The sequence below is a fragment of the Paenibacillus marchantiophytorum genome, from assembly GCF_014640555.1.
GTDB classification, from domain to species: domain Bacteria; phylum Bacillota; class Bacilli; order Paenibacillales; family NBRC-103111; genus Paenibacillus_E; species Paenibacillus_E marchantiophytorum.
Genome location: NZ_BMHE01000025.1, coordinates 57,672 through 98,847, shown reverse-complemented (window position 1 = coordinate 98,847; position 41,176 = coordinate 57,672). Strand labels below are relative to the sequence as shown.

The 41,176-nt window shown below is 43.2% G+C and carries 44 protein-coding genes and 3 pseudogenes; 7 read left to right on the top strand and 40 right to left on the bottom strand.

What is annotated here, in order from left to right:
* Positions 1-158 precede the first annotated feature (158 nt).
* From IEY34_RS21720 to IEY34_RS21685, 8 genes are all read right to left on the bottom strand, one after another.
* Complete coding sequence (locus IEY34_RS21720; RefSeq protein ID WP_189015040.1) at positions 159-566, bottom strand: hypothetical protein; 408 nt, start codon at positions 564-566, stop codon at positions 159-161.
* A 73-nt stretch (positions 567-639) separates the two neighbouring features.
* Positions 640-1,113: a GNAT family N-acetyltransferase gene (locus IEY34_RS21715; RefSeq protein WP_189015038.1), complete on the bottom strand. Its 474-nt coding sequence runs from the start codon at positions 1,111-1,113 to the stop codon at positions 640-642.
* 167 nt (positions 1,114-1,280) lie between these two features.
* Complete coding sequence (locus IEY34_RS21710) at positions 1,281-1,535, bottom strand: DUF3977 family protein (RefSeq protein WP_189015036.1); 255 nt, start codon at positions 1,533-1,535, stop codon at positions 1,281-1,283.
* Between the two features lie 121 nt (positions 1,536-1,656).
* The gene (locus IEY34_RS21705; RefSeq protein WP_189015034.1) at positions 1,657-2,004 is read right to left on the bottom strand and encodes a VOC family protein; all 348 of its coding nucleotides are present in this window, start codon (positions 2,002-2,004) and stop codon (positions 1,657-1,659) included.
* Between the two features lie 206 nt (positions 2,005-2,210).
* Entirely contained in the window at positions 2,211-2,621 is a 411-nt protein-coding gene (locus IEY34_RS37900) for an immunity 22 family protein (RefSeq protein WP_189015032.1), read from the bottom strand.
* Between the two features lie 161 nt (positions 2,622-2,782).
* A complete protein-coding gene (locus IEY34_RS21695) occupies positions 2,783-3,175 on the bottom strand; it encodes a VOC family protein (protein WP_189015030.1) in 393 nt (130 codons plus the stop codon).
* 247 nt (positions 3,176-3,422) lie between these two features.
* Positions 3,423-4,109 (bottom strand): stalk domain-containing protein, encoded by a 687-nt coding sequence (locus IEY34_RS21690; protein WP_189015028.1) that lies wholly within the window; start codon positions 4,107-4,109, stop codon positions 3,423-3,425.
* A 260-nt stretch (positions 4,110-4,369) separates the two neighbouring features.
* Positions 4,370-5,347, bottom strand: coding sequence for an aldo/keto reductase (locus IEY34_RS21685; protein ID WP_189015026.1), 978 nt, complete (start codon positions 5,345-5,347; stop codon positions 4,370-4,372).
* A 155-nt stretch (positions 5,348-5,502) separates the two neighbouring features.
* Here IEY34_RS21685 and IEY34_RS21680 point away from each other — a divergent pair.
* A pseudogene (locus tag IEY34_RS21680) lies at positions 5,503-5,745 on the top strand (helix-turn-helix domain-containing protein); the annotation flags it as partial.
* 235 nt (positions 5,746-5,980) lie between these two features.
* Here the strand turns inward: IEY34_RS21680 and IEY34_RS21675 are convergent.
* Positions 5,981-7,039: an S-layer homology domain-containing protein gene (locus IEY34_RS21675; RefSeq protein ID WP_189015022.1), complete on the bottom strand. Its 1,059-nt coding sequence runs from the start codon at positions 7,037-7,039 to the stop codon at positions 5,981-5,983.
* A gap of 120 nt (positions 7,040-7,159) precedes the next feature.
* Here IEY34_RS21675 and IEY34_RS21670 point away from each other — a divergent pair, with 120 nt between their 5' ends.
* From IEY34_RS21670 to IEY34_RS21655, 4 genes are all read left to right on the top strand, one after another.
* A complete protein-coding gene (locus tag IEY34_RS21670; protein ID WP_308423041.1) occupies positions 7,160-7,594 on the top strand; it encodes a MarR family winged helix-turn-helix transcriptional regulator in 435 nt (144 codons plus the stop codon).
* The gene (locus IEY34_RS21665; protein ID WP_189015020.1) at positions 7,591-8,229 is read left to right on the top strand and encodes a nitroreductase family protein; all 639 of its coding nucleotides are present in this window, start codon (positions 7,591-7,593) and stop codon (positions 8,227-8,229) included. The genes IEY34_RS21670 and IEY34_RS21665 overlap by 4 nt, the downstream gene beginning before the upstream one ends.
* A 39-nt stretch (positions 8,230-8,268) precedes the next feature.
* On the top strand, positions 8,269-8,574 hold the full coding sequence (locus tag IEY34_RS21660) for a putative quinol monooxygenase (protein ID WP_189015018.1): 306 nt from the start codon (positions 8,269-8,271) through the stop codon (positions 8,572-8,574).
* Between the two features lie 61 nt (positions 8,575-8,635).
* Positions 8,636-9,133 (top strand): DinB family protein, encoded by a 498-nt coding sequence (locus tag IEY34_RS21655; protein WP_189015017.1) that lies wholly within the window; start codon positions 8,636-8,638, stop codon positions 9,131-9,133.
* 183 nt (positions 9,134-9,316) lie between these two features.
* On the opposite strand, the gene IEY34_RS21650 is transcribed toward IEY34_RS21655, so the two are convergent.
* The 20 genes and pseudogenes from IEY34_RS21650 to IEY34_RS21560 all read right to left on the bottom strand — a co-directional run bounded on the left by IEY34_RS21650 (position 9,317) and on the right by IEY34_RS21560 (position 28,189).
* Positions 9,317-9,499 (bottom strand): S-layer homology domain-containing protein, encoded by a 183-nt coding sequence (locus IEY34_RS21650; RefSeq protein WP_268240153.1) that lies wholly within the window; start codon positions 9,497-9,499, stop codon positions 9,317-9,319.
* 161 nt (positions 9,500-9,660) lie between these two features.
* Positions 9,661-10,482 (bottom strand): polysaccharide deacetylase family protein, encoded by an 822-nt coding sequence (locus IEY34_RS21645; protein WP_189015013.1) that lies wholly within the window; start codon positions 10,480-10,482, stop codon positions 9,661-9,663.
* Between the two features lie 202 nt (positions 10,483-10,684).
* Positions 10,685-10,849, bottom strand: coding sequence for a hypothetical protein (locus IEY34_RS21640; protein WP_189015012.1), 165 nt, complete (start codon positions 10,847-10,849; stop codon positions 10,685-10,687).
* Between the two features lie 196 nt (positions 10,850-11,045).
* A complete protein-coding gene (locus IEY34_RS21635; protein WP_373291301.1) occupies positions 11,046-11,642 on the bottom strand; it encodes a Gfo/Idh/MocA family protein in 597 nt (198 codons plus the stop codon).
* A pseudogene (locus IEY34_RS21630) lies at positions 11,639-11,926 on the bottom strand (Gfo/Idh/MocA family protein); the annotation flags it as partial. The pseudogene IEY34_RS21630 and the gene IEY34_RS21635, both read right to left, overlap by 4 nt.
* A gap of 80 nt (positions 11,927-12,006) precedes the next feature.
* Complete coding sequence (locus IEY34_RS36905; RefSeq protein WP_268240158.1) at positions 12,007-12,255, bottom strand: MerR family transcriptional regulator; 249 nt, start codon at positions 12,253-12,255, stop codon at positions 12,007-12,009.
* 21 nt (positions 12,256-12,276) lie between these two features.
* The gene (locus IEY34_RS36900) at positions 12,277-12,414 is read right to left on the bottom strand and encodes a MerR family DNA-binding transcriptional regulator (RefSeq protein ID WP_229757770.1); all 138 of its coding nucleotides are present in this window, start codon (positions 12,412-12,414) and stop codon (positions 12,277-12,279) included.
* 1,022 nt (positions 12,415-13,436) lie between these two features.
* Positions 13,437-13,682: a barstar family protein gene (locus tag IEY34_RS21620; RefSeq protein WP_189015009.1), complete on the bottom strand. Its 246-nt coding sequence runs from the start codon at positions 13,680-13,682 to the stop codon at positions 13,437-13,439.
* Positions 13,683-14,565: 883 nt separating this feature from the next.
* Positions 14,566-15,066 (bottom strand): metallophosphoesterase, encoded by a 501-nt coding sequence (locus IEY34_RS21615; RefSeq protein WP_189015008.1) that lies wholly within the window; start codon positions 15,064-15,066, stop codon positions 14,566-14,568.
* A gap of 506 nt (positions 15,067-15,572) precedes the next feature.
* Positions 15,573-16,028 carry a hypothetical protein gene (locus tag IEY34_RS21610; protein ID WP_189015007.1) on the bottom strand — a complete coding sequence of 152 codons (456 nt, stop codon included), beginning with the start codon at positions 16,026-16,028 and terminating at the stop codon, positions 15,573-15,575.
* A 185-nt stretch (positions 16,029-16,213) separates the two neighbouring features.
* Positions 16,214-16,624 (bottom strand): GNAT family N-acetyltransferase, encoded by a 411-nt coding sequence (locus IEY34_RS21605; protein ID WP_268240157.1) that lies wholly within the window; start codon positions 16,622-16,624, stop codon positions 16,214-16,216.
* 280 nt (positions 16,625-16,904) lie between these two features.
* On the bottom strand, positions 16,905-17,684 hold the full coding sequence (locus tag IEY34_RS21600) for a hypothetical protein (RefSeq protein ID WP_189015003.1): 780 nt from the start codon (positions 17,682-17,684) through the stop codon (positions 16,905-16,907).
* Between the two features lie 189 nt (positions 17,685-17,873).
* The gene (locus tag IEY34_RS21595) at positions 17,874-18,332 is read right to left on the bottom strand and encodes a VOC family protein (RefSeq protein WP_189015001.1); all 459 of its coding nucleotides are present in this window, start codon (positions 18,330-18,332) and stop codon (positions 17,874-17,876) included.
* A 1,283-nt stretch (positions 18,333-19,615) separates the two neighbouring features.
* Positions 19,616-20,347 carry a LutC/YkgG family protein gene (locus IEY34_RS21590; RefSeq protein WP_189014999.1) on the bottom strand — a complete coding sequence of 244 codons (732 nt, stop codon included), beginning with the start codon at positions 20,345-20,347 and terminating at the stop codon, positions 19,616-19,618.
* Positions 20,340-21,857: a LutB/LldF family L-lactate oxidation iron-sulfur protein gene (locus tag IEY34_RS21585; protein ID WP_189014997.1), complete on the bottom strand. Its 1,518-nt coding sequence runs from the start codon at positions 21,855-21,857 to the stop codon at positions 20,340-20,342. Before IEY34_RS21585 ends, IEY34_RS21590 begins: the two co-directional genes overlap by 8 nt.
* Complete coding sequence (locus tag IEY34_RS21580) at positions 21,854-22,582, bottom strand: (Fe-S)-binding protein (RefSeq protein ID WP_189014995.1); 729 nt, start codon at positions 22,580-22,582, stop codon at positions 21,854-21,856. The genes IEY34_RS21585 and IEY34_RS21580 overlap by 4 nt, the downstream gene beginning before the upstream one ends.
* A gap of 97 nt (positions 22,583-22,679) precedes the next feature.
* Positions 22,680-23,594, bottom strand: a complete 915-nt coding sequence (locus IEY34_RS21575; protein ID WP_189014993.1) for a fumarylacetoacetate hydrolase family protein — start codon at positions 23,592-23,594, stop codon at positions 22,680-22,682.
* A 30-nt stretch (positions 23,595-23,624) separates the two neighbouring features.
* Positions 23,625-24,398, bottom strand: coding sequence for an SDR family NAD(P)-dependent oxidoreductase (locus tag IEY34_RS21570; RefSeq protein ID WP_189014991.1), 774 nt, complete (start codon positions 24,396-24,398; stop codon positions 23,625-23,627).
* A gap of 90 nt (positions 24,399-24,488) precedes the next feature.
* Positions 24,489-25,454, bottom strand: a complete 966-nt coding sequence (locus tag IEY34_RS21565) for an aldo/keto reductase (protein WP_189014990.1) — start codon at positions 25,452-25,454, stop codon at positions 24,489-24,491.
* A 32-nt stretch (positions 25,455-25,486) separates the two neighbouring features.
* Complete coding sequence (locus tag IEY34_RS21560) at positions 25,487-28,189, bottom strand: UxaA family hydrolase (RefSeq protein WP_189014989.1); 2,703 nt, start codon at positions 28,187-28,189, stop codon at positions 25,487-25,489.
* A gap of 196 nt (positions 28,190-28,385) precedes the next feature.
* Here IEY34_RS21560 and IEY34_RS21555 point away from each other — a divergent pair, with 196 nt between their 5' ends.
* Positions 28,386-29,288 (top strand): AraC family transcriptional regulator, encoded by a 903-nt coding sequence (locus tag IEY34_RS21555; RefSeq protein WP_189014988.1) that lies wholly within the window; start codon positions 28,386-28,388, stop codon positions 29,286-29,288.
* A 136-nt stretch (positions 29,289-29,424) separates the two neighbouring features.
* Here the strand turns inward: IEY34_RS21555 and IEY34_RS21550 are convergent, their stop codons facing one another.
* Positions 29,425-29,931: a DUF4188 domain-containing protein gene (locus IEY34_RS21550; RefSeq protein ID WP_189014987.1), complete on the bottom strand. Its 507-nt coding sequence runs from the start codon at positions 29,929-29,931 to the stop codon at positions 29,425-29,427.
* Between the two features lie 788 nt (positions 29,932-30,719).
* Here IEY34_RS21550 and IEY34_RS21545 point away from each other — a divergent pair.
* Entirely contained in the window at positions 30,720-30,983 is a 264-nt protein-coding gene (locus tag IEY34_RS21545; RefSeq protein ID WP_189014986.1) for a hypothetical protein, read from the top strand.
* Between the two features lie 166 nt (positions 30,984-31,149).
* Here the strand turns inward: IEY34_RS21545 and IEY34_RS21540 are convergent, their stop codons facing one another.
* The 10 genes and pseudogenes from IEY34_RS21540 to IEY34_RS21500 all read right to left on the bottom strand — a co-directional run bounded on the left by IEY34_RS21540 (position 31,150) and on the right by IEY34_RS21500 (position 41,164).
* Positions 31,150-32,343, bottom strand: a complete 1,194-nt coding sequence (locus IEY34_RS21540) for a winged helix-turn-helix domain-containing protein (RefSeq protein ID WP_171650099.1) — start codon at positions 32,341-32,343, stop codon at positions 31,150-31,152.
* A gap of 244 nt (positions 32,344-32,587) precedes the next feature.
* Entirely contained in the window at positions 32,588-33,001 is a 414-nt protein-coding gene (locus IEY34_RS21535; RefSeq protein ID WP_229757768.1) for a DinB family protein, read from the bottom strand.
* Between the two features lie 326 nt (positions 33,002-33,327).
* Entirely contained in the window at positions 33,328-34,425 is a 1,098-nt protein-coding gene (locus tag IEY34_RS21530) for a HAMP domain-containing sensor histidine kinase (RefSeq protein ID WP_189014985.1), read from the bottom strand.
* Complete coding sequence (locus IEY34_RS21525; RefSeq protein ID WP_189014984.1) at positions 34,418-34,564, bottom strand: hypothetical protein; 147 nt, start codon at positions 34,562-34,564, stop codon at positions 34,418-34,420. The genes IEY34_RS21530 and IEY34_RS21525 overlap by 8 nt, the downstream gene beginning before the upstream one ends.
* A 317-nt stretch (positions 34,565-34,881) precedes the next feature.
* Positions 34,882-35,106: a hypothetical protein gene (locus IEY34_RS21520; RefSeq protein ID WP_189014983.1), complete on the bottom strand. Its 225-nt coding sequence runs from the start codon at positions 35,104-35,106 to the stop codon at positions 34,882-34,884.
* Positions 35,107-36,112: 1,006 nt separating this feature from the next.
* A pseudogene (locus tag IEY34_RS37895) lies at positions 36,113-36,306 on the bottom strand (hypothetical protein); the annotation flags it as partial.
* Between the two features lie 300 nt (positions 36,307-36,606).
* A complete protein-coding gene (locus tag IEY34_RS21515; RefSeq protein WP_189014982.1) occupies positions 36,607-38,493 on the bottom strand; it encodes an FtsX-like permease family protein in 1,887 nt (628 codons plus the stop codon).
* Positions 38,494-38,557: 64 nt separating this feature from the next.
* Positions 38,558-39,331: an ABC transporter ATP-binding protein gene (locus IEY34_RS21510; RefSeq protein ID WP_189014980.1), complete on the bottom strand. Its 774-nt coding sequence runs from the start codon at positions 39,329-39,331 to the stop codon at positions 38,558-38,560.
* A 139-nt stretch (positions 39,332-39,470) separates the two neighbouring features.
* A complete protein-coding gene (locus IEY34_RS21505; RefSeq protein ID WP_189014978.1) occupies positions 39,471-40,466 on the bottom strand; it encodes a sensor histidine kinase in 996 nt (331 codons plus the stop codon).
* Positions 40,463-41,164, bottom strand: coding sequence for a response regulator transcription factor (locus tag IEY34_RS21500; RefSeq protein ID WP_189014976.1), 702 nt, complete (start codon positions 41,162-41,164; stop codon positions 40,463-40,465). Before IEY34_RS21500 ends, IEY34_RS21505 begins: the two co-directional genes overlap by 4 nt.
* Positions 41,165-41,176 lie beyond the last annotated feature (12 nt).

Here is a 41,176-nt window from a genome sequence, read left to right as displayed (position 1 = left end):
TTAGACTTGGGGCTGTTCCTCCACTCCCATTACAGGAGATTCATCAGTCGTGCCCCTGCCCTCACAAGGATTAATGTATTTCGGCATGTGCCTTATAACAACCGTTTCGGGTAACAGCCCTTGTTGCAACGTCCCTTGCTTTCCAAGTCCCTTACATCCTAGCTATTCTTTCTGGACTTAGGTGCTTCCTCTAAGCCTGTGAGACCAATGCCGCCATTGTTCGGCATAGCGTATTTCATAGGAAAAATTCTTACTTTACGCCGCTCACCCCATCGTTTGATGGTGCATATGTTTCCACATGCTCTAACTTTAGACCTGTACATTCGGAAGTTCGTCAGTTCAGTCTGTTTGAACATTCTCACCATATCCAGTTTTTCAGCCGCGCGGCATATCCATTGGCATACCTTTTCTATTAGAATGGCTCCAGCCTTCGTTCTGCCGAATCTACCTGATCTCCACACCTCATGTTCTGTTAAACATGACGCGCGCAGGAGTATTGGCGGGATGGTTTCGGGATACTTGGTTCCGTCATTCCCATCCTCGGTTGTAAAGTTAACATTACTCATTGCAATCTCCTGCTTTTCACGAAATTAGTCGCTTATAGCAGAACTTGTCATACTTCTCCGTTAGTTTAAGCCTCTATTTAATAAGCAGTTTGAATTTTTGACGACTGCTGCCTTCTGGACCATTTGGAATTGACTCCTCTTGAGGCACAAATCCGAACTTCTGATATAACTTCCTTGCAGGTCGTCCGTCTGGAATTTCATCGCCAAATGTAATAACTGATACTTCTGCTGGGACATCAGCAAGTTTCAATATATGTCTTAGTAGTTCCGTTGCTATACCTTTGTTTCTCGCTCGAGATGAAACAGCTAGCCACCCAATCTTGTAGCTGGGGGCACCTGCTGAAGAAAATAAAACTCCACCGAGTAAACGTGATCCTGGCAATCCATCGTTTTCTCTCACACAAAATGCACTGCATTGATTAATATTTTTCTCTATTGCCTGAATAAATTTTGGATCACTTACCATAGGACCAAATAAGTACTCAACTTCAGAGGCCAGTTCCAACCATACGTTCAGATCATCCTTTATAGCGTTCACAACTTTCATAAAAAACTCCTTTAAATTAAGAGAGATAATTTACTTTTAATGCAATTGTTGTACCTTTAATAATACCATATAGTGGAAGTATTCTGCCCGTTACTTGAATGATAAAAGGGAGCAGCTGCCGAGGCATTCTGCTCCCTGGTTGCTTTGAATTAACGTTCCTCGTTAGCTCAACCCCGAGACTTTTTATCATATCTTGTTAATCCAAAAATAAGTTTAAAAGCATTTCTTATCTTTTTCGTTCTTTTCAAACCTTCTCTGGAGTCCCCAATAATAACTATTTTGCCTATCCATATTCTAAAATAGAAGGATCGAAAAATAATTGGCTTAATAATACCTTTTTGCTCAAATTCAGACCCGTCAGCAAGTTCTGTCTCCGTTCGAACAATCCAGGTATTCCCAATCCCAACTTCAATATATTTCAATCAAGTGCCCTCCTTCTAGACTTGAAAAAAGTGGCCGGTATCTATCTGGCTACCATATGGATTATCGTTTCTATTTATAGTTCTTCATTGCATTAATATACTACTTCATGTCTCTTTAAATCTAATCCTTTAATTCAATCCGATTTCCTTCGGGGTCTATAATTACTCCAATCGTTCCCCAACTATGCTTCTTTACATCAACAGAAACGCCAAGCTGCATCAACTCTGATACAGCCTCTTCAAAGTTATTTACGTTAAAACGGATAACTGTAGGATTCTCTGCCCTTGTTTTTTCCTTTATCGAAGCAACCCCGTTATCCTCCAACATGAGATAACTACCTCCGAAGTCTAATACAGATAAGTGCTTTCCTTTTTTGCGAACATGTAACCCTAATTTTTCAGAATAAAATTTTAATACCACATCATAATTTTCACAAAATATAATGATTCCAGTTTCATTTATATTCATTGAGATCCTCCATTTTAAACCAGATGTCATTCCAAAATAATAACATAACTCCCCTAAATCTTGTTGAGGAATTCTGCTCACGATTAAAAGAAAAAGAACAACTGCCGGCCTCGGCGAACTGTTCCCTTAACTTTCCACTATTGTTCGCCGTTAGTATAATGATTCACTACCTTATGTAACGATGAAAATTATGATTTCTAGTAAGTTTAATATGTAATACATGAGAGAAAAACGGCAGAAGATCCGATTGGGTTAACTAATCCCCCAATTTGAAACAAAAACTTATTCACTGAACCATATAGCGAATCGTTTCCGTATAGTAAAATGATTGAATTGAACTGGTTAATGCATTCATTAAGAGTCGGAGGAATCTGTTTTGAAAAAGATTCGTTTGAACAATATTCGTAACACAAATAATCCCAGAATGATTGACGCGATTCCACATCATTAAAAAAATGTGTCTCCACAAAATCATAGTCTAGACGTGTAGTTCCGATACTTGTCATTATTCCGGATGGTCGGGCGTCCCCGTCCTCATTGTAGATAATCTCTACAAATTCCTTTAGTTGTTCCTCTGAATCAAAATTTGCTGCCAATATTGTGAGGACATTCTTCATTTTTATCCCTCTCTATAAGGCACTAAAACCTCGTTTCAACTTGTTCCTATTCCTGACTTGCTCCCATAGCTTAATGATAAAAAGAGCAGCAGCCGGCGCGACGAACTAATCGTTGATTTCAACTAACGTTCTTCGTTAGCGTAACGACAGACCCACTCTGATTAGTCATTTTTATTTCCCGAACCGAAACCTATAACGTATCCATCCAAGTCTCGAACAGAGAAATCCTTCCAAGAACCCCAGTCTTGTTCGATTGCTTTTGGTTCCGAGACAATAATTGCTCCGTTTTTTTTAAGTTCAAGATATAAAGCATCAAGTTCGTCATGGGTTTTTATATAAGCATAGGTATTCCAAGTTCCTTTATTCGGTCTAACATCTTCAATGTTTTTTGCTTGAATTAATTTAAAGCCTAGACCGAAATTATCTCGAATTGCCCAGTGTTCGTTGACTTCACATCCCAAAGCATCTTCATAGTATTTCATTGATTTTTCTAAATCTGAAACTAACAACACAGTAAGGGAATTTTCAACTTTCGCTTTAACTATTTCTGCCACTACTTAACCACTCCCAACATGGAAAATATACCCATACATATTATAACGAATACACGTTCGTAGGTAAAGAATAATTTCACCAAAAATCACTGTAGAAACCTGCCCGTTACTCAAACGGACAACGGCAGCCGATCGTGTGCCGGCTGCCGTATATCATGATTGAGCTATAGTTTCCATTAGCTTAACAATCTTTCTCTTACTTGAGCCGTTTGGCGTTTTAAGAAGATCATATTTTTCTACCGCTTGTCTAAGGATTAATTGGGCTATCTGAAGTAGAACCATCAGGATTCAATAAATACATGTAGACTTTATTAGCTTTAGGATTAAAATAAGATATTGAATAAAGGTATAACTCATTATTCTTCCATCCGATAAATAAATTAGCTCCAATTTTTTTATTCTTCAGACCTTCTTCATCAGGAACGTGGTCAGGTAAAGCACTTTTATAATTAGGGTCTTTGAAAAAATTGTATTTCCAATAGGAGTCACTTCCATTTTCTAAATCTCCATTAAAATCCGCAAGCTCCAATTGTTCTTTAAATAATGATTTCACCTTTTCTTTAGTTAAACCCAACTTTAACTTTTCTTTTATTTCGTTTATTTTTTCAATTATCATCCGTTCTCTTTCACTAATAGTGGCTTCGTTTCCATTAGCAGATGTTATCGCAATGGTTTTCGTTGCCTCATTCCACTGGATTTCTCCGCCTGTTGCCTCAACGACTGCTTTAACTGGCAGATACGATGTACCATTAATAATGACTGGAGTTAGTACGGCACCATCACTGTCTTTGGGTACCCAAGTGTTAGTATTGAGCGTAAATTTGAAATCATGGTTTAAGTAAGCCTGGATGCTTTCCACACCTCCCGACGCATAGCTGGTAATCCCAAACGCCATACTGCAAACACTTATAACCGCAATTTTCATCCATCTCATTTTTTATTCACCTTGTATCCTTTGTATATATTTTTTCCCAATACCTCTTTTGCCTGTCTCCTTCAGCAAGTTTTAACTAACCAATTAGACGTTCAATGTTCACATAAGTTCCATGATTTTACAAATTATACTCTACTGCCCGATAGCTTAAAGAGGCTGCGCGGACGATCCCGCGGCAGCATCGTGTTGCAGTGATTGAGATATCGTATTCCGTTATCAATCGAGTTTATTTTTTTCACTCAATTTGGCATTTGAATACACTATTCGTTGATAGGCATTACGATTCGGGCGCTTTTGGCAATACTTCTTATCTCTGTAAGCACAGATTCATCCAGTGTTACTTCGGCAGCGGCCAATGCATTCAAAATATGCTCGGGCTTACGTACCCCAATAAGAGCACTCGTTAAGAGAGGATTCGCCAGAACATAAGCAATGGCTAATTGGGAAACTGTGATGCCGAGTTGTTCAGCTACGTCTTTGAGTTGTTCGACAATAGCGATATTTTGCATGAAACATTCCCCAGTATGGGAAGGGGATTTCGATCGCCAATCCTGCTCATCGAAGCGAGAGTCGAAAGTATAATTGCCCGAGAGAAGGCCCGATGCAAGCGGACTATAAGCCAGTACGCCGATTTCTTTAGCTATGCAATACGGCAGAAGATCGGACTCCACCTGATGAGCAAGTATGGAGTATGGCGGTTGCAGGGAATCAATATGTCTGACCGCCAAAGCCTCATCAAGAAGTGCGATCGGGAAGTTGCTGACTCCTACATAACGTATTTTACCATCCTGAACCAACTTCTCCATGGCTCGCATTGTTTCTTCAAGAGGTGCTTTAACATCAGTATCGGGCCAGTGCATTTGGTACAAATCGATATAATCGGTACCGAGACGGCGCAAGGATTCTTCCGCTTCGCGAATGATCGAACCGTATGTTCCGTTGCGGGTTATATTATTTTTATCGTCCCAGACTAGACCAAACTTAGTAGCGATGACGGCTTTCTCGCGACTGCCCTTAAGCGCCTTACCGAGCACTTCTTCGGAGTGACCCATTCCGTAAACAGCAGCCGTATCAAAAAAGTTAATGCCACCATCAAGCGCAGCACGAATACTATTTTGCGACAATTGATCGTTTTGTTCGCCCCATGAGAACACCCATTCTCCGCCGCCAATAGCCCAAGTTCCAAAACCGATCACAGAGATTTCCGGTCCGTTTTTCCCTAATTTCCGATATTTCATGTTTATCATCTCTCCTATTTGATTGAATTTGTACTGTGTCACCTGTGCTGTGCTATGATTATGCTCCAGATACAACTGGCTAACGATGAGTTTAGTTATCATAGGTGCAGTAACACCAGGTTAGGGACACCCTTACCTTATAAGGAGTGTATTATATGAGTGCGAACAGTCGGCGTTCGGAATTGGGAGACTTTTTAAGGACGCGCAGAGAGCGTCTGGATCCTTCGGAACACGGATTTACGATAGGGACAAGACGAAGGACGTCAGGGTTAAGAAGAGAAGAGTTGGCGCAAATTGCCGGAGTTAGCGTTTCTTGGTATACGTGGCTGGAGCAGGGGCGTGATATAAACGTCTCGACGCAAGTGCTGGAGAGCATCGCTAGAGCGCTGCGATTGGATTGGGTGGAACTGTGATGATTGGATTTCTAGGGAAGATTTATTTCCTTGGTTATCTTGTTTGTATGTATTACCTGCATATTGAGGACGCAAAATTGGAGCAAGTATGCTGAATCATGCTGCCAGTTACTTGTACGACAAAAGGAGCTGCCATGAGGCAAGCTCCTTCACTATCGTTATACAGACGATTCTATGAATAAGTATCTCGATTAATTTTGGATTGATTACTCTGCTTGATTTAATCGATAAAATGCACATATTGCAGGAACCTTTTTAGTATGACCGCTGCCTGCGCCCTCGTTACATACTCCCTCGGGGCAAAGCGTCCGTCTTCCATCCCTTTCATAATGCCGTCTTCCGATGCTCGGACTACCGCAGCTTGCGCCCATGAAGAAATGGAGTTTCGATCCGTGAAAGCATCCAGATGGCCTCCCTCTTGCCCATCGCTACCGGTTCCATGGCTGGTGAAGGTTAAGGCGCCAGCAATCACAACGGCCATTTGCTCGCGGGTAATTGGGTCGTTAGGCGCAAAACGGCCGGCATCGATGCCGCTAACCAGCCCGCTAGCCACTGCCGCATTTACTGCAGATGCATACCATGCGGATGCAGGGACATCCGCAAATCGATCACCACCCTCGCTCTCCTTCACGGGTAACCCTAGCCCACGAACGAGCAAGGCTGAGAATTCCGCTCGTGTAATGGTTCCCTCTGACTCAAAACGGTCAGCCGCCACGCCGTTCACCAACAGCTTGGACGCCAGATGCTCCACATCCGCTTTCGCCCAGTGTCCGGTTAAATCGGCGAACGTTCGGGCTTGCACATTTACGACTGTGTACAAGCTGTTATGTGGCACGTTCAGAATCGCTTCGTTAGTGCCGTCTGGTCTGGTTTCCATCTTTGACGGAACAAATATGACGGTTCCATTTCCCGGGATATACTGAACGGCAACCAGGTTACGGTTCGTCTTCTCACGCTCCAACTTAATGGTCCGGATCGAGTACGATCCACCAAAGTCGTGCACCTCCAACATTTGCCCGTTTGTTTCGACCGTCACCTTGTAGTCAATGACGTCGGCGAAAACAGCAAAACCTTGGGAAACGCCGATCCGATCGATCTCTTGTCGAATATGCTCGTTGGCCAGCACCTGTATGATGTTCACGGTCATATTCGATATTTCCGCGTCGAGACGCTCCGCCAAGCCGATCAGATCGATCGCGCTTAACCGCAATTGGTAGCTGGAATCGTTCAACCTCACCTCGATAATTGTATTAGGATATGCGCACATTAGTTGCTTCATGCGATATCATTCCCTCCTTCTGTTTCAGTAACACTCTTCTTGACAAGTGTTCAACCAATTTATATAATTGACCCATCAATCGTTGATATATCAATTAATATTAAAGGTAGGAGGGATAGCTTGAAAGATTCAATGGATAATTCCATTATTGATAAACTTCAAAACTTCTATATCCAGCTTATCTCTCAATTCGGACACTGTACCGGTGTAAGCCCATCGAGATTTCGGCTATTGCACAAACTTTACCATGTCGATGAAATCAATCAGACCACTTTACAAAAAGAATTGCAAATCGATAGTGCCGCAATTACCAGGCATTTGAAACAGCTTGAGGGGGATGGTATTGTCACACGACGCAATAATCCAGATGATAATCGCTTCACCTTGGTGAGACTTACTGAACTTGGCCGACAGGAAATCGTTGCTTACCGAGAAGAAAAGATCCTTTTTATGGCACAGCTGCTGCAAGGTTTTAGTGAGGAAGAACAGAAACTTTTCTCACACATGATTGAACGCATGCGAAATAATATTACTAAGGGGAGAAATGAAGAATGAATACAGCATTAACCACAAACGATTTTAATCAAATTGTTGCCGGGCGCCGTTCCATTAAAAAATACGATCCAACTGTTAAAATCAGCCGGGACGAAATGACGGAAATTCTTAGAAAGGCCACCATGGCTCCTTCTTCCGTCAATATGCAACCTTGGCGTTTCCTGATAATTGAAAGCCCCAAAGCCAAAGCTATCCTTGCCCCCCTTTCACGCTTCAACCAAAGACAAGTCGAAACCTCCTCCGCGGTTATCGCCATCTTCGGTGATTTGAACAGCATCAACAATGCAGAAGCGATTTATGGCAAGGCCGTGGAACTCGGGTTTATGCCTAAGGAAGTAAAAGAAAAGCAATTGGCGGCTATATCCAAGTATTATGAACAAATGACCCCAGAAATAAACAAGGAAACCGTGCTAATTGATAGCGGGCTAGTATCCATGCAACTAATGTTAGTTGCCCGTGCCCATGGATATGACACCAACGCAATCGGCGGATATGAGAAGGACAAGATTGCTGAAGCCTTCGGACTAGACCCGGAGCGCTACGTTCCAGTCATGCTAATATCGATCGGCAAAGCTGTAGACAGCGGTTACCCATCGGTTCGTTTGCCTATCGATCAGGTTATAACTTGGAAGTAACACTAAATTCACGCCTATTTTAGAGGAGATGTGTCAACTATGATTATTCTACATGCCAATTTACAAGTAAATCCGGCCAGAAATGACGATTTTATACGGGAAGTCAAAGCATTGATTGCCGCTTCCAGAGTCGAGGACGGTAATATTGCTTACAACCTGTATTTGGACATTGAAAAGGAATGTACTTACACAATGGTGGAAATATGGGAAAACCTAGACGCAGTTGCCTCACACAATAAGACCGATCATCTCAAAACTTTCGTGAGCCGAGCGCGGGAATTTCTTGCTGCTCCATTGATAATCAAGTCGTACAAGGGGGAGCCTCTAGAGACTCCTACCCTTTAGTTGTTAAAGTATTAGTAACGCAGTAGATTGGACAGCAGCCTATTGGAGAGGATGATTCCGCATGACGGATGCAAATCAATTATTTGGACAAGCCCTAGTAAAATCGCTGGTCGGGGAACGCGGACATATTCGTATTGCCCGCGCTTTACCAGACATTGATGCCGAACTGGCTGGGCGCGTACATGAAGCCATGCCTTATAGTATCTATCAACTGTTGAGACACATGCATTACTGGCAGCAATTCATGCTGGAGCATTTGGAAGGACGTAAACCGCAGCCCCCAGCTAACGTCATGGGAAGTTGGCCGGAAGAGACGAGCCCTCAAGATGAGATGTCTTGGCAATCTGATATCAAGATGTTTCTGGATGGGGTCGACCGGGCTGTCACCATTGCAGAAACGGCACAACTGGACGAACCACTTCCACATTTCCCAGTTGAAACCCGAGCAGGAATGCTGCGCAATATCGCGTCCCACAACTCATATCATCTGGGCGAAATTGTGTTGCTGCGCCGCTTCTACGGCGCCTGGCCTCCGCCCGGAGGTGGCTTCCCGGCTTAAACCGTTTAAAGTTTAGCCGCTCTACAGGCTTCCGATTGTTGCTGAAATGCATCAGGGCTGTGTTGATATGCCGAGCATTCCGTTTCAAGAAACAGCGTTCCGAATCCGACTGCCTAAATAAAGTACACATGCAGCCTTCTTCCATCAAAAAAAGGAGACCCTCTGACTAAAGGTCTCCCTATTCTAAATTCTGTTATTTGGTTTCTTCACATGAAGCAAGTTCATGATCATCGTCACAGCCTCGGCTCTTGTTGCCGTTTCGTTCGGTACGAACTTATTGTCCCCACGTCCCACTATAATGCCTACTTGCTTCATCGTGGACACTGCTCCGTGGGCCCATGCTGGAATCTCACTGTCAATATACAAAATTTACATTTTGGACATTGCTAGAACTTAATAAAGTCTGAGCCATATTGATTATTTCCAGAGAATTATCAAATCCTACAACGGCTTAGCACGAGAAATGTAAAAAAGACACTTGCATATAAATGCAAGTATCTAATCAAAAACTGGCCCCAGATTCCCTATCAATAAGGCACCGTTACTAATGTATATCCCTTCTTTCTTATGCCTTTAATAATATCCGGCAAAGCCGCTATGGTAGATGGATGATCATGCATAACGATAATGCTGCCAGATTGAACTTGGGATAATACACTTTTAACGATTTTGGAAGGGTCTGTTGTTGCCCAATCTTTGGGATCTTCATTCCACAGCACCATTTGCATTTGGTGTTCTTCCGTTAGAAGCTTGGTATCGTTGTTATAGGCACCATAGGGCGGACGAAATAATGTGACCGGGTGCTTATCGAACTTTATAAGTTTATTTAGACCGCTATTAAACTCATTTTCTTGTGCGTCATAGGTCATTTGAGACATGTGAGGATGCGTGTCCGAATGATAACCAACTTCATGACCCTCATACACAGCTTGGGTCACAGACTGCGGAAAAGCAGCCGCATTTTGTCCAATGAAGAAAAAAGTGACGTGTATGTTCTGTTCCTTTAGAACTTTGAGTAGTTCCTCCGTATATTTCGTCGGACCGTCATCAATGGTTATGGCCACCTGACCTTTTCCAACCGAATAAATGGGCTTTAAGGCTGATTTCTTAGTCTGCTTCTTCTCATCTGTTACCACGGGTTCTTCCTTTGGGGAACCTACCTCAAATCCAACCGGCTCCTTAATCGGGTTAGAAGCTGATGTATTGTTCGCAGGAAGCACGCCAGTATCGACAGGTTTAGTTGCAAAAGTCGGATCGAGCGAAGCCGCGGGACTTACTGAAGCAAGGGCACTAGGAACGTCGGGAGTAGCAACTTGCTCACACCCCGTTAACAAAAGAATAGTAAGCATACTAATTATTGAGCACCAAGAAAGTTTCATATTCAACCTACCCATGTAATATTGGCTGCAAATTATATTTGAGAAAAGCCCATTCTATGATCCATAAGTGACATTTACTGTTAGTTATGTATAGCTTGTTAACATTGTGTCAGCACCAAATCCGTAGGTCACTCTTCCAACGTTGTTATTCATAACTATACCATTGGTTAACTCATGGAATCGGTCGTGTTTCAACCGTCTCTCCCGCGACACCGTCCGTGACACCTAGCCGCCCAGAAACATCGGCAAAACTACTGGCGGAAGCTCCCGTCGCTCCTGCTGCATTCCAAAGAGAGAACAGGCTGACCATAGATGCGATTAGACCCAGTTTCTTCATGTAAACCCCCCTCATTTTCTTAAATAAGCGTATAGATGAGCCCACTCCTAACCACTAACATAACATAGCTAAGTTAAATTCGGATTAAAGTTAAATTAATTATCTAATTCTAATAATGAAAATTATTACGAGCCACATTTACTCCTACTATTAATCATGACGTTTTATAAACAACAGCAACTTTCCGGATCATTAATTAAAGAAGCAGACGTTCACCAGTATCGGCTGCTTTTTGTATGTGATCAAGGAGTATATGAAGTTTTACCGCATCGTCAAAACTAGGAATACGTCGGGTTCCCTCCATAATATCCTTTTTAAATTTCTCGAGAGCTTGTGCAACATTGAAGACAGGTCCGCCAGGGATCGTATCAGGCACCCAACGGTAATGATCCGGAATGGTTAATTCAGCGAGTGAAGACGAGTTCTCCCGATTGGCAAGATGCATTCCTTCAACTTTCAAATCCCCCCATTGAAGCTGAGCATGAGTACTTTCATTAGACAGTACAATTACGCCCTCCGTACCAAAGAATTCTAACGAGACTCCTGTTCGATAGGGTACGCCCCCCTGTACATGAATAGAGACGGTTGCTCCGCTTTTTAATGTTCCATTAATTAAGATTTGATCTACAGTCGTCTTCTCAATGATTTCACCGGTTTCCTGCACTTTCGCTTGTTTAATTTGATTAGCTATCGTAGCCGATATCTCTTTAAAATCGCCAACAGTATAACACAGTGCATCTATGGCATGCCCTGCATTAATCGTCAATAAGTTTGCACCATTGGAATGGTTCAATAAATATTTAGATGAACCTTTTTGGCTGTAGCTAAATTATTCATCTCAATGGCTTGAGAAGTGTTTAAGCCCAAAGGCCATTCACAATATACATGCTTACCAGCATTGAGTGTGGCCATGACCGCATCGTAATGATCAGGAACCTTTACACTCGCAATAACCATATCCACATCCGGGTCGTGGGCTAGTTCGTTTGAATCCGCAAATGCATGTGGAACTCCGAATTGGGAGGCACTTTTCTCCGCACTTTCCATCCGGGTTGTACCGATTGCCGTAATTTTAAATTTCGGAAGCCGTTGTAGCCTCCTTGATTAGGGTAGTTAACTAATGACCTGGCTGAGTTAAACGATTACTTCGGTTTCTTCTACTCGTTTCCGTGTTTTTTCAACATTTTGTTGTAAAAATTTCTTTTATTCTGTGCGGAGACCTTCACGATTTCCAATTGCGTTAGTTGTTGTTCCAGTTTCTCTATATGCTTACTTAAAATATCAATCCTTTTGTGAAAAATCACCTTAACTTCAATTTCTGGTTCCTCTTGCGTCACATAACATCCCTCTTCCACAAACGTTGCGATGTCTTTTAGCTTCATCCCCGTTTGCTTCAATCCATGAATAAATTTGATAAATCGAAGATCTTAATCATCATATCGCCTAATTCCGTATTGCTTCCCATCCAGACGTTTGGGGTTAGGAAGAAGACCTATTTTTTCGTAGTATCTGAGAGTATATGCTGTAATGCCTATTAATTTGGATATATCACTAATTGAGTACATTGTGGTCGGCCACCTTTAATCGACTGATAATCATTATTGTATTTGTTAGAGTATACTCGAAGTCAAGGGTATTGAATAAAATACTTCATAACATTTGCATTAACCTCCCTCCCCGTTACTTTAATAAACAACGGCAGCCGTTTAGTACCAACAGCCGTCATATCGTGATCGAATTATCGTTTCCCTATACTTCCTTTCTAAAAAGGTTGTAATTGGTGATTTTGCTATTGGGTTGCAATAGGTAAGCATTTGATGTGATCTCCAGCTTTTCCCTTGCGCCACACCGGACGTGCCAGCTTCCCGGCATCCGGCGTTCCCTCTAACTGACTTTACTAGATCATAAGTTCCTCGTTACTCAAGGATATAGACTGTTAGGTCATCCTAGTAGCTTGCACTGTGGCATCCACTGATGTCCCCACGTTCCTACCTGATCGGTGCAATTCACGCTTGGAAAACAATCGTTCTTTTCAGTTAGACTTGGGGCTATTCCTCCACTCCCATTACAGGAGTTTCACCAGTCGTGCCCCTGCCCTCACTAGGATTAATGTATTTCGGCATGTGCCTTATAACAACCGTTTTGGGTAACAGCCCATGTTGCAACGTCCCTTGCTTTCCAAGTCCCTGACATCCTAGCTATTTTTTCTAGACTTAGGTGCTTCCTCTAAGCCTGTGAGACCAATGCCACCATTGTTTGACATAGCGTATTTCATAGAAGAAATTCTTACTTTACGCCGCTCACCCCATCGTTTGATGGTGCATATGTTTCCATATGCTCTAACTTTAGACCTGTACATTCGGAAGTTCGTCAGTTCAGTCTGTTTGAACATTCTCACCATATCTAGTATACATGGTTCCGTCGTTCCCATCCTTGGTTGTAAAGTTAAGATTACTCGTGTAATCTCCTGCTTTTCGCACTGTTTGGTGCTTATAGCAGAACTTGTCGTACTTCTCCGTTAATTTAATGATTCGTCAAGACTTGCTACTTTAAATATTGAACCTGGCAAGACAAATTCGGGTACTTATTATTTCAAAAGACATTCTTCCATTATCTTTGCATCACTAGGTAATACTTCATGAATATTGCTCCAACCTATTATCTTTAGAACGTGAGGCATCTCAACTAAACCCGTTATCGAATCCCAGAATGCATCCCAATTCATCCCATAAAATGACGGGAAGCCCAACTTCTCTTTTAAAATCATATGTAACTCAATTCTCGTCTGAACTTCACTTAAGTTAATTTCAACTAATCCTACGCGATTATCCATTTAATAGCCCACCTCATGATTGGATTATTTAGGTATTCGTGGCTTCATAAATAAGTCCTCCTGTTGTTCAATTAATCTGCCCGTTAGTTCGGTGACAAAAAAGAGCCCCACAGCAACGGGCTGAGGGCCTAAGTTAATATTTTAAAGGGGGTCGATCTTTATTATAGTCTTGAATTATTAATGCTACATGAAAATAAGATTTCAATTATGTAACAACTACTTAACGGTAACCTTGTACTAACGTTAGCTTAGATTGCCACTTTCCATTAACGTCTGCAGCGGAATTTAGTTAAAAGAACGATATTATCCATTTAATTATTAAAATGAAAACTATGATCCCGATTAATTCAAATATGTAATCTCTCCATAAAAATTTGTCTTTGCTTAATTTCAATTTAAAAACTAGGAAGATTGCAACACCCAAAATAATTGAAAGTATCTCCTCCAGCATATACCTCACCTCAAACGTATTGAACTCTAGTTCTCCGTTAGCGTAACGACAGACCCACTCTGATTAGTCATTTTTATTTCCCGAACCGAAACCTATAACGTATCCATCCAAGTCTCGAACAGAGAAATCCTTCCAAGAACCCCGCTAATGTTCACTTAAGCTAAACTGATTCAAAACTCAAACAATAAATACTAATTGGTTGTTCATGTTGCTGCTCGTATATTTTTATTGGCGTCAGAAATTAAGTTCTGATATTTCAGCTTTACAGTTAAACCGAAAAGGAATTTTAACGGTTCCCAATCCTCTATTAATTAAAAAATATTGATTTTCATCAACCTTCTTGCAACCGACATGAAAATGTTTATACGCGCCAAAACTTTTATTAAACAGGCGAATTTGCCCACCGTGAGTATGACCTACCAATAAAATATTTTATTTTATTCCCATATCAGTTAATTTATTAATAATATTTGGTGATTGAGCTAAAATAATTCTATATTCACTTTCTTTTCCAGAAACCATATTATATTTTTCATTTCCATATATGGAATTATCGAAGCCATAAATCGATATCTCACGTCCTCGTATATTTATACGAGAATTTCCATTCTCGAGAAATATAATTCCAATGTTCTCGAGTTCTCGTCTAATATACCGATACTGTTCTTTAGTAATATGTCTTTTCTTAAATCCTTTAACTTCTTCTCTTTCGTAATTTCCGGGCACAAAAAAAATTTTTTCTGAATTAATTTTACTTAACTCAAGTATTATTTTTTCAAGTTTCTTTTGTTTACTAACTAAATCTCCAGTAATAAAAACAATATCCGGATTAATTTGATTGACTATATTGACTAGCTTACCATTCAAGAAAAATGTTCTTCCATGAATGTCAGTTATATGTACCGCTTTTATTATATTTGTTCTTGTATTCATTGATAAATTGTAAACAATCTTTTCAACTATTAATTTGTGTTATCTTATTATTCCATTTAGTCAGATTTATGTGATTACGTTTTCGTGCTAATCTGCCCGTTACTTGAACGAACAAAAAAAGGAGCACCGCGAGGCAATCTCCTTCTCTATCGTTCTGCGTTAGCGTAACGAGATCACCTATCTTCTATGATACAGTTCACCATATTGTATATAAACACAAAGTGCAATTTGAACATAAGATATACATCAGTATAAAGACAAAGCCACTCCTAACCGTTCAGTTTTTTTATACTTTCAATAGCAAATATAGCCGATTCTCGAACATCACGAATCTTAACTTTTGATAATTCTTTTAGTATAATTACGTCTTCGATTTCACCAATGTCTGATAATACGGAAGTAGCATAAATAATATCATATTGGTTCTTCTTAACTTCATTAGATCCATTAGCTATAATTTCTAGAATGACTTGCTTGGCTCTTGGATTTTTTGACGCTTTAAGAGCTCAAATAGCCGAGTGGCGGATTTGCCAGTTATCGTTCCTAGTTAACTGAATTATTGGTTCAATATCCATAACAACAGATTTTTCTAGGTCGGAAATGAAGTCAAGCAAGCTACTGATAGCATACTTATCCGATTCTTTATATAATTGATTGATTAAGAACTGTAAAGAATCTGAATCTGGATGCTTTTTTAACAATTTCGAGAGAATAAAATACGCTCCCTTTCTAACGTTCAATTCATCGAATGACTTGTGAAAATTGACAATCTCGATAAGCATCTGAATATTATCTCTATTTTTTAATGTTTCAGCTTCCCTGTATGCTTTGAAACTTACAGACTCATCAGAACTTTTAGCATTATCACGGAAAGACATTCTGTTAATTAATTCGAGTAAATATTTTTTTCTTCTTTTCATAAAAATCATTTTATAAAGTGAAGAAACAAAGCTTTCCTTCATAAATTCCCAACTTCCATTGCATTATATTTCATTTAGTTTACCATATTATGGAATGACCTGGTTTATCTTTTTACAAAGAACAATTGAACTATGCTGCCCTTTACTTCAATATAATAGGGATCGTCCAGACTGTGCGGCAGCCGACGATATTGAAGTAACAGTTATCGTTAGGTTAATAGATACCCTTACTTTACATCCTTATCTTGAATTACGCCGAACATTCCTGTCATTCCTTCATGCTTTTTAAAGCCGTATTTATTATAAAAAGATTCTTTACCTTGTGCTGCAAACAAACCGACAAATGATTTTTCTGGAGCGTTTTCCTTTAAATATTCCTGGATAGTTTCCATTATTAATTTGCCTATTCCTTTGTTTTGATGCTCAGGTAAGACTGCTATATCCTGAATGTAAAAATAGATTCTCCCGTCGCCAATTACTCTGCCCATTCCCACTACTTCACCTTGGTATTGGACAATTACACCAAACAGCGATTGGTTTAAAGATTCTTCTGCAACCTCGAAATTCATATAATCTTCCCAACCAACTGCACAACAAAGCTTTATATATTCTGATATCGTTGAAACTCTTTTTAGAATTAAAAGATTATTTTACATAATAACTCTCCTTTCGTTGGAAAAAGAACACATTTGAGTATTCGACGAAACCATTGAAGAAGCCTGCACTTTAGTTCAATAACAAAAAGAGACCCACAGCAACGGGCTGCGGGTCTAAGTTTATATTTTAAAAGGGGTCATTTTTTATTATAACCTTTAATGATTAATACCAGATGAAAATAAGATTTCAATCGTGTAACATTTACTCAACTCTCGTTCCCAGTTAGTGAAATATCATTGCATTCAACTATCTTACGAATATTTATTGGAAGGTATTCGATGAGGATAAGTTAGAGAATTCTTTTTCGATGAGATTTAGTACAAACTGATTTTTTTCATCAGATAAAAAAGTGTCTTTTTTCAGGTATTTATTTGCCAAATCAAATTGCCCTAATTTTGCATATATAAAAGCAAGTATGTATGTAGGTGAAGGAAACTTCATTTTGTAGATAGGTGATTTAGGATTATTAATCTGCTCATTTACAATCTGTATAATTCCTTCAATGTTCTTTACTTTTTCAAAAAACGAAGAAATATTCTCTAGCTCTCCATCAATTGCTTCTGTAATTGTCCTTTCTGCAATCTGTTCATAATGGGAAGCTACACCTTTCCCATCTACCATTTCTACCCCAAGGAATGAATCTGCGTAACCTTTTGACCATTCTCCAATATGAATAATTGCAGTCTTTTCAGTTCTATTGAACACTAGATTTTTTCCTTTTGGTACCATTACAAAATCAAGGGCTACCCCCCATGAAATATATCCACGATTGCTGCTTCTCGTAAATCTACCATATTCGACAATATGTCTAATTCCATTAATATTCTCACTAATCCAAAGATAATCACCACGCCACTTAAGACCAAGTTCAGATACTCTAGGTGAAATTATCTTGTTCAATAGCTCTTTCAATTCTTGTCCTTCAATCGGTTCACCACGGTATTTGTATTTAACAATTCTAACTTCAGTACCTAATTTATTACTTAAAAATTTAGCCCTCACAGCATAAAATATTTTTTGAAATATACATATCACTCCCACGATTGGTTCTCATACATATTTGTGAACAGGCTTGCTTCTCACAAGAATGCAACCATCAACTGAATATTCAACAGTTAACCCCGCAATCCTGCCCGTTAACGTAATGAAGCTGCCGTTCCTTCGCGCGGCAGCTTCATTTGGTTATTTATTGAACTATCTATAGTTTTCCGTTAGCGTAAAAAACAGATGCTACTCATTTATTTGGCGCATCGAACCCAAAACTAGATTATAGCCATCAGGGTCTTGTAAGTATGCATTTTTAAACTCCCACTTTCCGTGTGCCCCAGTGAAAGGTTCAATAGCAATGATTCCACCTTTACCACGCACTTCTTCAACTAGGGAGTCCAGGTCATTCCAAGTAACATGAATAAATGAGTCCCAACCGTAATCAGGACCTTCCCACTCGGTTGGATAATCTAGACGCTTTTTTGAAGCGCTATTAGGTCGCACATCTTCTGGTGATACAGCTTGTTGTAGAATAAAAAGCATGCCATCTCGCTCAGCGTGCCCCCATTCGTCTATCTTACAATCAAGAACATTACGATAGTATTCCTGCGATTTCTTTAAATTTGAGACCAACCTAACTTGAATTGTTTGACCGAATCTTGCTCTCTGATTTGTGGATACTTCCGCTAATTGCTCGTTCATTTTATTCTCCTTTCGGTGTTCAAGAATTTTCTATTTGTATTCGGTTTAATTACATATTTTTCCTGACACAGTCATAAAAAGAGACTTTTACGACGGTACAAGTAATTTTGAAAAACAAATTTGTCGGATTTCCCTTCAAAAAAAGTCAGGAAATTATTTCAATACAGACCCCAACTTCCTTGAAGTCGTTCGTTGTCAACGAAGATCCACGTGAGCTGGAAACATACCGTGAGCATTCCATATAACAATGGCATTTGAATTCTATCATAGTCTTCTCTCAAAATTCTCACAAAATCGACAGGAATCGCAAAAAAAACAAGAAAAATTTACTTTCCCCTACATAGCTTTAGGACAATAACTTACATATTAAAAGGGATATAAATCCTCTTGAGGAATTGGTTTGGGTTACCTCTGATGATATTATTTTAGTGAATAAAGAACAGACAGAACATGGAGTGTATCTATCAGAGACATTAATATGAAACAAAGAAACCACTCCATGGTCAGGAGTGGCTTTGTCTTTATATGCTGATATATATTTTATGGTCAAAATGAACTTTATGATTAGATACATTACGGTGAACCGTATCACAAATAGTGGTAAAGCGGAGAGTAGAGCTTGTGATTACTCTGAAAGAATGTAAATTTACTGCGTAGAACTATTAAACATAAAATGACCAGACAAGCTTATTCTTGTTCGGTCATTTTGTGATCGCCAGCCCCTCAAAGAAGGGATGTGGGCATTCGCTTCACTTACGTACGCTTTAAGCACCATAAACCCTTTACTGAAAAGGGTTTATGTGATACAAATAGTTTTTTTTACATGTTTTCACTTTGAAAACCCACCCCCGTTTTTGGTTATCCACCAAATCTCACCACGGTTAAGTTAAATTAAAGTATGATTCCTGAAACCTAATACAATATCTAGTTTTTATACCGAGATGTATTTTCACAAATTATGGAGATATATTTGGATATATTTCGTTATAAAAAAGAGAATTATTATTTGGTCATTAATTTCAAAGGGGAGAGACTTCTCTGTCTACGCTTGGTTCTCGTTTTCCGTAAACATTCATGATAAATATCAATAATATAATAAAAACTACTGATTTTTATTAATATATCTCTATCCGTTGTAACTTTTCTTCTTTATTTTTAACTATATACCGATAAAAGAAAAAGTCCGCAGTTTACGCGGACTTTAATCAGATTCGAACCCCATATTGGATTTGATCTTGCACTTACCTCACGCAATCGGCCATCCCGAAAGTACGCTGCTTTATTTACCCCACGATCAATGCGTACACAATACCGGGCCCGTGAACCCCAATGGTCAGGTCATTCTCGATATCAGCCGAACGACTTGGTCCAGAGATGAAATGAATACCCGCAGGCAGGTTCTCGCTTCCTGTACGATCGCGATCGAAATCAACTAATGTCTCGCCTAAACGTGTTTTCAGTCGTTCTACCGGAATAATAGCCATCAATACGGTCGGGAGCAAACTAACAGATCTTCCTTTGTCCCGAGATGACAGGACTGTCATGGAGCCTGTATACGCTGTAGCGTAGTCCGCCATCACAATACCAAAATCCGCTTCAGCGGCGCGGGCTTTCCAGTGATTCTCCGGGTCACGGTTCCAAACCGATACGCTAGTGCCTTTTAGCACTCCTTCCAAATCAAGAGCATCAAGCTCCGATTGGTTTTGCCGGATGATATATTTAACGCTCATTTCCTGTGCTTTATTCACTATGAATTGTTTAACATCTTCCATGGAAGATAAACGAGCCACATATCCGCCAGCAGCTTGGAAATTTTCCGTAAATCTCTCAATTCTCTCTTCAAGAGGCCACTCGAATGCTTGCCAGAAATCAGGTGCTCCTCGGTAAGGCTGAGCCGGTTTCTCAGTCACCCGTGCTCTCCCAAGCTTGCTTGCGATGTCATTCATAAATGCTTCCTGTTTCACGCGTGACTCCGCTTCAAGCTGCGCTAACCATTCCTTATGCGTATCAGCCATGTTCATGCCCTCCTCCGCTTTTTCTTTCCTTGACAATGGTTTCCATTCGTTGGCGCACTTCCGGATCCAGCTCCTTCAGCCCTTGGCGCAGTTCCGCCTCCAATGTCCCCCACCCATCACGGAACGATTTTTTGGGCAAACTAGGCGTTACCCGATATGAATTCCAGCCTTTGAGCGGACCCAGCTTCGTACGGATATCTCCGCTCTGGACGACAAGTTTTTGACCGATCTTAGCGAGCTTCAGCATACCTTTGAAACGACCCGAATTGCCCATAACCGCCGAGAAGCCTTTCATGCCAACCGCTTCAAGCTTGTTGCCATGACCGCTCTCCACCTTACGGCGCCGTAAAGAAACAAGCATATCGTGCAGAGGGATTTTGACGGGGCACGCTTCGTAGCAAGCCCCGCATAAGCTGGAGGCATTCGCAATATCGTCCCACTCGGCCACGTTTTTCTTTAACGCAGGAGTCAATACGGCGCCGATCGGGCCGCTGTACGTGCCTCCGTATGCATGCCCACCGATATGACGGTACACCGGACAAGCGTTCAAGCAAGCGCCGCAGCGGATACAATTCAGCAATTCTTGAAATTCGGGATCTCCCAGCTGCAAGGAACGTCCGTTATCGACAATAATCATGTGCATTTCATCAGGACCATCGGCATCATGTTCTCTTCGCGGACCTGTAATCCCTGACATGTACACCGTCAGCTTCTGACCTGTCGCCGAACGTGGCAGAAGCGTTGCCATGACTTCCAAATCGGTCCAGGAAGGAATAATACGCTCCATACCCATTAGCGTAATTTGTGTCTTAGGAACCGTAGTTACCATCCGGGCGTTACCTTCATTCTCGAACAGCACCATGGATCCGGTCTCGGCAATCGCGAAGTTGCAGCCTGTCATCCCAATTTCGGTTTCAAGAAACTTCTCCCTCAGCTTCTTACGAACAAAACCTGCTAGAATCGAAGTATCTGGCGGCAGCGTCTCTCCCGCTTCTTTGGAGAGCAAATCCGCAATTTGATATCTGTTCTTATGAATGGCCGGAATGATAATATGGGAAGGCGTTTCTCCGGCGAGTTGAATGATATACTCACCTAGATCCGACTCGATAGCTTCTATCCCGATAGATTCAAGCGCGTGATTTAGATGAAGCTCTTCGGTTACCATTGACTTTGATTTTACAACCGACTTTGCAGATTTACGTTCCGCAATCGCCAGAGCAATTTTCACCGCATCAGCCGATGTATCAGCGAAATGGACATGAACTCCATTAGCACGAGCGTTATCCGCAAACAAATTCAAATAATAATCCAGATGAGCAATCGTATGCAGCCGGATTTGACGACCTCTTTCTCTCCACTCATCCCAATTGCCATGTTCTTCAGCAGCTTTCATCTTACCTCCGCGCAGCCGCTCAGTCGTGAAGCGCACGGCATTGCGCAAAAACTCATCGTTAAGCGCCAGATCCGCACGTTCTTTAACGCTTGAAGCAGTTGAATTAGTAGTACTCAAGCCCGATTCACCCCTTCATGCAGCAGCTCTGCCAAGTGCATCACCTTGACGGGTTCGTTTCGAAAGCGCAGGTTGCCAGCGATATTCATTAAGCATGCCATATCGAGACCGACGAGAACTTCCGCTTCCGTTTCTTTCACATGATTCACTTTCTCTGAGACCATAGCTCCTGAAATGTCGGCCATCTTTACAGCAAAAGTCCCGCCGAAACCGCAGCAATCTTCAGCAAAAGGAAGCGGAATAAATTGTAAACCTTGGACGTTTTTCAGTAATTCCAACGGCTCATCTTTGACACCAAGAAGCCTGCTTCCGTGGCAGGATGGATGATAGGTGACTGTATGAGGAAACACCGCCCCCAGATCAGTAACCCCCAACACCTGCACAAGGAACTGAGTAAACTCGTAAGTTTTTCTCTGAAGCTCTACCGCTTTTTCCAAGTTAACAGGATCATCTTGAAAGAGATTCGAATAGTGATGAATCATGTAGGTGCATGAACCCGAAGGAGAGATAACAAAATCGCTATCTTCAAATGCTTTGAGAATTGTTTTGGCCGTTATCCGTGCTTCATCCCAATATCCGCTGTTATAAGCTGGTTGACCGCAGCACGTTTGAACGTTTGGAAATTCCAACTGAACCCCATAGTTGGCTAAAAGCCGCACCATCGCTTCTCCTACTCGGGGATACATCGCATCGCTAAGACAAGTAATAAATAATGATACTTTCATGGTGCACCTCTCATCTTTATGAATGATATATTTATCAGATTGCCAGAAATGTAAAGTAAAAGAACCTCAACAATCGAGGTTCTTACTATTTATTCTACTATTTCTCAGCAACCATCATATTTGTTAACGAACCCAATTTTTCAATCTCTATGGTTACAACATCTCCCGGTTTTAAATAGAACTGCTTCTCCTTCGGATAACCCAGCACAACGCCGGCAGGGGTTCCTGTTAGGATAATATCACCTGGAAGCAAGGTCATGTGTTGAGAGATGTAGCTGACAATCTCGTTGCAATAAAAAATCATATCGGATGTATGGGAATGCTGTCTAACCTCGCCGTTGACGATACAACGAATGTCCAGATTGTTCGGATCTCCTACTTCATCTGCGGTAACAAGGAATGGTCCTAACGGGCTGAAGCTATCGCATGATTTACCAAGCAGCCATTGCTGCGTTCTCATTTGCAAATCCCGCGCGGACAAGTCATTCACATTGCAATAGCCGAATACGTGATCTAACGCATGCTCCTTCTCCACATATTTAGCTTTTTTGCCGATCACAATCACAAGCTCTGCTTCGTAATCAACCTGCGACGACACTTTCTCCGGCAGTGGAACTTCAGCACCATGTCCAGTTAGCGTGTTCGAAAATTTATTAAAAAGAATCGGATACTCCGGAATCGGCGCATTGGTTTCTTCAGCATGCTTGCGATAGTTAAGCCCTACACAAATGATTTTGCTTGGGTTCGTCACACAGGGCCCATATTGAATATGAGTCTCATCCAGCAAATAAGCTTCTCCCTCTGAGCCTGCTTCAAGCACGATGTTCACAAGACGCTGCAACTGCGCAACCGCCGCCATCCCGCCTTCTATGACAGCATGTAGCGTGGTTGACAAGCTAATCATTTGGTCCGAAGCCATTCCTTCGATTGCTGCGGCGACATCCAAAATGCCCTTTTCCGTTTTAATACCAAGCTTAAAATTGCCGTTGTCGTTAAAGGTCAGTAGTTTCATTCGTAAATATTCTCCTCCATCTAGCTATTGTTAGGCGTTCTTGCCGAAAACAACACCACCGTCAATGTAGAGCGGAGAACCCATCATAAACTTGGAATCATCAGATGCCAAGAACAATGCCGCCTTAGCAACATCCTCTGACTTGCCCAGTTCACCGCTGAGCTGGCGCTGTTTTAATGATTCGATGGCAGCTGTAGGATCGTCATAGGAAGTCTTCAAATAGTTCTCTACGAACGGTGTAAAGATCGTACCCGGCAGAAGGGCATTCACCCGGATGTTGTAGGCTGCATAATCAACCTGCATCGATTTGGTTAAGGCGAGTACGGCTCCCTTCGTTGCAGCATAGGAAACTCTGCGCGCGAGTCCAATTTCCGCTACGCACGACGACATGTTGATAATCGAACCTGTTTTACGCTCCATCATGTAGGGCAACACATATTTCGAGGGCAGGAACACGCCTTTTACGTTAATGCTCATAATCCGGTCCCAAGCTTCCGGCTCAATTTCATGCACGGCTCCGACGCCACTGATTCCGGCATTGTTAAACAGAACGTCGATGCGACCAAATTCAGCAATAGCCGCTTCCACCATCGTCTTGACGTGCTCAGAATTTGTTACATCCGCGTGGAGAAATAGCGCTTCGCCACCCTTGTCCTTAATTTCGCTCACGGTTTCTCTGCCCTTGATTTCATCCAAGTCGTTCACGATAACTGTCGCGCCTTCTTGTGCAAAAAGCAATGCCGTGCTTTTCCCGATACCTGATCCAGCTCCGGTGATTAAAGCTACCTTTTCTTGTAATCGCATACTTCCACTCCTCTATTATTCAGCGCGAATGCCATAAAACTTTGCCGCTGTTCCGCCTAATACTGGCCAATCGCTTCCAAACTCGGTACTCTAAGCAAAACGATTCTCTTCGGGATCTTTCGTATCATAGCCAAAAGCATCAAGCGCCGTCCATAGCTCAGAGGCAATCGGGTAATTCGCGAGTTCCAACGTTTGGGCTATCCGTTCCGGCTTACTCATGCCGACGACCGTACTAGCGATTCGCGGGTCACGAAGCGAAAATTGAAGTGCGGCGGCGGCAAGCGGAACATCGTATTCCAAGCAAACTTTGGCGAACATACGCGCTCTCTCCAATAAGAGTGGCGGAGCTTCGCTATAGGCATAACGTGCGTATGCTTCCGGACCTTTAGCGAGTATGCCGCTTCCATAAGGAGCAGCATTAATAACCGCAACGCCCATACGATTCGCGACATCAAGCAAAGGTTCGGCAGCCCGATTGAGCAGCGTATATCGATTGTGGGTTTCAACGCTACTAAACGCTCCCGTTTCGACATAACGAATAAGCATATCGATCGGTCCGCCGGATACGCCGATGTGATCGATGACCCCCTGCTCTTGAAACTTTTGCAGTACTTCTAACGGTCCGCCGGATCCCATCACATTTTCGAAGGTGGTATATTCAGGATCGTGGATGTAAACGTATTGCAGACGATCAAGTCCTAATCGTTCGAGACTTCCTTCGATGGAACGTTTAATCTGTTCGCCGCTAAAGTCGCCGGTCTTAAAGTCGCGGTCGGCTTTGGTGGCCAACACGTAACCTGCGGGAAGACCACCATTCGCATGAATGGCCTTACCGATTCGCCGTTCGCTCTCGCCTTCGCCGTAAGCCGCAGCCGTATCCAGAAAGTTGATTGGGCTTTCGAAGGCAGTGCGCAACGTCACCAATGCTTGTTCCTCCGACGTGCTGTATTGAAAGGTTTCCGGCATATCCCCAAGCGGAGCGGCACCAAAACATAGCGGTGATATGAGTAGACCCGTACTGCCAAGCGGTCTTTTGGATAATAATGCGTTCGTCATGGCGTGTTCCTCGCTTTCTGATATTGTCAGTATTATAACGATACACCCAAAAAGCCGCGTGTCATTTGAAAACCGATATTACCTTGTTGATAGAGACGCGGTACATAAGTATGTTCCAGAATTTCTTTGCTGCGTTCGAGAATTTGATTCACCCAGAGGCTTGGGTTGCCCTTGAGTACCAAATCGATATCTTGCTTATGGTTATGCACCACAGCGTGTTCCGATGTCACTTGCAGCATGGGGACGAAAGGATGCGTCTGCATCGGACGATCACCGATCAGCGCGATTATTAATTCCACACCCGTGGCGGCGAGTCCTGTAATCGTCTCCACGCCATGCGTTGTTGGAGTCTCCATAATGTGGAGTCCGTTTCGGCGGACGTGTTCCCCATAGGCAATAGACGGCCGAACTTGAGAAGCGCTAAATAAATGCTGACTGAACGCAACCTCGGCAAGCAATCCGCTGTTCTCGGGAACGACGACCAAGCCTCCGGCCCCGACGATCATCTTGGTTAGTAGCCCCAACTGCTCGCCGGCATCTTTGTTAATGGCACCACCGCTTACGATCCCGATGCGCAGCCCTTCCAGACCGACGGTCACCTTCTCCGCAGGATCGGCTGCAGTTAATCGATCGGCGAACCAGGCCTCAACTTTCTCACTCACCTTGGCAATTCCCCCGTCGAGCTGGATGCTGGCATAACCAAGACGGCTCGCATCGATACCCATTACATCCATCTGATGGCGCATGTAGTCGTTATGCGTTTTCTCGCAGCCATGTTCCAGCAGCAAACAATGCTCTACCATCGGATGCGTAATATAGCCAATCATCGTGCGGGAAAACAACGATTCGGCTGGCCCCCCCGACGTGCCGCAGCCTTCTGTGTGCGCCAATGTCACAAAGCGCGAGAGCTCAGGCTTCCCTGCTCCTTGCTCGTTCAAGTGCCGTGTGATCATACCCGCTACCTGTCCGGCACAAAGACTGGTCGGCACGATCAAGCCGATATGATCACTGGACAGCCGATTGCGATGCCGAGTAAAGGCGAATTGGATCGAGTTAGCCATCGTTACAGCATTATCTTCAATTGCTATCGGAGCTCCTGTCGGTACAGGAGTGTGAAGCAGCGTCTCCAGCTGACTCGCATCGTTCTGCTGCCAGTTGCGCCAAATTTGTACTTGGGCATGGCCCGCCTTCTCCCCGACGCTTCGCTGACCAGAGGCAATTTGAAGCGCCAACTCGAATACCTCTTGGCCCAGTTCATCCATCGACTTGCCTTCCAGATACTGCCCCGCGTTCACATCCATATCGTTCGAAAGTAATTGGAAGCGGCGAGTTGTCGTGACCACCTTGACCGTAGGTACATACGGGAAGTTGGTGATTGAACCATTTCCTGTTGTAAAGAAGATCAGGTTGCAGCCTGCGGCTATTTGTCCGGCGATGCTCTCCAGGTCATTACCAGGGCTATCCATAAAATAGTAACCGCCATCCTTCATGATCTCCCCGTACTCCGTTGCATAATCGATCCGTGTTGTCGGGTCTTTCTTCATCGCGGCGCCTATAGATTTGAGATAAATATTGTACAAGCCGCGATACATGTTGCCGCCTGACGGGTTACCTTCCGCACTGGTGCCATGCCAGGACGTACGCTCCTTAAATCGGTTCACAAGTTCCAGAAATTTGCGTGCGGTTTCCAAGTTGCGTACTTTCGACAGGACATAGGGCTCCGCGCCAATCAACTCGTCCGTTTCGGCTAGACTAGCCGCACCGCCGTAGCGCACCAATTGTTCCGAAACCCAGCCGAGCAGCGGATTCGCGGATACTCCGGAAAATGCGTCCGAACCGCCGCACTGCAAGCCGATTCGCAAGTGGCGGATGGATTCAGGCGTCCGATGCATCGTGTTGACCACCCCCAACCATTCCCGTACTATCGCTTCACCTTTAACCAGCTCCTCTTCGAAGCTGCCTGTGAGCGACACGAACTTATGCAGCACTTCATCGATCGGATAGCTATGCTCGCGTGCATAAGCCTCCACCATCATGTTCGTAACCGATTCATTGCCATAATCGACAACCAATACGGCTCCGACGTTCGGGTTGACCATGAAACCTGCGAGCGTCCGCAGCAGCAAATCCACATTATTCGGGTTCTCTGTACCTCCCTCCGTGTGAGCGACGGGAACGATTCCATCTATATTCGAATCGTTCTTCCATTCGCCTTGCAGACGAGTGGCAAGCTCATTCACGTAGCTCCCCGTGTGCGAGGTGGTGCCAAGCAGTACGATGTAGTTCCGGGTGCCAACCCCGCGATCTTCATGGCGGCGATATCCCATGAACGTACGCGTATCCTCATAAGTTGGCGATGCCTGAGCCGGCTGGAAGTTCTCCTCGTCAAGGATATAGGGAGAAACTTGATCAGCAAAATTGGGCTCCACCGGCACCGCGTATGTCAACTGGCGTACACTGAGCGCTTCCCGTACGGTTTTGTTGATCACGTAATGACCGGGCTGAATCGGCTGAATCGCAACACCGAAAGGCAAATGCCACGAAAGCAGATCTTCGCCAGGAGCAATCGCTTTCACCGCGAATCGATGGCCTTCCATAACCGTGTAATCCAAGACGAGGAATTGGCCTTCATACTGAATGACGGTACCGGAGTTCAATTGGTGAATCGCAACGGCGCAGTTATCCCCGGGCAAGGGAAGTCTCGCTACTTCTTCAAATTGGTAAACGACGTCCATCGATGACTGGCTCCTTTAATGAGATTTTCCGAACTTATAGAATAAATTGAGTTTTTTCAAGGTTAGTGCTGCTCACTAATATTGTATCAAGAATATGGCATTTGTTAATTCTTTACCTTTGCAAAAACATACTCTATTTTGATATTCTATAAATAAGAAAAATAACGATGTGAGATGATCTGGGGAGGTCCGAAACATGCAAAAACCGCTTATAAAGAACTTTATTAACGACCACCTCTTACCATTTGACATTGTATTTAAGGACAAAAAGACACCAAATCGTGAACTACCAGAGCATCTTCATGATCGCTTTGAATTGGTTTATGTTTATAGTGGAAAAGGTACGTTTTTCTTAAACCAAATGCTCTATGAGATGAATGAAGGAGACCTCTTCATCATTCCTGGAAATACCGTTCATCAGGCATTGCCAGATTCTGAATTTCCAATTACTGCCACCGCTGTCTATTTTGATTCGCAACTGATCGGACATTATTCAGCAGGTGATTCGTTTACGAATAGGCAAGTTTTTGAGCGAGCCCGAAAATATAAGAGCTATAAGCTTGTTGTCCCAGCAGCCTTGCGCCCTCATCTCGAAGAAAAACTCAAACAAATGCATGAAGAATTGGAACGACACGAAGCTGGTTTTAGATACGCAGTTCAACTACATTTAAATAGCCTTCTCATCAGCATTAATCGTTTAATATTAAAAGAATCCCATCATCAACTGGCCGCGTCCGATATCGGCCCCCCCTGGTTACTAAACTTACTTCAACACTTAGATCAGTTTCACTCTGAACAAATCGCTGGACTTTCGTATTTGGCTAAGCACACTTCAGTCTCAGCCGCTCATTTATCTAGGGTGTTTAAACAACTAACCGGGATGAACATCACCGACTATGTGAATGCCAAACGAATTTCAACTGCAAAGGAGCTGCTTTTAACTACCGACTTAGGTATTGATACGATCGCCCACAATTGCGGTTATGAGAGCTTACCTTATTTTCATAAGTTATTTAAGAAGTTTACTGGCGTTACCCCAGGCGTATATCGAAGAAAATTAATTAATGAAATTAGCTTCCAATTAGACAACATAACATAAAAATGTGAAAGTATCTCAAGAGCAAATTATTGAAATATTACTCACCGAAGCTAATTACGAATAGCCTGCTTATAAGAACAGCAGGCTATTTTCTGTTTGGTGATTTTGCTATTGTTTCTCGTTAGCTCTACGACAATTATTGTGGATTTACCGGGGTCCGCACGGCGGGCTCATTCTCCCCTCCCATACGGCGGCGCGACGTTTCCATTTTGCCAACAGCCGGAATATGCTCCGACGCCTTCGCAAGACCAAACACCGGCATATTACCGTATACGCACTCATACTCGTCGGCTCGAATCTTAAAGGTTTCATGGTAGATTCCGACTGTTCCATCCGTTCCGACCTTGCGGTTGAAATTTCGCCATGCGGTAAGATGCTGCCCTCCGCGGGCATACACCTCCAGTTGCTCATAAGAATCCCAATATTGGAGCAGATGGACGCTGCGCCAGCCCAGCATGAACTCCGTGCCACGGAAACCGAGCTTACGATTCGTGTAAAGTTCCCGCAGCATGGGTCCCATTGCCAGAAATACCGGTAACCATTTGTGTACTGCCCAGATCCGATTGACGCGCATGCCGATTAGGAAGACGACGAAATCCCCCTCCATACGAGCTGTGTATCTTCCCGGTATTACTTTCGCCATTGAGATTCATCTCCCTTAACATTTCGTTATTAATAAATAATGAATGTAATCAAAATAGGAAAAGGTTTGTTATTCCTTCTCACAGTAAGGTGAAAACTCTGGTAATTCTAATACCTCTGAAATTACCGCAGCCATCCCGAAGCCAATGAAGCTAGACGCCTGAAATCCGGGATGGGGAATCTGAGCTTGCTCGAATTTTTCCTATACCACCTGATGAAGAATATAAGCAAAGCCTTCTTGAACCTTTTGACGAATGAACGGCTCAGCCGTCGTGAAAGCCTGCATCGACAGAAGCGTTTCGTCCCGGTGTGTTTCCAAAAGGTCGTAGAACGCTATCTTCCTTCGTTTTGAAAAAATGAAACACATACGGCTGCGTAATATTGTCTCCTGATGTCGAATTTATCGTTCGGCACTTTTTTAATGGGCCATACATATCAAATGGTTAGATCACATTGAACACGAATATAATGCCGATACGGCGACAGGATACTATTGCATTAATCTGCCCGTTAGTTCAATCATAGGGTATCCTTTCCAGGTATTTCTATATCCACCTCATTCACTCCCGAACCCATCTGTCGGGAATGAGATCAAGATCTTGTCAAAATTGGGGATGGGATCAAGTTCTTGTCATTGGCTCGTGACAAGAACTTGATCCCATAAAATAAAAAAACCGCGATTTACGCGGTAATTAATGAGATAATGTTCTTGTCACTCGACATCTGTGGTCAGACTTTTTTGTAACTTTTGCTCCTAAAAGTTCCATTCCCTCTTGGAGGTAAATTTTCATGGATCAACGACAAGCTTTGCGTAACGAACTCCAAGCCATTATTACTGCGGCTAAGCCGTTTGTCAAACGGCTCCGCGAACGCAGCTCACACATTCATGCCGGGCACTTTACGAACGTTTCTATGCGGTCTATGAAACTTGTTGCTCGTAATGACATGCTGCTGCCGACCTATCGTCGCTACGTCGACCGAATGGTTGAAGAATTTAACTATCAGGTTGCCCTGGCTTATGAGAAGCATCCGGATTCCCCGAAATCCTATTAATAGTGAGTCTTAATTATGTTATATTTATAAGGGTGCAATGAACAACACCATTCGCATTCTCAAGCGAAAAACCAGCGTGCTAGCTAGAATTAGGGTAAGGGGCAAAAGTTGAAGATTCGGCAACGAATTAAACAACTTTATTATCTCTATACAAATACAGAAAATATCAGTTCATAGAATCTGCCGAAATCGTCTCACACCCGTTGAATAACGCAAACTTTTGGAAACAACTGTTCAAGGCCGTTCGCAATTGTGTTGTTTGCTTTACACCGTTCTCGTACCAGATGTTTTTAACAACGAGCGTTCCAGTTTTTCGCTCCGCGATTATCTCGGCTCGTCCAATGAAGCTCTCTCCATATAATAGAGGCAGTACATAATAGCCGAATTTTCGTTTGATTGCAGGAGTGTAAATCTCCCAGGTGTAATCGAAGTCAAACAATTCGTTGATAAGTTTTCTGTCCCATATGAAATTATCTAGCGGGGCAATAAGCTCGCAACGCAATTTCGGCTCCTGATTTTGCAGAACGGCTTCAATAAGCGGTAAATCCTCCGCGAGGCAGTACAGCATATCCTTCATTTGTTCCACGGCAACAGCAACAATGCAAGCTTCGTGTAATAGCTGGCGGAAAACTTCGTTACGCTGTGCTGCTTTCAACCCCCATATGTTCAGCCATGCATCTGACGCACGATTCCATAAGAGACCAACAGAGCTAATTCGACGCAGTACCCGCCACTTATGATGCTCAAGCTCATCCTCCAACGGTTCTGATGCATTCAGTAGATTTGGCTGTATGTACTTCTTGGCGATATCGTAATATTTACGCGTTCCTTTTTTATGATGGATAATCAACTCACCCGTCGAATACATCTGTTCCAGCACCGATCGAGATGAATTGTTTCCACCGCTCCAATGGATGACCGATTGCCAAGAGAAATCTCCATCCAATTTTAAATCATTCGAACTTAGCGCACCGTGATTTTGGATATGAGCCCGTACTTGCGCTGTCAACGCTTCCATTTCGGGATAGCGTTCGGCATGTTGTCGGGCGGCTTGCCTGTATCGCTCAAAATACGGCCAGTCCTCGACAGGGATAATGGCCAGGTTCTTGTCGGGATAATCGACAAGGCTTCTATCCTCATAAAGCAACTCGGCGAGCATTCCCTTGGTAAATCCCTTAATTCGCGACTGTAGCACCAATTCGGCGTTTTTTCCGCAAACATCGATGGGGTCGTATTGAATACAGTTGACCTGCCGAGCAAAATCCAATACGCCCTGCTTCCCACTAAATTTATATTTGCCCAAAAGTCCATGCTTCAACAACAGAAATTGCCGTGCCTGGCGGTTTGTTAATTGAATCATGTTTGTTCGCACCTACCTCTAGTTAAGTTTTTTTATTATATTACAGTGGAGGCTGGAGGGGAAAAGAAAAAGAAGGCGTGGAGGAAAATTTATTTCACGTACTCGCTGATGGTGTTTCTTGTACTTTTTATTGGCTGGCTTGAGTCCAATGTAATACCGAACTCAAACCGACCAATCAGCCGTATAATAAAAACGCTAACTTTAAGAAGTCACTACCAAGGAAGGCATCTTTTCGTTATTGCATTTATTTTGTTGGATCCATCACAGGCGGTACTGGTAAGCCTGCTTGTCGTAATAGCAGCATCATTTGGCCGCGGTGATGTGTTTGGTGGTCAATTAAGAAACGTAATACTGCGCCTTTTGTTGCAAGACTTGCAATGCCTGTTTCTGTTAGCAAGTCCTCATCGGATAGCTTGGCTACCTCTTCCTTGACTGCCTCTGCTGCTTTTTCGTAAGTTGCTACAATTTCTCTTGCTGTCGCTGGAGCTGGTTCATCTTGACCAATCATTGGTACAGTTAAACCTGCTAAATGACTAAAATAACCTGTTGTTTCTACTAAATGCCAGCCTAACCAACCTAGTGTACTATGCCCTTCCAAAATACTTTGTCCTAATTTGTCATCTGTTACGGCTTGTAATACTTGCAATGTCCCTTTCACAGCAACTGCTCATTCCATTGAAAAATCATCCACTTGTCGATACATCCAAACTCCTCCTCTATCATTCACTTCTCTTTTATCATACAAAATATTTGCTCATAAGAAAAGGAAAAATGCGAACCTTTGTTCTTAATGGAAAAATGCGTACAAAAAAAATCTATATCCTCTGGATTAGCTTGGCTACTTCCTCCGCAGACTTTTGTTCGCTAAAGAATGCTGTGGACTCATCATATATAATCATCATCACTTTACCATCACTTGACTACAACCTCCCAGGTAAAAGATATAATTTTCATGAAATATCAGCTCAATAATTACCCCAAACCTTAGGTTACCAAATTTTGCGGAAGACGAACTTCAAAAAGCGTACAAATCACTGTGCTCTTGGCCGTAATTTCACCTTGATGCTGCGCTACAATATTCTTCGCAATAGACAAACCAATACCAGAGCTGCCCTCACGAGCTGTTCGTGATTGATCGCCGTTAACAAACATATCGAAGATATGAGGCAACTCATCTGGAGGAATGCAATCTCCATAATTGACCACTTGAACGGCCACATCTTCTGCTTCAATATGGCAATTAATATCAATAAACTGGCCATCTTTTCCATAACGTATGGCGTTCGTCAACAGATTTTCAAATACGCGTGCCAATAGCTCACCATCACCCCAAACAGTCAAATGTGGAATCACATTCAAACGGGTTATTAGGTTCGTTTTCTCAAATGCAGGGTATAACTCCTCATTCAGCTGGATGAGCAGCTCGCTCAGATCGATTTGCTTTTTTTCAATGCTAAGCTTGCCATAGTTCATGCGAGTGATTTCGAAGAGCTCGTCAATGAGCTTTTCTAAACGTTGAGACTTGGTATATGCAATGCTCGAATAGTGCTTGATTTGTTCTTCAGTCAACTGATCGTCCTTCAGAATGAAATCCAAATAGCCTAAAACCGAAGTCAGCGGTGTACGCAAATCATGAGCCAAATTCAAAACCAATTGTTCCTTGCTGTTTTCTGCAAAATCTCCTCTTTCCAAGGCTTGCTGCAATTTTTCGCTGGCCATATTTATATCTTCCGCAATATCACTAAATTCATCTTTGGATGGAATTGATATACGACTGTTGAAATCACCATTCGCAAGCTGTTTAATTCCTTTTGATATTTCTTGGAAATAAGCTGCGTATCTTTTGGTGAGAAGAAAGAAGTACAAAATCGAGAGCGGAATAAAAATAAGCAAAAAGAAGTTAACATCACCAATATCTCTTATGAAATACCGGACTCTCGTCAATGGATTCTCCCACTTGGTCGTATAGTAATAGAGTTGGAGAACTTTATAGAGCATATAGGTAACGGCAGCGGATAAAAGAATACTGAGACCAAAGAATTGAATCATTTTAAATCGAAAGCTTCGGATCATTTCAGCCATTGAATGCATACCCCATGTGTTCCTGCATAATTGCACTGTGCGGCAAACCAACGTAGCGGAAATGCCAAGGCTCAGACTCTTTAAGTTCGTTCAATTGTGGCAGTAAAATTATAGCAATCCCAAAAACCCACTTCTTCATTCTGAGTATCCTCCTACCATTCATTAGCTCTAGGATAAGGAAAACTGTTTAAAAAGAACTGGGGGTAAAAATAAAATATTTCTTAAAACTTCTACATCAGGGTCAATCATAATTATTGAACAACGTTCACTGTAAGATTCAATTTGTAATTCTGCATCCCCAACTTGTCACTTGACAAAACACCAAAAAGGCTACCCGTGGGATTCCTTCCCGGCCGAGTAGCCTTTGTACTTTACAAAGCAAACCTTCCCTCGAAATGCTTGAATACCTTCAGCCGCGCTGCGGCGGAATTCCATAAGACCTCTGTTACGCTTACATTATAATTTAATAATTTCATCCCATTTTTTCTTTAACTCATCGAAGCCTTGTTCTGGTGTCATTTTACCGAAACCTACAGCTTGGGAAACTTTGGTCCATTCATCTGTCCATGCGCCGTAACCTTTGGGTCTGCTGGAAAATAAGTTTGCCACAGGAGCTGCCTTGCTGATGATATCCACCTGGGCTTTATTAGCTTCATTTAGCGAAGGTTGTAGATCTTCCAATACTGCTTTGGATACGGGAACACCTCGTACGAGACTAAGTGTTTGTCCAACCTCTTTATCATTAATAAACCAATCAACGAACTTTTTCGCTTCTTCCGAATTTTTGGAATCCTTTTGATGTGCTTTTTCTTTACATCCTTATCATAAAACAATGAAAGCGTTATGATAATTCTAATAATCTAAGATAAGTAGACGATTATAAGGTAATTTTTCCTTTTCATTTACAAAGAAAACCGCTTTCTCATCAGTCTTGACTGATAATAAGCAGTTTCCTTTAAATCTTATATAAGTTGTCAGAACATAGTATTGTCATACGCCTATTCCTCTTACTTCAAAATAGCTCCTGCCGTCAATGCATTTTCAATCTTTTCATTACCTATCATATATACAATAATCATAGGTAAACTCGAGAGCACCATCGTTGCACCAATAAGTCCCCAGTCTGATACACCGACGCTAACGAAGAAGCTTAGCAAGCCGACAGTTAACGGTTTGAAACTGTTCTGATTAGCAGGCCAGTAGGAGTTTTGTTCGAATCACCCCCTGCCATTCCGGCATCGACAGCCTTTATTTTGCAATCGTCCAAAGTGTCAATGCGTGCTCATTTTTCTCGTTTTCAATCAAAAAGACGATTTGTTGACCTCCTATTTTAATTGTTTGTAAGCGATATCAATTCTGAATTCATTGTAGTTTTTCACGTCTCTTTCGTACAGAGACAATAATACGGCCGGAAGGATTTTTGTAGGAACATTGATTGGATATTGTCATTATTTGTGCTTCTAGTATTTGGAGTGTTAAGTCTGAGGTTGGGTTATTATTCGGGGAAGCTTTAAGATCTCCAACCCTAGAAAACGTAGCTGTTCTGGAATGTATCATGAACTCTTCATAATAACGAAAGACAATAGAAAAAAATGGGTTCAATTAATGACATAAAAGCAGAATCTATTCTAATGTCTCTAAGTCACTCGAAACTAATTGGGAACATCAATTTCTTATTTTGGACTACAAATTCAACAGAAGCTTTTGCTTCAACTCCATTGGTTGTATTTTTGAATTGATGTCGAACTCCACCAATAATAGTACCGTCTTTCGTACGTGTAACACCTGCTGATTGGAACTGAGTGTTTTTAATCCTGTTTCGTCTCCATAGGAAACGAAGAATTCAAATGGTATCGGGGAAATCCCTGTATACTCACTTACGAACCCAATACCCTTTATTCAGCCAAAATCGCTCATTCTGAAAATCTAATGAATGCCATATGTGTTATTCCAAGAAATGGATAACAATTCGGGCAAAAAAGTACCGGGTAACGCCAATCCAGTTCATTAAATCTCCAAAGTAGCCATTTTCTCTTCTATAAGCATCCTACAGTTCATTAGATGCCACTCAAGACCGAAAACCCCCAAAACAAAGAGGCCTGCGGTAGACGTCAACTAAAAAGGGAGAACCCCTTAAATCCACCCCAAAATAGCCGACGGTCCTTTCAGAAATAGCGGCAATCAGTTAGAGCTCGCTGATTGTTTCAAATGCTTTAAATAACGGGCACGGATCAGTAGAAAGTACAGGAATTGCGCGGCAAGGAAAACGATGCAGACCGTAATGGTCGAATGAACGACCGGCGAATGGAGCAGGTTATGCAGAGCGTAGAGCGCAACCGAGCTGTGGATGAGCGCGACCGCGAGCGGTACGAAAAACAACAGTGCCATCTGTAGACTCACCACCTTCTCAAGCTCCTTGTCGGTCAACCCGATCTTCGTTATGGAACGGTACTTCATTTTGTCATCGTTCAGGTCGGTAAACAGCCGGAAATATAGAAAGCTTCCCGATGCAAGAAAAAATACGCAACTGACAAACAACCCGACGAAAAGCATCAGATGATAGGTCCGCTTCATCTGTTCCTCCAAATAGGCAGGAGATGCGAACCAAAAACCGGAGGTTTGTGCATATCCGAGCTGCCCAGCGATGGCCTCCCCCGTCTCCGCCGTTGAATCGTTGCTGTCCGTATCGTAAGCGGTCAAAATCTGTTCTTTATTGGGAATGCCAAAGGAGTCAAGCATCCAATCCTGAACGATCAACAGCGGTTCATCGATAATGGGAGGCGTGACCGCCTTTCCAACGGTTTGTTTCATACTCAATGTGATGGATGTTCCCTTTACTGACCAATCGCGTTCCGGAAACGGCCGGTTTTTCATGGTCCAGATGGTCGCTGCTTCATTTCCCTGCAGCGACAGTACTGGATAATCCAAGGCTTGGGCAAGCTTGGTATACTCGGACAGGCGGATGAAGTTCAGTGATTGTCCATTTACAGAATCGAAACTGACTACATGGAGGGACAATTTATCATAACGAATTCCCCGTTCTTTGAGCACTTGTTCGATTATTTTCGTATGATAGGCTGCTTGCCCGACATCACCGGTGGTTTGGATGTAATTATAGGAGAACGGGTACGCATCTGAGATTTGTTTGTGGATTGTCTCCAGAAATCCCATTAAGCCGCCCATGGCGCAAATGGCGACTGTCGAAACGATCGTCACGAGAAAGAACATGCGGGCGTTGTCCTTCATACGGTAAGCCATATCGGAAAAAACGAGCACATTCGTTTTGCGCAAAAAGACAGAGCGGTTGCTTCTTAAAGTGCGAATCACAAACACGCTCAACTGTGTATACAAAAGGTAAGTGCCGATGATGACTATGATCGTGACCGGCAAAAGAGCGAAAACGACCTTGACACCTTTAACCAGGAACGATATGGCGTATCCGGCAAGCAGAAGGCAGAACGCTGTATTTGCAAGAAAAACGGATGATTTAGGTTCAGGCTTCGGTTTGGCGCCGCCTTTCAGCAGATCGATCGGCTTACTGGCCTGTACGAATGCGGCAGTGAACGCGGAGATGACGAGAAACAACAGCACGAATGCGGACAGAGTGAGCAGAATTGCTTTGCTTGGCATGTAGTATGGCAGCGGGCTCATCTGCATCACATCGGCTCCGATCATCATGAATAGCTTGGCGAACAGCATGCCGGCGGCAAGACCTGCCACAATGGAAGCGAAACCGATCACCATGCTTTCGATAAAGACTATCCGTCGCAGCTGATTGTAGGTCATGCCGAGCATGATGAGCACGCCGAATTCCCGTTTGCGGGATTTCAGGAAGGCACTGACGGAATAGAATACGAAGAAGATGGAGAACACGTAGACGATATATTCCGCAACCGTCATTGCCTCAACCGCCGACCAGTTGAAACCGGAATTTTTAATTGCAGGATGAAAAATAAAAACCGCATAAATAAAAAAGATCATCACCGAAAACGTGCTGCTCAGAAAAAAAGCGGCATACGTTCGTTTGTTCCGGCTAACATTGCGGAAGGCAAATTGTCGCAACGTCATTTATTGACCCTCCCTACCCATAACCGTAATGGTCATTATGGACAGGATAAGCTGGGAACTCCTCTTAATTGACACGAAGCGGTGAAAGCTCATGTGCATTCCCTCCCATTAGCGAAAGCATATCGATAATCTGTTGGAAGAAAGCTTGCCGGTTGTTCCCCCGGTAGAATTCATTATAGAGCCGACCGTCCTTGATGAATACGACCCGGTGGCAGTAGCTAGCCGCGAGAGCGTCATGGGTGACCAGCAGCATGGTCGTATGATCAGTATGGTTGATAGCCTCCATCGTTTCCATTACATCACGTGAGGATTTGGAATCGAGATTTCCCGTCGGCTCATCGGCCAGCAGCAATGAAGGGGAATGAATGATGGCCCTTGCAATGGCGGCCCTCTGCCGTTGCCCTCCCGACACTTCATAGGTTCGTTTATTCAGAATCTCGGTGATGCCCAGTTTTTCGGCCACCAGATGAAGCTTGGCGTCCATCTCCTTCACGCTTCTCCCATCCAGCGTAAGAGGGAGAATGATATTTTCCCCGATGGTCAGCGTATCTAGCAAATTAAAATCCTGAAAGACAAAGCCCAGCTTCCGTCTGCGGAACAGGGCCAAATCGTGTTTCGATAACAAATGGGGGTCTTCCCCATTAATCAACACTTCCCCGGAGGTAGGTGTGTCGATTGTGGATACTACGTTCAGCAGCGTTGTTTTGCCGCTGCCTGAAGGACCCATAATGCCGACAAACTCGCCTTTCTCGACAACCAGGTTCATGTCGCTCATCGCCCTATACGCGATGCTGCCATCATAAACTTTTCCCAGATTGCGCACGATTAACATATCCATATCAAGTATTCTTCCTTTCATACGGTCGGAATTTCGAATCTCCAAGGCTCTCTCGCATCATCATAACCGACCCTGGGTCGCTATCCCATCGATTATTCTTAAACAAATCTTACAATGTTGTAATAAAAACAAAGCATGTTCATGGAGCTTGAACATGCGCGATTCCCATCCATATACGTACTGCTGTTCCTTGACCCTGCTCGGATTCAAGCTCGACGCGATGATCAAGCCGCGAGGCGATCTCCTGAACCAGGTAGAGCCCCATGCCGGTGGATTCGCCGAACCGTCTTCCGTTTTCCCCTGTAAAATACGCGTCGAACACCCGCTTGATATCCTGTTTCGGGATGCCGGCGCCGTTGTCCCGAATCTCAAGAGCGGCTCGCTGTCCGCGCACATCAGAGGTAATCATGATGCGGCTGCTTGCGCCGGCCGAATACCTTACCGCATTGGTGATTAACTGGCCGAGTGCGAAGGCAAGCCACTTGTCATCGGACATGATCATTAATCGGTCATCCACCTGGATTTCCGGGAAGATCTTACTGCGGATAAATAAATTTTTGTGTTCAGCCGCCACTTTCCCGACCAGTTGACGAAGATGCACCGGCTCCGCCACGAAATCCTGCTCGAACGCATCCAATCGTGAGGTATACAGCACCGTGTCAAGCCCCTTCTTCAGCTTGTCTATTTCCTCTCGCATACTGTCAAAGAAGGGGTCGGTTTCTTTCTGAACCGCAAGGTGCATAACAGATAGCGGGGTTTTCATCTGGTGTACCCACTGATTGATAAAGGTGATGTGATCATTTAGTTTCTTACGGTATCGCCCAATATCGTTCTGATAAAGACGATACTTCCCCTGGAGCAGATGCCCAAGTGCATCCGCGAGCGGTGCGTTCCCGACAAATTCGGCCGATTCGTCAATTGACGCAAGAGGACGCGTCAGTCTCCGATAAAATCGAAAATGACGGATATAACGGTATATCAAATAAAAGGCGAACAAGGCCGTATTTACCATGCAGATGTACACAAGATCGAAGGTATTACGGAAACCGGATAAGCGGCACATATAAACAGTCAGCAGAAGCTGTCCGGCATACATGAGCACTAATGGAATATGCTCTCTCCAAAACAGCCTCATGGCTCCTCCCTCCAGAAAGGCCGCAGTTTATACCCGGCTCCCCGCACGGTTTCCAACGCTTCTTCAATGCCGAGCTCGGCTAATTTTTTGCGGATGCGCGTGATATTGACATTAAGCGTGTTGTCGTCTACTAACTGTTGACCGTCCCACAGCTTGTCCAGAAGCCAATCACGGCTGACCACCTTGAAGCTGCTTTCCATCAGTGTTTCCATCAGTAAGGATTCTTTATGGCTGAGATCTACGCTTTTGCCGGATAAGGTCAGCTCAAGCCTTTCGGGATACAACACGAGTCCTGTGCATTCCACGGTCCGTTCCCTCTTGCCCAGGGCGTATGAGCCGTAAGCACGGCGAAGCTGGCTCTTGATCTTGGCCATTACCACTTCATAATCGAAGGGCTTGGCGATATAATCGTCCGCCCCGTTCTCCAGCGCCATGACCTGCTCCATCTTGCCGTCGCGGGCGGAGATAAACAGAATCGGGCAGGTGGAGACCGTTCGGATTTGCCTGCACCAGTAATAGCCGTCGTAACGGGGCAGATTGACGTCGAGCAGCACGAGATCCGGACGAATGCCCTGGAACACCTCCATAACTCGGTCGAACTCCTGGACTGCTTCAGCCAGGTACCCGTATTTCTCCATATATGATTGAAGCAGCTGCGCCAGCTTAAGATCGTCTTCTACAATCAGGATACTAAACATAGGACTTTGCTC

Excerpts from the sequence above, each read along its gene's own strand:
- IEY34_RS21655 (WP_189015017.1), top strand. The coding sequence starts at position 8,636 with ATGACGGATGCAAATCAATTATTTGGACAAGCCCTAGTAAAATCGCTG.
- IEY34_RS21720 (WP_189015040.1), bottom strand. The coding sequence starts at position 566 with ATGAGTAATGTTAACTTTACAACCGAGGATGGGAATGACGGAACCAAG.
- IEY34_RS21525 (WP_189014984.1), bottom strand. The coding sequence starts at position 34,564 with ATGAAGAAGTGGGTTTTTGGGATTGCTATAATTTTACTGCCACAATTG.
- IEY34_RS21715 (WP_189015038.1), bottom strand. The coding sequence starts at position 1,113 with ATGAAAGTTGTGAACGCTATAAAGGATGATCTGAACGTATGGTTGGAA.
- IEY34_RS21505 (WP_189014978.1), bottom strand. The coding sequence starts at position 40,466 with ATGAGGCTGTTTTGGAGAGAGCATATTCCATTAGTGCTCATGTATGCC.
- IEY34_RS21580 (WP_189014995.1), bottom strand. The coding sequence starts at position 22,582 with ATGAAAGTATCATTATTTATTACTTGTCTTAGCGATGCGATGTATCCC.
- IEY34_RS21620 (WP_189015009.1), bottom strand. The coding sequence starts at position 13,682 with ATGGATAATCGCGTAGGATTAGTTGAAATTAACTTAAGTGAAGTTCAG.
- IEY34_RS21665 (WP_189015020.1), top strand. The coding sequence starts at position 7,591 with ATGAATACAGCATTAACCACAAACGATTTTAATCAAATTGTTGCCGGG.
- IEY34_RS37900 (WP_189015032.1), bottom strand. The coding sequence starts at position 2,621 with ATGAAGAATGTCCTCACAATATTGGCAGCAAATTTTGATTCAGAGGAA.
- IEY34_RS21610 (WP_189015007.1), bottom strand. The coding sequence starts at position 16,028 with ATGAAGGAAAGCTTTGTTTCTTCACTTTATAAAATGATTTTTATGAAA.
- IEY34_RS21575 (WP_189014993.1), bottom strand. The coding sequence starts at position 23,594 with ATGAAACTACTGACCTTTAACGACAACGGCAATTTTAAGCTTGGTATT.
- IEY34_RS21675 (WP_189015022.1), bottom strand. The coding sequence starts at position 7,039 with ATGAAGCAACTAATGTGCGCATATCCTAATACAATTATCGAGGTGAGG.
- IEY34_RS21615 (WP_189015008.1), bottom strand. The coding sequence starts at position 15,066 with ATGAATACAAGAACAAATATAATAAAAGCGGTACATATAACTGACATT.
- IEY34_RS21555 (WP_189014988.1), top strand. The coding sequence starts at position 28,386 with ATGCAAAAACCGCTTATAAAGAACTTTATTAACGACCACCTCTTACCA.
- IEY34_RS21645 (WP_189015013.1), bottom strand. The coding sequence starts at position 10,482 with ATGCTTACTATTCTTTTGTTAACGGGGTGTGAGCAAGTTGCTACTCCC.
- IEY34_RS21660 (WP_189015018.1), top strand. The coding sequence starts at position 8,269 with ATGATTATTCTACATGCCAATTTACAAGTAAATCCGGCCAGAAATGAC.
- IEY34_RS21595 (WP_189015001.1), bottom strand. The coding sequence starts at position 18,332 with ATGAACGAGCAATTAGCGGAAGTATCCACAAATCAGAGAGCAAGATTC.
- IEY34_RS21560 (WP_189014989.1), bottom strand. The coding sequence starts at position 28,189 with ATGGACGTCGTTTACCAATTTGAAGAAGTAGCGAGACTTCCCTTGCCC.
- IEY34_RS21640 (WP_189015012.1), bottom strand. The coding sequence starts at position 10,849 with ATGAAGAAACTGGGTCTAATCGCATCTATGGTCAGCCTGTTCTCTCTT.
- IEY34_RS21565 (WP_189014990.1), bottom strand. The coding sequence starts at position 25,454 with ATGACGAACGCATTATTATCCAAAAGACCGCTTGGCAGTACGGGTCTA.
- IEY34_RS21570 (WP_189014991.1), bottom strand. The coding sequence starts at position 24,398 with ATGCGATTACAAGAAAAGGTAGCTTTAATCACCGGAGCTGGATCAGGT.
- IEY34_RS21685 (WP_189015026.1), bottom strand. The coding sequence starts at position 5,347 with ATGAAATATCGGAAATTAGGGAAAAACGGACCGGAAATCTCTGTGATC.
- IEY34_RS21530 (WP_189014985.1), bottom strand. The coding sequence starts at position 34,425 with ATGGCTGAAATGATCCGAAGCTTTCGATTTAAAATGATTCAATTCTTT.
- IEY34_RS21705 (WP_189015034.1), bottom strand. The coding sequence starts at position 2,004 with ATGAATATAAATGAAACTGGAATCATTATATTTTGTGAAAATTATGAT.
- IEY34_RS21500 (WP_189014976.1), bottom strand. The coding sequence starts at position 41,164 with ATGTTTAGTATCCTGATTGTAGAAGACGATCTTAAGCTGGCGCAGCTG.
- IEY34_RS36900 (WP_229757770.1), bottom strand. The coding sequence starts at position 12,414 with ATGTACTCAATTAGTGATATATCCAAATTAATAGGCATTACAGCATAT.
- IEY34_RS21550 (WP_189014987.1), bottom strand. The coding sequence starts at position 29,931 with ATGGCGAAAGTAATACCGGGAAGATACACAGCTCGTATGGAGGGGGAT.
- IEY34_RS21590 (WP_189014999.1), bottom strand. The coding sequence starts at position 20,347 with ATGGCTGATACGCATAAGGAATGGTTAGCGCAGCTTGAAGCGGAGTCA.
- IEY34_RS21545 (WP_189014986.1), top strand. The coding sequence starts at position 30,720 with ATGGATCAACGACAAGCTTTGCGTAACGAACTCCAAGCCATTATTACT.
- IEY34_RS21515 (WP_189014982.1), bottom strand. The coding sequence starts at position 38,493 with ATGACGTTGCGACAATTTGCCTTCCGCAATGTTAGCCGGAACAAACGA.
- IEY34_RS21690 (WP_189015028.1), bottom strand. The coding sequence starts at position 4,109 with ATGAGATGGATGAAAATTGCGGTTATAAGTGTTTGCAGTATGGCGTTT.
- IEY34_RS21540 (WP_171650099.1), bottom strand. The coding sequence starts at position 32,343 with ATGATTCAATTAACAAACCGCCAGGCACGGCAATTTCTGTTGTTGAAG.
- IEY34_RS21510 (WP_189014980.1), bottom strand. The coding sequence starts at position 39,331 with ATGGATATGTTAATCGTGCGCAATCTGGGAAAAGTTTATGATGGCAGC.